The organism is Paenibacillus ferrarius (assembly GCF_002027705.1).
Lineage (GTDB): Bacteria > Bacillota > Bacilli > Paenibacillales > NBRC-103111 > Paenibacillus_E > Paenibacillus_E ferrarius.
Genome location: NZ_MBTG01000001.1, coordinates 1 through 57671 on the forward strand (window position 1 = coordinate 1; position 57671 = coordinate 57671).

At 41.2% G+C, this 57671-nt stretch carries 64 protein-coding genes and 1 riboswitch (1 of these 65 running past the window's edge); of the genes, 37 read left to right on the forward strand and 27 right to left on the reverse strand.

All coding sequences use genetic code 11. The features are described 5' to 3' along the window. The coding region (locus tag BC351_RS00005; protein ID WP_341865965.1) for an HTH domain-containing protein at positions 1 to 506 on the reverse strand (506 nt) is incomplete at its 3' end. Between the two features lie 354 nt (positions 507 to 860). Between BC351_RS00005 and BC351_RS00010 the strand changes: the two genes are divergently transcribed. Together BC351_RS00010 and BC351_RS00015 are read left to right on the forward strand one after the other, a co-directional pair. Next, positions 861 to 1289, forward strand: coding sequence for a hypothetical protein (locus BC351_RS00010; RefSeq protein WP_079408660.1), 429 nt, complete (start codon positions 861 to 863; stop codon positions 1287 to 1289). 258 nt (positions 1290 to 1547) lie between these two features. Beyond that, on the forward strand, positions 1548 to 2372 hold the full coding sequence (locus BC351_RS00015; protein WP_079408661.1) for a discoidin domain-containing protein: 825 nt from the start codon (positions 1548 to 1550) through the stop codon (positions 2370 to 2372). A 382-nt stretch (positions 2373 to 2754) separates the two neighbouring features. Here the strand turns inward: BC351_RS00015 and BC351_RS43780 are convergent, their stop codons facing one another. Next, entirely contained in the window at positions 2755 to 2862 is a 108-nt protein-coding gene (locus tag BC351_RS43780) for a helix-turn-helix domain-containing protein (protein ID WP_079409178.1), read from the reverse strand. A 489-nt stretch (positions 2863 to 3351) separates the two neighbouring features. Here BC351_RS43780 and BC351_RS00025 point away from each other — a divergent pair, with 489 nt between their 5' ends. The 3 genes from BC351_RS00025 to coaD all read left to right on the forward strand — a co-directional run bounded on the left by BC351_RS00025 (position 3352) and on the right by coaD (position 5487). Beyond that, positions 3352 to 3849: a hypothetical protein gene (locus tag BC351_RS00025; RefSeq protein WP_079408662.1), complete on the forward strand. Its 498-nt coding sequence runs from the start codon at positions 3352 to 3354 to the stop codon at positions 3847 to 3849. A 549-nt stretch (positions 3850 to 4398) separates the two neighbouring features. Further along, positions 4399 to 4959, forward strand: a complete 561-nt coding sequence (gene rsmD / locus BC351_RS00035) for a 16S rRNA (guanine(966)-N(2))-methyltransferase RsmD (protein ID WP_079408663.1) — start codon at positions 4399 to 4401, stop codon at positions 4957 to 4959. 24 nt (positions 4960 to 4983) lie between these two features. Continuing rightward, on the forward strand, positions 4984 to 5487 hold the full coding sequence (coaD, locus tag BC351_RS00040; protein ID WP_079409179.1) for a pantetheine-phosphate adenylyltransferase: 504 nt from the start codon (positions 4984 to 4986) through the stop codon (positions 5485 to 5487). Between the two features lie 16 nt (positions 5488 to 5503). On the opposite strand, the gene BC351_RS00045 is transcribed toward coaD, so the two are convergent. Further along, on the reverse strand, positions 5504 to 6796 hold the full coding sequence (locus tag BC351_RS00045; protein ID WP_079408664.1) for a nucleoside recognition domain-containing protein: 1293 nt from the start codon (positions 6794 to 6796) through the stop codon (positions 5504 to 5506). 147 nt (positions 6797 to 6943) lie between these two features. Between BC351_RS00045 and BC351_RS00050 the strand changes: the two genes are divergently transcribed. The 31 genes from BC351_RS00050 to BC351_RS00200 all read left to right on the forward strand — a co-directional run bounded on the left by BC351_RS00050 (position 6944) and on the right by BC351_RS00200 (position 32124). Continuing rightward, the gene (locus BC351_RS00050) at positions 6944 to 8083 is read left to right on the forward strand and encodes a SepM family pheromone-processing serine protease (RefSeq protein WP_079408665.1); all 1140 of its coding nucleotides are present in this window, start codon (positions 6944 to 6946) and stop codon (positions 8081 to 8083) included. Positions 8084 to 8152: 69 nt separating this feature from the next. Beyond that, entirely contained in the window at positions 8153 to 8662 is a 510-nt protein-coding gene (locus BC351_RS00055; protein ID WP_079408666.1) for a YceD family protein, read from the forward strand. A 38-nt stretch (positions 8663 to 8700) separates the two neighbouring features. After that, positions 8701 to 8874 carry a 50S ribosomal protein L32 gene (gene rpmF, locus BC351_RS00060; protein ID WP_029195321.1) on the forward strand — a complete coding sequence of 58 codons (174 nt, stop codon included), beginning with the start codon at positions 8701 to 8703 and terminating at the stop codon, positions 8872 to 8874. 120 nt (positions 8875 to 8994) lie between these two features. Then, positions 8995 to 9606 carry a transcription factor FapR gene (fapR, locus tag BC351_RS00065; protein WP_167387999.1) on the forward strand — a complete coding sequence of 204 codons (612 nt, stop codon included), beginning with the start codon at positions 8995 to 8997 and terminating at the stop codon, positions 9604 to 9606. Next, entirely contained in the window at positions 9590 to 10594 is a 1005-nt protein-coding gene (gene plsX / locus BC351_RS00070) for a phosphate acyltransferase PlsX (protein WP_079408668.1), read from the forward strand. Before fapR ends, plsX begins: the two co-directional genes overlap by 17 nt. Continuing rightward, entirely contained in the window at positions 10591 to 11577 is a 987-nt protein-coding gene (locus BC351_RS00075; protein WP_079408669.1) for a beta-ketoacyl-ACP synthase III, read from the forward strand. Before plsX ends, BC351_RS00075 begins: the two co-directional genes overlap by 4 nt. Before the next feature lie 66 nt (positions 11578 to 11643). Beyond that, a complete protein-coding gene (gene fabD / locus BC351_RS00080) occupies positions 11644 to 12594 on the forward strand; it encodes an ACP S-malonyltransferase (protein WP_079408670.1) in 951 nt (316 codons plus the stop codon). Further along, entirely contained in the window at positions 12581 to 13321 is a 741-nt protein-coding gene (fabG, locus tag BC351_RS00085; RefSeq protein ID WP_079408671.1) for a 3-oxoacyl-[acyl-carrier-protein] reductase, read from the forward strand. The genes fabD and fabG overlap by 14 nt, the downstream gene beginning before the upstream one ends. Before the next feature lie 84 nt (positions 13322 to 13405). Next, positions 13406 to 13639 (forward strand): acyl carrier protein, encoded by a 234-nt coding sequence (gene acpP, locus BC351_RS00090; protein WP_028558238.1) that lies wholly within the window; start codon positions 13406 to 13408, stop codon positions 13637 to 13639. A 95-nt stretch (positions 13640 to 13734) separates the two neighbouring features. After that, a complete protein-coding gene (gene fabF, locus BC351_RS00095; protein ID WP_079408672.1) occupies positions 13735 to 14970 on the forward strand; it encodes a beta-ketoacyl-ACP synthase II in 1236 nt (411 codons plus the stop codon). Between the two features lie 61 nt (positions 14971 to 15031). Then, entirely contained in the window at positions 15032 to 15733 is a 702-nt protein-coding gene (gene rnc, locus BC351_RS00100) for a ribonuclease III (RefSeq protein ID WP_079408673.1), read from the forward strand. A 96-nt stretch (positions 15734 to 15829) separates the two neighbouring features. Further along, positions 15830 to 19405, forward strand: a complete 3576-nt coding sequence (gene smc / locus BC351_RS00105; protein ID WP_079408674.1) for a chromosome segregation protein SMC — start codon at positions 15830 to 15832, stop codon at positions 19403 to 19405. Between the two features lie 35 nt (positions 19406 to 19440). Beyond that, positions 19441 to 20430, forward strand: coding sequence for a signal recognition particle-docking protein FtsY (gene ftsY, locus BC351_RS00110; protein ID WP_079408675.1), 990 nt, complete (start codon positions 19441 to 19443; stop codon positions 20428 to 20430). Positions 20431 to 20502: 72 nt separating this feature from the next. Further along, complete coding sequence (locus tag BC351_RS00115) at positions 20503 to 20685, forward strand: hypothetical protein (RefSeq protein WP_079408676.1); 183 nt, start codon at positions 20503 to 20505, stop codon at positions 20683 to 20685. Positions 20686 to 20851: 166 nt separating this feature from the next. Beyond that, on the forward strand, positions 20852 to 21262 hold the full coding sequence (locus BC351_RS00120) for an ATPase (protein WP_079408677.1): 411 nt from the start codon (positions 20852 to 20854) through the stop codon (positions 21260 to 21262). A 151-nt stretch (positions 21263 to 21413) separates the two neighbouring features. Further along, entirely contained in the window at positions 21414 to 21773 is a 360-nt protein-coding gene (locus BC351_RS00125) for a putative DNA-binding protein (protein ID WP_079408678.1), read from the forward strand. 30 nt (positions 21774 to 21803) lie between these two features. Then, positions 21804 to 23162: a signal recognition particle protein gene (gene ffh, locus BC351_RS00130; protein WP_079408679.1), complete on the forward strand. Its 1359-nt coding sequence runs from the start codon at positions 21804 to 21806 to the stop codon at positions 23160 to 23162. Positions 23163 to 23197: 35 nt separating this feature from the next. Then, on the forward strand, positions 23198 to 23470 hold the full coding sequence (gene rpsP / locus BC351_RS00135; protein ID WP_029195333.1) for a 30S ribosomal protein S16: 273 nt from the start codon (positions 23198 to 23200) through the stop codon (positions 23468 to 23470). 26 nt (positions 23471 to 23496) lie between these two features. Further along, positions 23497 to 23727 carry a KH domain-containing protein gene (locus BC351_RS00140; protein ID WP_079408680.1) on the forward strand — a complete coding sequence of 77 codons (231 nt, stop codon included), beginning with the start codon at positions 23497 to 23499 and terminating at the stop codon, positions 23725 to 23727. Between the two features lie 82 nt (positions 23728 to 23809). After that, positions 23810 to 24325 (forward strand): ribosome maturation factor RimM, encoded by a 516-nt coding sequence (gene rimM, locus BC351_RS00145; RefSeq protein ID WP_079408681.1) that lies wholly within the window; start codon positions 23810 to 23812, stop codon positions 24323 to 24325. Next, complete coding sequence (trmD, locus tag BC351_RS00150) at positions 24322 to 25080, forward strand: tRNA (guanosine(37)-N1)-methyltransferase TrmD (RefSeq protein WP_079408682.1); 759 nt, start codon at positions 24322 to 24324, stop codon at positions 25078 to 25080. Before rimM ends, trmD begins: the two co-directional genes overlap by 4 nt. Positions 25081 to 25243: 163 nt before the next feature. Beyond that, complete coding sequence (rplS, locus tag BC351_RS00155; RefSeq protein WP_079408683.1) at positions 25244 to 25585, forward strand: 50S ribosomal protein L19; 342 nt, start codon at positions 25244 to 25246, stop codon at positions 25583 to 25585. 107 nt (positions 25586 to 25692) lie between these two features. Next, positions 25693 to 26304, forward strand: a complete 612-nt coding sequence (gene lepB / locus BC351_RS00160) for a signal peptidase I (RefSeq protein ID WP_079408684.1) — start codon at positions 25693 to 25695, stop codon at positions 26302 to 26304. An 11-nt stretch (positions 26305 to 26315) separates the two neighbouring features. Continuing rightward, the gene (gene ylqF / locus BC351_RS00165) at positions 26316 to 27176 is read left to right on the forward strand and encodes a ribosome biogenesis GTPase YlqF (protein ID WP_079408685.1); all 861 of its coding nucleotides are present in this window, start codon (positions 26316 to 26318) and stop codon (positions 27174 to 27176) included. A 162-nt stretch (positions 27177 to 27338) separates the two neighbouring features. Further along, a complete protein-coding gene (locus BC351_RS00170) occupies positions 27339 to 27986 on the forward strand; it encodes a ribonuclease HII (RefSeq protein ID WP_079408686.1) in 648 nt (215 codons plus the stop codon). Between the two features lie 66 nt (positions 27987 to 28052). Further along, positions 28053 to 29915 carry a hypothetical protein gene (locus BC351_RS00175; RefSeq protein WP_144028208.1) on the forward strand — a complete coding sequence of 621 codons (1863 nt, stop codon included), beginning with the start codon at positions 28053 to 28055 and terminating at the stop codon, positions 29913 to 29915. Beyond that, positions 29912 to 30229: an EscU/YscU/HrcU family type III secretion system export apparatus switch protein gene (locus BC351_RS00180; protein WP_079408688.1), complete on the forward strand. Its 318-nt coding sequence runs from the start codon at positions 29912 to 29914 to the stop codon at positions 30227 to 30229. The genes BC351_RS00175 and BC351_RS00180 overlap by 4 nt, the downstream gene beginning before the upstream one ends. Continuing rightward, positions 30226 to 30603, forward strand: a complete 378-nt coding sequence (locus BC351_RS00185) for a YraN family protein (protein WP_079408689.1) — start codon at positions 30226 to 30228, stop codon at positions 30601 to 30603. The genes BC351_RS00180 and BC351_RS00185 overlap by 4 nt, the downstream gene beginning before the upstream one ends. 168 nt (positions 30604 to 30771) lie before the next feature. Continuing rightward, the gene (locus BC351_RS00190) at positions 30772 to 31137 is read left to right on the forward strand and encodes a GIY-YIG nuclease family protein (RefSeq protein WP_079408690.1); all 366 of its coding nucleotides are present in this window, start codon (positions 30772 to 30774) and stop codon (positions 31135 to 31137) included. Continuing rightward, positions 31138 to 31596 (forward strand): hypothetical protein, encoded by a 459-nt coding sequence (locus tag BC351_RS00195; protein ID WP_079408691.1) that lies wholly within the window; start codon positions 31138 to 31140, stop codon positions 31594 to 31596. 148 nt (positions 31597 to 31744) lie between these two features. Continuing rightward, positions 31745 to 31829, forward strand: a riboswitch (cyclic di-GMP riboswitch). Positions 31830 to 31845: 16 nt separating this feature from the next. After that, on the forward strand, positions 31846 to 32124 hold the full coding sequence (locus BC351_RS00200; RefSeq protein ID WP_079408692.1) for a hypothetical protein: 279 nt from the start codon (positions 31846 to 31848) through the stop codon (positions 32122 to 32124). A 95-nt stretch (positions 32125 to 32219) separates the two neighbouring features. On the opposite strand, the gene BC351_RS00205 is transcribed toward BC351_RS00200, so the two are convergent. The 3 genes from BC351_RS00205 to BC351_RS00210 all read right to left on the reverse strand — a co-directional run bounded on the left by BC351_RS00205 (position 32220) and on the right by BC351_RS00210 (position 34147). Next, a complete protein-coding gene (locus tag BC351_RS00205) occupies positions 32220 to 32927 on the reverse strand; it encodes a zinc ribbon domain-containing protein (RefSeq protein ID WP_079408693.1) in 708 nt (235 codons plus the stop codon). A gap of 242 nt (positions 32928 to 33169) precedes the next feature. Next, positions 33170 to 33256 carry a putative holin-like toxin gene (locus BC351_RS43145; RefSeq protein ID WP_275942532.1) on the reverse strand — a complete coding sequence of 29 codons (87 nt, stop codon included), beginning with the start codon at positions 33254 to 33256 and terminating at the stop codon, positions 33170 to 33172. A 162-nt stretch (positions 33257 to 33418) separates the two neighbouring features. Next, entirely contained in the window at positions 33419 to 34147 is a 729-nt protein-coding gene (locus BC351_RS00210; RefSeq protein ID WP_079408694.1) for an ATP-binding protein, read from the reverse strand. Between the two features lie 97 nt (positions 34148 to 34244). On the opposite strand from BC351_RS00210, the gene BC351_RS00215 reads away from it, so the two are divergent. Further along, positions 34245 to 34580 carry a recombinase zinc beta ribbon domain-containing protein gene (locus BC351_RS00215; RefSeq protein WP_079408695.1) on the forward strand — a complete coding sequence of 112 codons (336 nt, stop codon included), beginning with the start codon at positions 34245 to 34247 and terminating at the stop codon, positions 34578 to 34580. Between the two features lie 291 nt (positions 34581 to 34871). On the opposite strand, the gene BC351_RS00220 is transcribed toward BC351_RS00215, so the two are convergent. From BC351_RS00220 to BC351_RS00315, 21 genes are all read right to left on the reverse strand, one after another. Next, positions 34872 to 35771 carry a GIY-YIG nuclease family protein gene (locus BC351_RS00220; protein ID WP_158081935.1) on the reverse strand — a complete coding sequence of 300 codons (900 nt, stop codon included), beginning with the start codon at positions 35769 to 35771 and terminating at the stop codon, positions 34872 to 34874. 189 nt (positions 35772 to 35960) lie between these two features. Continuing rightward, a complete protein-coding gene (locus BC351_RS00225) occupies positions 35961 to 36611 on the reverse strand; it encodes a GntR family transcriptional regulator (RefSeq protein WP_079408697.1) in 651 nt (216 codons plus the stop codon). Positions 36612 to 36652: 41 nt separating this feature from the next. Continuing rightward, complete coding sequence (locus BC351_RS00230) at positions 36653 to 36874, reverse strand: DUF5659 domain-containing protein (protein WP_079408698.1); 222 nt, start codon at positions 36872 to 36874, stop codon at positions 36653 to 36655. Between the two features lie 200 nt (positions 36875 to 37074). Continuing rightward, entirely contained in the window at positions 37075 to 37827 is a 753-nt protein-coding gene (locus BC351_RS00235; RefSeq protein WP_079408699.1) for a C1 family peptidase, read from the reverse strand. 64 nt (positions 37828 to 37891) lie between these two features. Further along, on the reverse strand, positions 37892 to 38566 hold the full coding sequence (locus BC351_RS00240; protein ID WP_079408700.1) for a M15 family metallopeptidase: 675 nt from the start codon (positions 38564 to 38566) through the stop codon (positions 37892 to 37894). 6 nt (positions 38567 to 38572) lie between these two features. Beyond that, positions 38573 to 38785 carry a hypothetical protein gene (locus BC351_RS00245; protein ID WP_079408701.1) on the reverse strand — a complete coding sequence of 71 codons (213 nt, stop codon included), beginning with the start codon at positions 38783 to 38785 and terminating at the stop codon, positions 38573 to 38575. A gap of 14 nt (positions 38786 to 38799) precedes the next feature. After that, positions 38800 to 39120 (reverse strand): hypothetical protein, encoded by a 321-nt coding sequence (locus BC351_RS00250; RefSeq protein WP_079408702.1) that lies wholly within the window; start codon positions 39118 to 39120, stop codon positions 38800 to 38802. A 50-nt stretch (positions 39121 to 39170) separates the two neighbouring features. Continuing rightward, positions 39171 to 39683 (reverse strand): C40 family peptidase, encoded by a 513-nt coding sequence (locus BC351_RS00255; RefSeq protein WP_079408703.1) that lies wholly within the window; start codon positions 39681 to 39683, stop codon positions 39171 to 39173. Then, the gene (locus BC351_RS00260) at positions 39655 to 40182 is read right to left on the reverse strand and encodes a DUF4376 domain-containing protein (RefSeq protein ID WP_079408704.1); all 528 of its coding nucleotides are present in this window, start codon (positions 40180 to 40182) and stop codon (positions 39655 to 39657) included. Before BC351_RS00260 ends, BC351_RS00255 begins: the two co-directional genes overlap by 29 nt. Before the next feature lie 265 nt (positions 40183 to 40447). After that, entirely contained in the window at positions 40448 to 44749 is a 4302-nt protein-coding gene (locus tag BC351_RS00265) for a hypothetical protein (protein WP_079408705.1), read from the reverse strand. A gap of 79 nt (positions 44750 to 44828) precedes the next feature. After that, positions 44829 to 45329, reverse strand: a complete 501-nt coding sequence (locus tag BC351_RS00270) for a stalk domain-containing protein (protein WP_079408706.1) — start codon at positions 45327 to 45329, stop codon at positions 44829 to 44831. 67 nt (positions 45330 to 45396) lie between these two features. Next, positions 45397 to 47868, reverse strand: coding sequence for a phage tail spike protein (locus BC351_RS00275; RefSeq protein ID WP_079408707.1), 2472 nt, complete (start codon positions 47866 to 47868; stop codon positions 45397 to 45399). Positions 47869 to 47878: 10 nt separating this feature from the next. Then, positions 47879 to 48670, reverse strand: coding sequence for a phage tail domain-containing protein (locus BC351_RS00280; RefSeq protein WP_079408708.1), 792 nt, complete (start codon positions 48668 to 48670; stop codon positions 47879 to 47881). Positions 48671 to 48740: 70 nt separating this feature from the next. Further along, positions 48741 to 53801, reverse strand: coding sequence for a phage tail tape measure protein (locus BC351_RS00285; protein WP_079408709.1), 5061 nt, complete (start codon positions 53799 to 53801; stop codon positions 48741 to 48743). Between the two features lie 55 nt (positions 53802 to 53856). Further along, positions 53857 to 54348: a hypothetical protein gene (locus tag BC351_RS00290; RefSeq protein ID WP_079408710.1), complete on the reverse strand. Its 492-nt coding sequence runs from the start codon at positions 54346 to 54348 to the stop codon at positions 53857 to 53859. 107 nt (positions 54349 to 54455) lie between these two features. Then, positions 54456 to 54608 carry a hypothetical protein gene (locus BC351_RS41965; protein ID WP_158081936.1) on the reverse strand — a complete coding sequence of 51 codons (153 nt, stop codon included), beginning with the start codon at positions 54606 to 54608 and terminating at the stop codon, positions 54456 to 54458. A 45-nt stretch (positions 54609 to 54653) separates the two neighbouring features. After that, a complete protein-coding gene (locus tag BC351_RS00295; RefSeq protein ID WP_079408711.1) occupies positions 54654 to 54845 on the reverse strand; it encodes a hypothetical protein in 192 nt (63 codons plus the stop codon). A gap of 18 nt (positions 54846 to 54863) precedes the next feature. Further along, positions 54864 to 55862, reverse strand: coding sequence for a tyrosine-type recombinase/integrase (locus BC351_RS00300; RefSeq protein WP_079408712.1), 999 nt, complete (start codon positions 55860 to 55862; stop codon positions 54864 to 54866). Between the two features lie 12 nt (positions 55863 to 55874). After that, a complete protein-coding gene (locus BC351_RS00305; protein WP_079408713.1) occupies positions 55875 to 56306 on the reverse strand; it encodes a hypothetical protein in 432 nt (143 codons plus the stop codon). Between the two features lie 87 nt (positions 56307 to 56393). Beyond that, the gene (locus BC351_RS00310) at positions 56394 to 57374 is read right to left on the reverse strand and encodes a hypothetical protein (protein WP_079408714.1); all 981 of its coding nucleotides are present in this window, start codon (positions 57372 to 57374) and stop codon (positions 56394 to 56396) included. 33 nt (positions 57375 to 57407) lie between these two features. Beyond that, positions 57408 to 57671 carry the final stretch of a hypothetical protein gene (locus tag BC351_RS00315; protein WP_079408715.1) on the reverse strand. The gene runs 456 nt beyond the window's last position, so 264 of the gene's 720 nt are visible here — the last part of the coding sequence; its start codon lies beyond the right edge, outside the window; the stop codon is at positions 57408 to 57410.

Sequence of the window (57671 nt, forward strand, 5' to 3'; positions counted from 1 at the left end):
AAGTCGCAAAGGTAGCTAGTTGTGCGTCCTAAACCCTGCCCTACAGTCTCTTTAATTAGCTCAAATAAATTACTCTTACTTAGGTTCTTTCCCTTTGGTACCAGCAACCTTTCTTTCGTGTCTAGCTTTTTTAACAATTCCACCTGAGACTCAAGAAGTCTAATTCTTGCTTCCTGTCTTGCAATAACTTCATCCTGCGTTAGTTCTCGCTTGAGGGGACGTCCAGATGATCCCTTACGGGAGTCTGCTAGTCCAATGACTCCATCCTCAGCGTATGCTTTCTTCCAACGCTTAACGCATGCTTTTAAACGCTCTACGCCAATTATGTTTACATCAAACCCGTTTGCTTCAAAGATTTCTCTGGGTGTTTTACCTGCCATGTATTGATCGATGAACAACTGCTTAAATTCATCAGCATAGGTTATTGCTTTATCGCTTATATGGATGACGTATTTATTCGTTGATAAATTCTTTTGTTCTTTCTCACTAAACATTTTCTTAGACATATTGTAATCCCCTCCGGTGCTTACTCTAGTATACAAAAAAAGATACCCACAGTCTGAACACTTTTTCAAAGTGTCCAGACTATGGGTACCAGTGTAGAATAAGTGGTGTCTTTTATTTCTTTTTATTCAGACCCTTTCGATAAGCCTCAACAGCAGACTGTGCCGCAGGTAATCTCCAGTTCATCTTCAGTATTGATCGGCGCCGCCGAAAAACGCAGTTATACCATCGATTTTTTTCATTAAGTTTTGATAAAATTGAAAGAAACACATTACTATTACCGAAGATGTAAGCAGTGAGGTAACTTATGTATTGCGGCTTTAGACATGAAAGAGATAAAGGGGTTGTCTTTGGATATGATGAAGATGAGACTAGGGCATTATCTATTAACAACATTAATAACATTACTTGTGTGTCCAACGATTCTTCAATTAATTATAATTATTTTTATTGCAAATGAGAGAATTGCTTTTGAAAGTTTTTTAGGTACTATTGTATTTGCAATCTTTACGATTCCAACATTAGTTGTAATTGGAATTCCAAGTTCAATATTAATAAACAAGATCGTAAAGCGTATAAATAGGTTAAAGTTATTGTTCGAAACAATATTTTACATTGTATTTGCTGTTCTTGGTGTTGTTATAACAATACTAGCCTTAAACGAAAATAAGGACCATAGTAATATTTTTGACAAAGATAACCTGTTGATTTACTCTTACGGGATTCTTTGCGCATTGACGTTCCAAACTTCCTTAAGATTAACAAGACGTTGGTTAAAATTTTAACAACCACAACGCATGGAAGATTAGAGTGAAAATAAGAAGAAATAACGACACCTTAATGGTGTCGTTATTTCTTCTTATTCAAACCCTTCCTATATGCCTCTACAGCAGCCTGTGCCGCGGCAAATGGAAAACGTGATTACGGTGTTGACCTAAATACTATAGTATAATGTGGAAATTTATAAAAAAACAGTCTGTTAAATACTGAAATTTCCAAGTATAGTTGAATTGTAAAATTAATACTACTAGGAGATGGTTTGTATGAAGAGGTATTTTATTTTGATATTATTAAGTTTGAGCTTATCTATGGGACTAATTATAGCTCCAGATAAAAGCGAGGCTGCTAGTCAATACTCAGATAATTTAATTCCAATAATGACATCAAACACAAGTCCATCTGGAGTTGCGAGTGCTAGTAGTGCTTGTGTGTGTGGTTACTCAGCTGCATATACGGCTTTTGACGGAACCTATGCTAGTACTCAGTCTTACGCATGGACAACAACTGACAATAATGCTGCTTGGTTAAAGTATGAATTTTCTAATCCACTGGCGATAGCTCAATATGTAATATATCCACAATATACTGCAAGTTCACGTGCACCTAAAAACTGGACTTTCGAAGGCTCGAATGATGGAACTAACTGGACTGTATTAGATACTCAGTCAAATGTTACTGGTTGGGCAAATAGCACCCCAAAAAACTTTGTTTTCTCAAATACTAACAAATTTAAGTCTTATCGAATTAATATAACTGCCAATAGTGGTGATGCTAGTTTTTTATCAATTGGTGAGTTGCAAATGATGTCGAAAATACTAACTCCAGATCCATCTCCGGATCCGAGTGGAAAACGTGCTATTTTAACTATTACTATGACGAATGGGCTAGAAAAGGAATACGATCTTTCTATGGCAGAAGTAAATGCTTTCATCGTTTGGTATGATGGCAAGGATGTAGGGACAGGCCCTGCCAAATATAAATTCGACAAGACATGGAACAAAGGTCCGTTCAAAGCACGTACAGAGTATGTAATCTTCGATAAGATACTAACGTTCTCCGTTGATGAATATGATGTGGTGACTCCTTAATAAAAACGAATCGCCGCTCGGCTGATTTGGCTAGGCGGGGTGTTTTCCTTTGGTTAGCTCACATCTAATGAACAGTATGTAAAAGCACCTGAAAAGAAGTACTGGACGCATTGAGAGAAAATTGGATGAAACAGATTCGTTCTAGCAAGAATGCGTACGGACTTCGTGTATACTTATGAACAGGAACTATCTAATTGAGGTTTTACAAAAAGAAATAAACGACACCAATCCGGTGTCGTTTATTTCTTCTTAATTCAAACTCTTCCTCAGAATAATGATCAGCTTCTCCGAAGAAAGCTCGTCCAATGTTATTGTCATTTTCATTTGGTTCAACCTGATCATTTGTTACACCTAATAAAAAAACAGATGAAACATAAAAAAATCAGCTATTTTTAATTGTATCTTGATCAGGTTTTCTATCACCTGTTTCGTATCCAGATGCTTGTATATTAGTTATTCCAAAAGCGCCTGCTAAACGCTTTTGAGAGATATCTAATTTTCACTTAGATACTTTATTCTTGAGCCTATATGCACTCATGTTATTTACCTCAATTCATTTGAACTAAGTATATCTTACTACGTAAAGCAGCCACTAAGCGCAGCAAGGGTTATTGCTTAAGATGCAAGAAATTAACGGATTCGATAAAGATATCAATGAGTTGGTAGAAGAAGCAAAAACTAATAGAGGGGGGAGGGACGAAAGCGGTGAGAGGTGTTGAGCCAGATCCAACCGCCTTCCTCCTGTAGTATGCTGCTCTTTTCAAGCTTCGGAAGCTACCACATGAAATCATAGGGCTTCCAATAAGTGAAAGGGCTTTTATATTTGCTTCCATCCAGTTATATTTGAAAAAAGAATCCGATACAGCGAAGACGAATCGTAAATAGGTTGATCTACTTCGAAATAAATGGTGAATAGGCCCAATGTTTGGTAATATAGGGCTATTGAAGTCTCATTTTGAAGGGAGAAAATGATTTAAAGATGAAAAAAGTTCTGATAATGATGTTTTCTTTATGCTTACTGATGACAGGGTGTGCCCAAGACTCTAATTCTGATCAAGTTGGGGGAATTTCCCCAAATGACACTATTTTCGATGTAAAGAAATTTAGCCAGATTTCTCCTGATGAGTTAGTTCAGATCATGGGAGATCCAGAATCAAAGGAAAATTGGAATTTTAAAGGATCAAAAAATCAGTTTCCTGTGCTTACATACGCTTATAAAGGCGGAGAAATTGAATTTCAATTTGTTAAAAATAAATTGAAAAGAATAAATTATCATTTACCAGAAGATGCAAGCAACATAGGCAAGCTAGTTGAGCGGTTTGGTTTATCAGAAAATCAACTAAAAAAATACAAAGATACAAATACGGTTGTTAGATATTACACAACGATAGAAACGATTTACGAGGTTTATATAATGGTTGAAGATAAAAAAACATCGCTTTTCCGTGTTGATTACGATAAAGGTGTTTTTGAATAATCAAGAGTTGCTCTTAAATAGGGCGACTTTTTTATTTCCTTTTTTGAAAGGAGTTTGGATAATTGGCTACCGTTGGCCATAGTCTTAAGTTATTTGATCAGTTTTCTATACGATTAATCATGCAGAGCAAGCGATGAATTCAACTTTGATTGTGGCTGATCGACTTAAGCAGAATACAAATTCAATTGCCTGCTTCACTGACTGTGATGTTGACGAACATTCAGAAACTTGTCTTGAAGCTTTTAGTGGCCGTGAAGCTGTTATACTTAAATAAACCCTTATACAATAAGGGTTTTAGGTATCAGTACCATTAAATTATTACGACGGCCCTTTTACAGGCCGTCTCATGGGAGAGGAGAAACCGGACGAAGAGCTTATGGGGAAACGTAAGCCTTCTCCGCGGTTGTCTACGACATTCTCTGATGTCGATAGTTCAAGGATGACCGTTTTACAGGAAATTTATACATGGAGCGTATAATTTTTTTGTGTCCGAATAGAGCTTGTGGTACGATAGCAAAAGAATAGCCAGCTAGAAGGGAAATACGCAAGATGAGAGTGATTTCAGGCACTGCGAAAGGCCGGTCGTTAAAAGCTGTACCAGGTACCAGCACACGACCAACAACGGATAAAGTGAAAGAAGCGATTTTCAGTATGATAGGTCCTTATTTTGAAGGGGGACAAGTGCTCGACCTGTTTGCCGGAACCGGCGGACTTGGGATTGAGGCGCTTAGCCGCGGGATGGATAAGGCTGTGTTCATTGATATTGAGAAGAAAAGCATCGACACCATCCAGCATAATTTACAGACAGCCGGTCTGAAGGATCAGGCTGAGATTTATCGAACAGATGCCACTCGGGCACTGAAAGCGTTAGCCAAGCGGGAGCAGCAATTTGAGCTGGTTTTCTTGGATCCTCCGTATAAAATGAAGCTGATCGCGGAGCTGATAAGCGCCATGGAAGAGCAGGCGATTGTTGTGCCGAATGCTACCATAGTGGTTGAACACGATGCGAAGGATATTTTGCCTGAAGTGATCGGCAATTTCAACCAACAGCGAAGAGCGGATTACGGCGATACGGCTGTAACGATTTATTTGCGATCCGTAGAAGGATAAGTTCTGAGAGGAGATGACAGCATGATGAAGCAAGAACACGGAAGAACGGTTGCCGTTTATCCAGGGAGTTTCGATCCGGTTACACATGGCCATCTTGATATTATACATAGAGCGGCAAAGGTGTTTGATAAGTTAATTGTAGCCGTACTTAATAATACGTCTAAAAACCCGCTGTTTACATTAGAAGAACGAATGGAGCTCATTCGCCAAGTAACGAAGGATCTACCGAATGTTGAGGTGGATGGGTTTCGGGATTTGATGGTGAATTACATGAAAGCTCGCAATGTTCGCTTGATTGTGCGCGGGCTTCGGGCTGTATCGGATTTTGAATATGAATTGCAGATGGCTTCGACCAATCATAAGCTTAATTCAGATGTTGAGACTTTTTTCATGACGTCCAAGCCGAGTTTCTCCTATTTAAGTTCTAGCATTGTGAAGGAAATAGCTAGGTTTCACGGCCCCGTGGAGGATTTGGTTCCTGTCGAGGTGGAGGAAGCGCTCAAACTTAAATTTCCAAGAGACAATTGAATGTAACAGCGTCAAACTAAAGAGCTTTCTTGCGGAAAGCTCTTATGAATGTCGAGGCCATCAGCATGATGAGCAGTACAAGTAGGAATTGGGTTAGCATAGGCCCCCATAAGCTCCATGCAGAATCGCCGTTTAGCGGGAATGACGCCGCCGGGGATTCGTTTGTTGTTTTATCCAGCCATAGAAAGCTAGGCTCTGTTTCGGCTAGAAGCAGCTGCAATGGTTTCCAAAGCAGGATGGTGAAGATGAAAGCAAGCACGGCGTGCAGGACTCGAGACCGGAAGAAGATACGATAGCGTGCTTCAGTTTGATGTTGAAAGCCGGCCACTTGCGCATGAGCAGACAAGCCTCCCCAGCCTAAGAACGCGCTAATAAGCGCCATTTGGCCAAGCAAAGAGAGTCCTTGGGCTTGACTCCAGGCATAAGCACCCAGATGAATCTCCAGCATACCTGTCACCCACTCAGCTGAAGTGTCGGTATGAATGTTCATGTATTGGAGCAAGGCATGAGTTGCGGGCTTCAGTATATCGGTGAGATGCGAAATGTGGACAACATTGATGAGGACAGAAAAGATCATCATATAGCCACCCACTAGCATTAAGGTTTGGACAGAAGAAGTTACCGCATCCCCGAGGAGCTTGCCGAAAGCGCGGCCATCATGCAAATAAGCTTGGCGCATCGTGATGAATGCTTGACGCCAGACAGAGGCGGAACGAGGCTCAGGGCTCAAAAGAGCGGGACTGTGTTCGGATGCAGGAGATGCAAGCTGCTGTGTTTTTCTGGAGAATTTCATCTGTAGAATGCCAGTTGCAATAGCTGAGATATAATGAACTACTGCAAGCACGACACCAAGCTTGGCACTATGCAGAAATCCGACACCCACAACGATAATAAGGAACAAAGGGCTGCATAAATGGGATAATGCGGTTAATTGCTCTGTTTCTGTTCGGGAGATGAGTTTTTTTTCCCGCAGGCTAGCAGTAATTTTGGCTCCGGTAGGAAATCCTACAATAAGTCCCGAAACTAAAGCCCATCCACTGACACCTGGAAGTCGGAAGATTCCCCTCATCAGGGGCTCAAGAAGAACACCGGCTCCTTGGATGACGCCGAATCCGATCAAGAGCTCGGTCATAATGAGAAAAGGCATCATCGCAGGAAATACAAGCTTCCACCAAACGGTAAGGCCTTCAAGTGAAGACTGAAAAGCTTTGTCCGGAAATAGAATGACAGACACAACGACAAGGGCTGCCAAAGCCCCTAGTATCAGCGTCGTTAATTTGGAGTTGGATTTTGCTTTTATAGGCTGCATGCCATTCACCTCATCCTTTAAACATGCTTCATTTGTACGCAAAAAAGTACGGGTTTAGACCAAGCATTGCTTGGACATGAAGGTAAGCCATGAAGGTGAGCGGACAAGTGGCAACCGTAGCCAGACACCAGGAGGAGGGGGACCTGCATGGAAAATGAAGAAGATAATGTTCGCACCTGGTCGAATGACTCCTACCGCTACCCGCGGAGATCAGCGACTAGAAGGTATCTAATATCGGCTGTTGTGGGTATTGTGATTGTATATTTATTGCTTTTTGTGAAGCTTCCATTTTTTATTTTTATGCCGGGAACTGCGGAAGAAATTAAACCCATGGTCACAATAGCGAAAGGTTCAGATATAGAAAAAGGGACTTTGATGCTGACTACGGTACGTGTTGCAGATGCAAATATGGTTAATTATTTAATTGGTCTCGTTCATCCTTACGAAGAGATACAACCTAAGACGAGTGTGTTGAAAAAAGGGGAGTCTGAGCAGGAGTATTCACAACGTCAAGAATATGTGATGTTGACTTCTCAAGCGAGTGCGATACAAGCCGCTTATACACACGCCAAAATTCCCTTTCACATCAGCCATGAAGGCGTAATGGTGCTCCAGACGCTGCCAGGCTTATCTGGGGAGAAGGTGCTCAAACCCGGAGATATCCTGTTGAAAGTCGGAGATAAAGAAGTGAAGGTCGCTCAAGATTTGCTGGATTCGTTGAAGGGGAAGAAGGCTGGAGAATCCATCCCTATCACGTTTATGCGGAATAAGGCCGAACAGCAAGCCACGCTAGCGTTGGGAGCACTGCCCCTTCAAGCAGGGGAAAAGGAAGCAAGGGCTGGTATTGGCGTAGTGCCGGCAGATATGCAGTCCGTCAAAGCGGATCAAGCCGATCAGCAGGTTACAATTAAAGCAGGCGAGATTGGCGGCCCGTCCGCAGGGTTAATGTTTTCTTTGGAAATTTATAATCAACTTGTACCCGAGGATATTACCAAAGGCTACAGAATCGCTGGAACAGGAACGATTGAAACGGATGGTACAGTAGGTCCAATTGGCGGTATTCAGCATAAAATCATCGCCGCGGATCGCGAGAAGGCGGAATATTTCTTCGCACCGAAGGATATGACGTACAAGGACGGCACGCAAATTTCGAACTATTCAGACGCGGTTCATAGAGCTGAGCAAATTAAGACGAAGATGAAAATTATTGAAATTGGATCCATGGACGATGCGCTCAAATTTCTAGCAGCTCTACCGCCAAAAGAAGTAGAGAAGAGTAAGAAATAATATAAATTAAATTGACAAAAGGCAAGTAAAGTGGATATAATAATCTTTGTTTGTTTGGGGTGAAAAAACATGCAAATTCGTTTTAGAGAGCTAGCTCTTAAAGGGCAGCCGGTTCATATGACAGAAGAACTGAATTTGACGGAACCTTTTGAAGGTCGTCAAGATATTCTTGGTCATGGTCCAGTACGTGTCGATCTTCATGCTGTGCATGAAGATGGAGTAGCCAAAGTTAACGGTACGTTAACGCTAGACTTGGAGTTAAGCTGTTCACGATGCTTATCGCACACGAATCAAACAATCGAGCTTCCTTTTGAGGAAGTCTTCATGCAGAAGCCTGAGGAAGAAGATCCGGATCTTGATGAGGACATTCATTTGGTCGTTGGAGATAAAGTCGATTTGGAGCCTTACGTTGTAGAGAATGTAGTGGTCGGTTTACCGTACATACCACTTTGTGACGAAGCGTGCAAAGGTCTCTGTCCTGTGTGCGGAGAGAATCGTAATCTACATGATTGCGGCTGTAAGCAGGAGAAGATTGATCCTAGACTTGCAGGTCTCGCGGACTATTTTAACAAAGAATAAGGCAACGCCGGAAATTCGTATAAGGAGGTGTTTTGAATATGGCAGTACCTCAAAGAAGAACGTCCAAAACTCGTCGCGACAAGCGCCGTACTCACTTTAAATTGGAAGTTCCAGGCATGGTGAAATGTGAACAATGTGGAGAACTGAAGCTGGCACACCGCGTGTGCAAGTCTTGCGGAACTTACAAAGGTAGAGAGATCGTAAAAGCATAAGAATGGACATAGTACTTCATCCTAAAAGTGAAGTGCTATTTTTTTTGCTTTCTTTTTGGTTGTAAATTTAATATACTACAGTTTAGTATCTGGTAATAAGATGAGATCTCACGAGATAAGGTGGTGCTCACCATCGAACGCCTTCCTAAACGACAAAGGCAGCAGCAATTGCTTCAAGCGATTGAAGTCAATCCTTTTATGACAGACGAAGAACTGATGCGTACGTTTGGCGTCAGTATCCAAACCGTCCGATTAGATCGATTGGAGTTAGGTATTCCTGAGCTGAGGGAACGAATGAAGCATATGGCGGTCAAGACACATGACCAAGTTCGATCATTATCCATTGATGAAGTTATTGGAGAAGTTATCGATATACAGCTGGATCAAAGCGGTATTTCGATTTTTGAAATTAAAGAAGATCATGTTTTCTCAAGAACCAAAATTGCAAGAGGACATCATATATTCTCACAAGCGAACTCTCTAGCGGTTGCTGTCATCGACGATCCGATAGCTCTGACGGCTTCCGCAGATATTCGTTTTATACGATCTGTGAAGCTCGGAGAGAAATGCATTGCTAAAGCTTATGTGCGCTCTGTATCCAAAGGGAAAGCAAGAGTTGAAGTGTCTTCTTATGTTGGGGATGAGGCTGTTTTTCGAGGCAATTTCGTGATCTTTCATTCGAAGAAAGAGCATCTAGATAGGGAGGACAAGCTGCATGCGGATCGCGATTGATGCAATGGGCGGCGATAATGCTCCTAAGATCGTAGTGGAAGGTGCACTCGCAGCGGCCAAGGAATGGAAGGACGTACATATCATCCTGGTCGGCAACAGCGCCGCGATTGAAGCTCATCTCACAGAGCGGCCGGCGAATCTAACGATCCGTCACACCGAAGAAGTCATTGAAGCGGAAGACGAGCCTGTGAAAGCTGTTCGCCGCAAAAAGGATTCTTCCATGGTTGTGGCCGGAAAGTTGGTTCGTGAGAAAGAAGCGGAGGCTATGATTTCCGCAGGTAATACAGGAGCATTGATGACGACGGGATTGCTTGTCGTTGGTCGGATTCCTGGGATTGAACGTCCGGCGTTAGCACCGATGATTCCTACCATGGACGGACATGGTGTGCTTGCCCTGGACTTGGGTGCAAATATGGATGCTACACCGGAGCAACTTGTACAATATGCCATTATGGGCAGTATTTATCGTTCCAAAGTGCATGGTGTTGCCAAGCCACGGGTAGGCCTGTTGAATGTAGGAACAGAAGCAGCCAAAGGGAATGAATTAACGAAAACAGCATATCCTTTAATGGAACAAGCACCTATTCATTTCGTGGGCAATGTGGAATCCTCTCAAGTGCTTCGTGCCAAATGCGATGTTATCGTATGTGACGGTTTTGCGGGGAATATCATGCTGAAAACCTTGGAAGGCGCGGCTTCCGCTATTTTCTCGGCACTCAAGCAGGAATTTACAAAAACTATATTTACAAAGCTGGCTGCGGCTGTCCTGAAACCGGGACTTACCCAATTCCGCAAAAAGTTAGACTACAATGAACATGGGGCAGCCCCTTTTCTGGGGATTGATGGCCTTGTTCTGAAAAGCCATGGCTCCTCAGATGCCAATGCCATTAAGAATGCCGTTCGCCAAGCAAGAATAGCCTTGCAAAATGATTTGGTTGGCACCATATCCGCCGAAATAAGCCATGGGAAGAGAGATATAACAACATGAATCTAATACCAGTTGGGGTCCTCGGAACGGGGAAATACGTACCAGAGCGTATATTAACGAATCAAGAACTTGAAACCATGGTCGAAACGAATGATGAATGGATCGTCACTCGAACAGGGATTCGCGAAAGAAGAATTGCTGCAGAAGGACAAGCTACCTCAGATCTATGCTATGAAGCTTCCCTCCTTGCGATGGCGAGTGCAGGCATTACCGCGGATCAACTTGATTTGATCATCGTCGCGACAATTACACCGGACATGTCTTTCCCGTCGACTGCTTGCGTACTGCAAGAGAAGCTCGGCGCTAAGAAAGCAGCTGCCTTTGATCTTTCTGCCGCTTGCTCCGGTTTCGTCTATGGCTTGGCTAATGCATCGAATTTCATCGCAACAGGAACTTATAAATATGCGCTCGTTATCGGCGCGGATTGTTTATCCCGCATTACAGATTACACAGATCGTAACACATGCATTCTTTTTGGCGACGGAGCCGGAGCGGTAGTGATTGGCGAAGTCCCTGAACATAGAGGTTTCAAATCATTTGAGCTGGGTGCTGACGGTACAGGAGGTCCTCTTCTGAAAATCGAAGGCGGCGGTTCGCGTAATCCGGCCTCGCAAAATTCGATCGACCAACGTTTGCATTACATTTACATGGCTGGGGCGGAAGTGTTCAAGTTCGCGGTGCGGATTATGGGGAATGCTGCGGATGAGGCTTTGCGCAAAGCAGGGTGGGAAAAAGCAGATATTGACCTGCTGGTTCCTCACCAAGCGAACATGAGAATTATTCAAGCCTCCTTGAATCGTTTAGAATTAACGGATGATAAATGTATGATCAACCTGGACAAATACGGCAACATGTCGGCGGCTTCAATTCCGGTCGCACTGGCAGAAGCTGCGGAGCAAGGCCGATTAAATGAAGGCGACCGCATTGTGTTGGTTGGCTTCGGCGGCGGCTTGACTTGGGGCGCGTCTGCTTTGGTTTGGTAATACATTTCTCATAAGTCATCATCCTTTCATCTTAAAATTTATCGCCAAAGGGGATTTTTTTCTCGTATGGGTAAAATAGCATTTGTCTTTCCAGGTCAAGGTTCGCAGTCCGTCGGGATGGGGCGTGATTTGTACACGAATCATCCTGGGGCTAAAGCCTATTTTGAGCGCGCGAATGAAGCGCTGGGCTTCTCTTTATCAGATTTGATCTTCGAAGGTCCGGAGGACCAACTGAAGATCACGTATCACACGCAGCCTGCGCTGCTGACAACAAGCATCGCTTGTCTGGAAGCGTTCAAGGCTGCGGGCATTGCACCGGACTATGTCGCTGGACATAGTCTGGGCGAATACAGCGCGCTCGTCGCAGCTGGCGTGCTTGGCTTCGAAGACGCGGTCCGCACCGTGCGGGCCCGCGGCGAGTTCATGGAGCAGGCCGTCCCAGGCGGCCTGGGTGCCATGGCAGCCATGCTGGGAGCCGAGCGCGCAGCGCTGGCGGAGCTATGCTCGGCTATTTCAAGCGGCGGCTCCGTCGTGGAGCTCGCCAATGTGAACTGCCCGGGACAGATCGTCGTCTCGGGCAGCCGCGAGGGCGTTGCAGCAGTTGTCGAACGCTGCAAAGAAGCTGGCGCGAAGCGTGCCATACCGCTCGAGGTGAGCGGGCCCTTCCACTCATCGCTCATGAAGCCGGCTTCGGAGCGCCTCGCTGAGGTGCTCGCGTCCGTCAAGATGAGTGAGGCAGCCGTGCCCGTTGTGGCCAACGTAACGGCTCTGCCTGTCTCGCAACCGAGTGACATTCGCGGGCTGCTTGTAGAGCAGGTGTATTCTCCCGTTCTATGGGAAGATACGATTGCGTACTTGATCGGCCAAGGCGTCGACACGTTCATTGAGCTTGGCTCAGGAACCGTTCTCGCCGGATTGATCAAGAAGGTCGACAAAACAGTGAAAACGGTGTCGATTGGCAGCCTAGAAGCTTTGGAGAAGTACACGCAGGAGGTGCACAATCATGCTAACGGGTAAAGTTGCACTCGTCACAGGCGCATCTAGAGGTATTGGCCGGGCGATTGCTCTGCATTTGGCTGAGCATGGCGCTGATGTTGTCGTGAACTATGCAGGAAGTGAAGCGGCAGCCGGCGAAGTAGTTGCAGCCATTGAAGCAATGGGACGCAAAGCTGTCAAATTGCGCGCAGATGTCAGCAGTTTTCAAGAAGCTGATGATTTAGTTAAGCAAACGTTAGAGATTTTTGGTAAAATTGATATTCTTGTGAATAATGCAGGCATAACAAGAGACAATTTAATCATGCGAATGAAGGAAGAAGAGTTCGATCAAGTCATCGCTACGAATCTGAAGGGCGTATTTAATTGCGTGAAAGCCGTTACTCGTCCTATGATGAAGCAGCGATTCGGTCGAATTATTAATATATCTTCTGTAGTTGGCGTGCTCGGTAACCCGGGTCAAGCCAACTATGTAGCAGCCAAAGCAGGCGTTATTGGTCTAACCAAAGCGACCGCTAGGGAACTTTCTTCTCGAGGCATTACCGTGAATGCGGTGGCTCCAGGTTTTATTGAAACCGATATGACCGACAAATTGTCGGCCGAGATGCGAGAACATATGTTGAAGCAGATTCCACTGGAACGTCTTGGCCAGCCTGAGGAAATTGCAAAGGTTGTACGCTTTTTGGCGTCCGACGATGCTTCCTACATGACAGGCCAAACACTTCATGTAGATGGCGGCATGTACATGTAAGATTTGCCAGAAAGAGAATCTAGAAATTGCCTACTGGCAATCTGTCAAAGATTCTCGTATAATACCAAAGAGGAGGTGAACCGGATGTCCGACGTATTGGATCGTGTTAAACGAATTGTAGTCGATCGTCTAGGGGTTGATGAAGCTGAAGTCACCCTCGAAGCATCTTTCAAAGAAGATCTTGGTGCTGATTCTCTCGATGTAGTTGAATTAGTAATGGAATTAGAAGATGAATTCGATTTAGAAATTTCAGATGAAGATGCTGAGAAGATTACGACTGTAGGAGAAGTTACGAATTACATAAAATCTCATACGTAATAGTCTACCGAGTCCCGTTTCTAATCAAGACGGGACTCTCTCTCCATTTTCAACCAACAACAAAATAAAGTCTTCCTACATAGAAGGTGGTACATATGAACAGAGTTGTAGTTACAGGTATGGGCGTAGTTACTGCCCTTGGTCAAGATTTGGAAACGTTCTGGGGGAATCTAACCTCCGGTAAATCCGGTGTCAGCTTAATTGAGAATTTCGATGTAAGCGAATACCCAACTCGCATTGCAGCTGAAGTGAAAGATTTCAACATTGAGAATTATGTGGATCGCAAAGAATCTCGCCGTATGGACCGTTTCGTTCAATTCGCAGTCGCAGGAGCAATTAATGCACTGAAGGACGCTAATTTGAATGTGAAAGAAGATACGGATCCTGAACGCGTAGGCGTATCTGTAGGTTCTGGTATTGGCGGTTTGAATACTTGGGAAGAACAACATAGAATTCTTTTGGAAAAAGGGCCGAAACGTGTTTCACCATTCTTCATTCCGATGATGATCGCGAATATGGCTTCAGGTCATATCTCGATGGTGACAGGAGCCAAAGGACCGAACTCCACAGCTGTAACAGCTTGTGCAACAGGGACGCACTCCATTGGAGATTCCTTCAAAATGATTCAACGTGGCGATGCTGACGTGATGATTTGCGGTGGAGCAGAGGCGACTATCACACCAATTGGTGTAGCTGGTTTCTGTGCGCTGCGGGCAATGTCTACTCGAAATGAAGAGCCGCATTTGGCAAGCCGTCCGTTCGACACGGATCGTGATGGATTTGTCATGGGAGAAGGCGCAGGCGTCATGATTCTGGAGTCTCTGGAACATGCGCAGCAGCGTGGAGCTCGCATTTATGCGGAAGTAATTGGTTACGGTATGAGCGGCGACGCTTATCACATGACAGATCCGGATCCGGACGGGGCGGCACGTTGTATGGTGAAAGCGATTAAGGATGCAGGAATTGCACCGGAGTCCATTTCTTACATCAATGCTCACGGAACTTCTACTCCTGTAGGAGATAAATCGGAGACAATTGCGATTAAGAAAGCTTTAGGCGAGCATGCCTACAAAGTAGCGGTAAGTTCTACGAAATCCATGACAGGCCATTTGCTTGGCGCTGCAGGCGGAGTGGAAGCTGTTATCTGTGGACTTACGATTTCGAACAGTTTGATTGCGCCGACGATTAATCTGGTGAACCAAGATCCGGAATGTGATCTGGATTATGTGCCTAACACGGCTCGTGAGGCTAAGGTGGATATTGCGATGTCCAATTCCTTCGGCTTTGGCGGACACAATGCAACAATTATCTTGAAAAGGTTTGAAGCATAATTTGCCTTCCTACGAAGAAAGATAACGGAATATCATTCTCTCTGGGTGGTGAGTTAAGCGGATGAACCGTGATATTAAAGAACTGCAGCGACAAATCGGTATTACGTTCCGTAAGACCGAGCTGCTGAAGCAAGCTTTTACCCATTCTTCCTATGTCAATGAACACCGCATTGCTGGACATAAAGATAACGAGCGGCTGGAATTTCTAGGCGATGCCGTCCTTGAGCTAACGGTTTCGGAATTTTTATATGACTCATATCCAGGGCGTTCGGAAGGCGAATTGACGAAGCTCAGAGCATCTATTGTGTGTGAGCCGTCATTAGTTACCTTTGCGGAAGATTTAGATTTCGGCGCTTTTGTTTTACTCGGCAAAGGGGAGGAATTGACGGGCGGGCGCTCCCGACCAGCACTCCTTGCAGACGTTTTTGAATCCTTCGTAGGCGCTCTATACCTCGATCAAGGGATTGATGTCGTCAAAGGTTTTCTCAAAAAGCACGTATTCACGAAAATTTCCAGCGAAGGCAAGCTGCTCGTTATTGATTACAAAACGCAATTGCAAGAGCATACTCAACATCACAATATGGGTTCTCTGGAATACCGGATTGTGAATGAACGTGGACCTGCGCATGAGCGTGAATTTGTTGCAGAGGTTTACATGGATGTTGAACTTTTGGGGACTGGCGCTGGACGTTCCAAAAAAGAAGCAGAACAGCAAGCAGCAGCTCAAGCTTTGTTGAAATTGAATGTAACTATTCAGCGATAACGAATATAGCTAAGGGAGGCAGCTGCGGCTGCCTTTTTTGGTTTTTATCTCTTATTTTCAGAAGGGATATGTTACAATAATTTTTGAGGTGAGACCATGTTTTTGAAACGGATTGAATTATCCGGGTTTAAGTCTTTCGCAGATCGGACGGAGCTGGAATTTGTGCGCGGTATCACCGCGGTTGTAGGTCCCAACGGAAGCGGAAAAAGCAATATTTCAGACGGTATCCGCTGGGTATTGGGCGAGCAAAGCGCAAAGTCTTTGCGCGGCGGTAAAATGGAGGATGTTATTTTTGCGGGCAGCGATTCACGCCGAGCTGTTAATTATGGGGAAGTTTCCCTGACACTCGACAATACATCGCAGTCATTGCCGCTTGACTTTAATGAAGTAACGGTAACTCGCAGAGTGCATCGGAGCGGGGAAAGCGAGTATTTAATTAACAAGCAGCCCTGCCGTCTGAAAGATATAACCGAATTGTTCATGGATACAGGGATTGGGAAAGAAGCGTATTCCATTATTGGACAAGGACGTATCGAAGAGATTTTGAGTACCAAATCGGAAGATCGCCGGGGCATCTTTGAGGAAGCTTCGGGGATTGTTAAATATAAATCGCGCAAGCGTGAAGCGGAAAAAAAGCTAAGTGATACCGAGCAAAATTTGCTGCGGATTCACGATTTGGTGTCTGAGCTCGAAGATCAAATTGAGCCTCTTCGCGAACAATCGGAGAAGGCTATTCGTTATAAGGAGCTTCGGGATACGCTCAAAAGCAGTGAAATTGCGATGTATGTGCATCAAATCGATCAAATTTATCTCGCTTGGAATGAAGCATCGCAGAAGCTGGAGAATCTTACGAAAGAGCAAACAGAGCTATCAACCGTCGTGAACCAGCACGATGCTCATCTGGAGAAGCATCGCTGGGAAACGCGCCGCTTGGAAGAGGAACTGGAGAAGCTGCAAGAAAACCTGCTTCAGCTCAGTGAAGATTTCGAGAAATGTGAGGGCCACGGCGAAGTTCTTAAGGAACGTAAGAAGAATTACATAGGAAATCAACAACAGCTCAGCAGCACGCTTGCCATGCAGGAGCAGCGCAAAATTGATAAAGAAACTGAACTTAGCGAACATCGGGAGAAAATTATCCAGATTGGTGCGCAGCTATTTGAGTTTCAAGCCAAGCTGACGGCTGAGGAGCAGCGACTGCAAGGCGTTAGTGGCGGCATCAGTTCTTCGCCTGAAGATCAATTAAAGGGCGAACTGTTGGAGACGCTGAACCGGATGGCGCAGGCGCGAAACGAAATTCGGTATGCCGAGCAGCAAACCGAGAGCATTGGCCGTCGTTTGGAAAGATTGGACGAGGAACGCCACAAGTGGGCGGAACAACGCGAGAAGATTACACAGCGCAAGCAAGAGTTGATGGCTAAGCTGGAAGAAACCGTGAATGAAATTGAAGAAGTCAGGCAGCAATATGTACAATTAACGCAAAGCTTGAAAAACAAGCAAGCCTTATTGGATGAAGCGCAAGGCATGGTTCGCAAATGGGAACAGAAGCTCGATGCGCTAACCTCTCGTCGTGATACGATGAAAGAGATGGCTAACGATTACGATGGGTTCATGCAAGGTGTTAAGGAAGTGCTCAAAGCGAAGAGCCGCAAGGATTTGCGTGGAATTCGCGGCGCCATTGCCGAGCTAGTGAAGGTTCCAGCTGATGTGGAGATAGCGATCGAGACGGCGCTGGGCGGCGCCTTGCAAAATATCGTGGTCGAAACGGAAGCGGATGGCCGTGAAGCTATTGCTTTCCTGAAACGCCGTCAAATGGGTAGGGCCACGTTCCTTCCAATGAATGTTATACGAGGGCGTTCCATTTCGGATAACGAACTCAGCTCATTGAAGGCTGCCAAAGGCTTTATTGGATTAGCTGTTGACCTTGTTTCTTTCGATGCTACTTATCATAATATTTTTTCGAGCTTGTTAGGCAATGTTGTTGTTGCGCAAAGCTTGGAAGATGCGAATCATATTGCGGCAAAAGCGCAGTATCGCTACCGGGTCGTGACGCTTGAGGGGGATGTTGTAAACCCTGGGGGTTCGATGACGGGCGGAAGCTTGCAGAAGAAATCGACGAACTTGTTGGGACGGCAGCGTCAGATTGAGGAATTGGATCAAGAGATCAAAAGCTCCGAGCAGCAGCTCAGCGGCTTGCGCAATCAATCCAGCGTCATGAAGCGCGAGATTACGGACGACATGATGACGATCGAGCAGCTTCGTCAGCTAGGAGAGCAAAAGCGTATCACCGAACAGCAAGTTCGCGCGGAATTGAATCCCTTGGAATCCGAGAGCCGCACGGTTGAAGAGCAGCTATCGCTGGATACGCAAGACAGAAGCCTACTTCAGCAGGAGAAAGCAGATTTCGGGCGCAAGAAAACAGAATCAGAAGCAAATCTGGCCGAGCTGCAGCAGGAAGAAGCTTCCCTTCAGCATGCCATTCGCGAGGCTGAAAGCTCACGCAAAGCGAATGAATCCGAGAAGGAAGAACTGCAAAGTCAATTGACTGATTTGAAGGTCAAGGTGGCATCTATTTCGCAAGAAAAGCAATCCCTCCAAGATCAACAGCGGAGGTTGCAGCAGGACCTTGGCGAAGCTGATCGAGAAATGGATACGAACCGTGGACTCCTTGCGCAGCTGGAACAGGATATGGCGCTGCTTGAGCAGGAAACCGTGCTGCAAATTGAGTTGTTGAACGACCTCAAGCTGAAAAAGCAGCAATGTACGGAAAGTATCGAATTTAAAAGAGCTGAGCGTACGGATTGGTTGTTTAAGCTTGAACAGGGAGAGAATGAAACTCGCGCCCAGCGGCAGCAGCTGAAACAGGTTGAAGAGAGCTTGCATCAAACGGAAGTTCGTGTGACCCGGTTGGATGTGGAACTCGAAAATCTGCTGAAAAAGCTGGCCGAAGAATATGAGCTTAGCTATGAGCTGGCCAAAGAACGATATCCCATTCCTGAGGATATTCAAGGTACGCAAACCAAGGTGCGCGAACTGAAACGCGAGATTGCTTCCCTCGGTGTTGTGAATCTTGGGGCGATTGAGGAATATGCGCGTATTTCGGAGCGCTTTGACTTCTTGAGCTCGCAGAAGGATGATCTGATCGAAGCCAAGACGACGTTGTATCAGGTTATTCGAGAAATGGACATAGAGATGTCCAAAAGGTTTAAAACGACCTTTGATGCGATTCGCTCGCATTTCGGTGTTGTATTCGCCAAACTGTTCGGCGGCGGGCGTGCCGATTTGATTTTATCTGAACCTGAGAATATGCTGGATACAGGAATTGAGATCGTTGCGCAGCCTCCTGGGAAAAAGCTGCAAAACCTTCAGCTTCTTTCTGGTGGTGAGCGTGCGCTAACCGCAATCGCCTTGTTATTCTCCATCATCTGTGTGAAACCAGTCCCATTCTGCGTACTGGACGAAGTAGAGGCTGCTTTGGATGAAGCGAACGTATCCCGTTTTGCAGAATACTTGCGTGAATTTTCCGAAATGACACAATTTATCGTCGTTACTCACCGCAAAGGGACGATGGAGGAAGCGGATGTGCTTTACGGCGTGACCATGCAAGAAGGCGGCGTTTCCAAGCTTGTTTCCGTTCGCTTGGAGGATGAGGAAGCCGTTGTCTCTGTATCATAATCATTTATTTACACGTTAATATCTTAGGAGGAACCATGAGCTTTTTCAAACGATTGAAAGATAGTATTTCCAGCAAGGCTGAAGCGGTAACGAATAAATTCAAAGAAGGATTAACCAAAACAAGAGATGCTTTCGTGGATCGCGTGGATGATTTGTTTAGCCGTCGCAAGAAAATTGATGAGGATTTCTACGAAGAGCTGGAAGAAATTCTGATTGGTGCCGATGTCGGCGTGAATACCGTCCTAAAGCTCATTGACGAGCTGCGTGCTGAAGTAAAGAAACGTAAGATTGAAAACCCTTCAGAGCTGCAACCCATTCTTTCCGAGAAGTTGATTGAACTCCTCAAGGGCGATGCGGATGCAGGCTTGAAGCTGAATCCTAATGGGTTGTCTGTCATTTTATTCGTAGGTGTCAATGGTGTAGGGAAAACGACAACGATTGGCAAAATGGCCCACATGTTCAAATCACAAGGCAAAAAAGTGCTGATGGCTGCAGGTGATACGTTCCGTGCCGGTGCTATTGAACAGCTGGAAACTTGGGGCGAGCGTGTAGGTGTTGATGTAATTAAACAACAATCCGGCGCCGATCCTGCCGCGGTGATGTTTGATGCGGTGCAGGCTGCCAAGACGCGCGGCGTAGATATTCTGCTATGCGATACAGCCGGACGCTTGCAAAACAAAGTGAATTTGATGGAAGAGCTGAACAAAATCTACCGCGTTATTCAACGCGAAGTGCCGGACGCTCCTCATGAAGTAATTCTCGTTCTGGATGCCACAACGGGCCAAAATGCACTGAGTCAAGCGAAGCTATTTGGCGATAAAACCGGCTTAACAGGGTTAGTTTTATCCAAGCTGGATGGCACGGCCAAAGGCGGTATTGTTGTAGCGATCCGTCAAGAGCTGGCACTACCCGTGAAGTTTGTTGGTTTAGGAGAGAAAATGGACGATCTTCAGCCATTTGATTCTGAGCAATTCGTTCATGCCTTGTTCGGAAAATGGATAGGCGAGCAAAAAGAAGAAGATTAGGCTGATTTTCCTGTCCATAAGGGATCAATTCTTTAAAGAGTATCGAATAAACTAGGGATAAGGAGGATGTACATGACTAAGTTAAACAAAATAGTTATTCCTTATTTTGATGGTACCAAAGCTGATTATAAGAAAACGCTTGAGCAATTGAATGCTCCTTTAAAGAAATCAAGAAAAACAATTATGGATATTTTGTTAGATAAAGAAAAGGAAAACAGCAGATCGGATTCTAATGGTGGAAAAGATGGCAACTAAGATTCTTTGTGCAATTGCAGGACCTAATGGTTCAGGTAAAACAACTGTAATAGATGAACTGGATAGTAAAGGATTATAAACAGAAGAGTTTATTACACCGGACGAGGTTGTTAGAGAACAAAAATATCTAGGCATAAAAGATGAGACAGAGAGGTATCTCTCAGCTATGAGAGATGCTGAATTAGTGAGGAACGTCCTTTTAGAGCGTGGCGTTTCATTCTCTTTTGAAACAGTATTTTCTCATCCGTCTAAAGTTGATTTTATTTTAAAAACTAAACAATTAGGATATTTTATAGATCTTATTTTTGTGGCAACCTTAGATCCTTCGATAAATATAGATCGTGTTGCTAGAAGGGTTTCTCAAGGAGGTCATGACGTTCCAGTAGACAAAATATTGTCTAGATGGGTCAAATCTTTTGAGAACGTTAAGTCAATTCTGAATATTGTAGATCAGTTTAGATTTATTGACAATTCCGGAGATTTTCCCGAAGTAGTTGCGATAATGACTAATGGCTCAGTAATGATAACTGAAAAGTTTATAGGCACTTGTTGGGACACCCTAATAGGCGATTTTTAGTTAATTAATTCTTCCCAGTTGCAACGCGGCTAGGGAAGAATTTTTTGTTTCCATACTGACAAGGTATTATGCTTGACATTCATCTCGGAATTCAGTATGATAGGTTCTGTTGTGCTGGTGTCAAGTGTGCAACCTTTACGGAGGTGGAGTTATGACGCTCGATCAGATCGATCAGATGCTGGAGAAAACGAATCGCATTAACTTGCTGTTTGATTTCTATGAAGCGCTGTTGACCGATAAACAGAGAACATTCCTCCAGTTGTATTTTCATGACGATTACTCGCTAGGAGAAATCGCTGAGAATTTCGAAATTAGCCGCCAAGCGGTTTACGAACATATTAAACGTGCAGAGCTGACTTTGCAGGATTATGAAGGCAAGCTGCAACTGGTACATAAGCATGAACAACGCATGAAGCTGCGCACAGAGCTGATTCAAGTGCTGGATCATTGCGATCCGGAGCTAAAGAGGAAAACGACGGAGCTTTTTGATACAATAGTAGGGATAGATTAAAGACAAGTCCAGAAGCAGGAGGTGAAGCGCATGGCATTTGAAGGATTGGCAAACCGATTGCAGAACGTTTTCGGCAAGCTGAGAAGCAAAGGTAAGCTGACGGAAGAAGATGTAGGCGAAGCGCTTCGCGAGGTTCGATTGGCTCTGCTCGAAGCGGACGTTAACTTTAAAGTGGTGAAAGACTTTATTGCCAAAGTGAAGGAGCAAGCGATTGGGCAAGAGGTGCTTAAGTCCTTTACGCCTGGCATGGTCGTTATCGATATCGTTAACAAAGAGCTGACCGCCCTGATGGGTGGGACCCAAAGCAAATTAGCTCGCTCGAATCGACCGCCAACCGTCATTATGATGGCAGGTTTGCAAGGGGCTGGTAAGACGACAACCTCTGGTAAATTGGCGAAGATGCTGCTCAAACAAAACCATAGACCGCTGCTTGTAGCGTGTGATATTTATCGCCCAGCTGCAATTAAGCAGCTCGAGGTTCTTGGCGAGCAATTGAAAGTACCGGTATTTGCACTTGGCGATCAAGTGAATCCGGTCGAAATTGCCAAAGCAGGGCTTAAACATGCCCAAGACAACGGTAATGATTATGTCATTATTGATACAGCAGGTCGATTGCACATCGATGAAAATCTAATGGACGAGCTGAAAAATGTTCGCACTGCTGTTGAACCTGATGAAATCTTGCTCGTCGTTGATGCAATGACAGGTCAAGATGCTGTCAATGTTGCCGAAAGCTTTCACAAACAGCTTGAGCTTACAGGTGTAGTATTAACGAAGCTTGATGGCGATACCCGCGGTGGCGCGGCGTTGTCTGTCAAAGCAGTTACAGGTTGTCCGATCAAATTCGTGGCCAGCGGCGAGAAAATGGACGCGTTAGAACCATTTTTCCCAGATCGCATGTCCTCAAGAATCCTAGGCATGGGCGATATGCTCACGTTGATTGAGAAGGCGCAAGCCGGTATCGACATGGACAAGGCGAAAGAGATGGAGCGCAAAATGCGCAACGCCGAATTCACCTTCGAGGATTTCTTGGATCAGATGGAGCAAGTTAAGAAGATGGGGCCATTGGATCAGATTCTTGATATGCTGCCTGGCGCCAACAAGATCAAAGGCATGAAGGATATGAAGGTTGATGATAAACAAATGGCTCGTGTTGAAGCTATTGTGAAATCAATGACCACGGAAGAGAAGCGCAAGCCGGAGCTTCTAAATGCAAATCGCCGTAAGCGGATTGCACTGGGCAGCGGGAATACCGTGCAGGAAGTCAATCGTTTCATTAAACAATTCGATGATATGCGCAAAATGATGAAGCAATTCTCCGGTATGATGGGCCCGAAAGGCGCCAAAGGCATGAAGAAGTTAGGCAAGGGATTTAAATTTCCCTTTTAAATAAGCTTTTTATTCTAAGTAGGAGGTGATTTTTCATGGCAGTACGTATTCGTCTTAAACGTGTAGGCGCTCATAAAGCTCCTTTTTACCGTGTGGTGGTTTCGGATTCCCGTTCCCCACGTGATGGTCGTTTTATCGAAGAAATCGGTACTTATAACCCAATTGCTGAACCAGCAGCTGTAACTCTTGATGAGGAGAAAGCGCTGAAATGGCTTCAAACTGGCGCTCAACCGTCCGATACAGTTCGCAGCCTGTTCTCAAAAGCAGGTTTGATGACTAAGTTTCACGAGCTGAAATTACAGAAGTAATCTGTTATCTTTCGGAGGGTGAGTTCATGAAGGATCTTATCACCGTAATTGCTAAGGCTCTTGTCGATCATCCGGAAGAAGTACGTGTTACTGTGGTGGAGAAAGATGACAAGATTGAGTTCAGGCTTTCTGTCCATCCCGACGATGTCGGTAAAGTGATTGGCAAGCAAGGCAAGATTGCGAAGTCGCTCCGCACAGTGGTCACGTCAGCAGCTGTGAAAGAAACGAAGCGGGTAGCCGTTGAAATCGTTTCATAAGAAACTAGGTTAGGATTTAGTTCCTAGCCTTTTTCTTATATGGTCTTGAAGGTAATTTAATGTGGAGGTTGGGCAAGCGAATATGAGCGAAAAATTGGTGACAATCGGTAAAGTAGTGAATAGCCACGGGATACGTGGAGAGTTGAAAATAGTTCCAGAAACTGATTTTCCTGAACGTTTTGATAAAGGCAATTCGCTGATTATTGTAGATTCTCAAAATAAGCAAACGCCGGTGACGGTACTATCGTCCCGCTTACATAAGAATGTATTTATTGTGCAATTTGCAGGATTCACAGATATCAACGAAGTGGAGAAGTTCAAGGGCTCGCTTCTCAAAATCGAAAGCACGCAGCAGCAGCCTCTTGAAGAGGGAGAGTACTACTACCACGAAATCATTGGTTGTAAGGTGGTTACAGAAGAAGGCCAAGAACTTGGGCTGGTTTCTGAAGTGCTAACCCCGGGTGCGAATGATGTATGGGTCGTTGCATTGCCGAAAGGGAAACAATTGCTGCTTCCTGTTATTGATGATGTGATTCTTGATGTGAATGTGGCAAGCAAAACGATTCAAATCCACCTCATGGAAGGATTACTGGAATGAGAATCGATGTCTTGACGCTGTTTCCTGAGATGTTTGATGGCGTATTTTCGTCCAGCATTTTGGGGAAAGCCCGTGACAAGGGAATCGTTGCTTTGAACACGGTGAATTTTCGGGATTATGCGAACAATAAACATAATACCGTAGATGATTACCCTTATGGGGGCGGCGGCGGCATGGTCTTGAAGCCAGAGCCGATCTTCGCTGCTGTGGAGGACTTGTCTGTCCATCAAGAAGAAGGACAGGAGCCGGTGAAGCCGCGTGTGATTCTGATGTGTCCCCAAGGTACGCCTTTCACGCAGAAGAAAGCCGAAGAATTGTCAAATGAACAGCATTTGGTGTTTATTTGTGGTCACTATGAAGGTTATGATGAGCGAATTAGGCAGTATTTGGTGACGGACGAGCTCTCTATCGGGGATTATGTCCTAACGGGCGGAGAACTGCCTGCAATGGTCGTTATAGACAGCGTAGTGAGGCTTCTGCCAGGTGTGTTGGGCAATGAAATGTCAGCTGTCACCGATTCTTTCTCAACAGGCTTATTAGAATATCCTCACTATACAAGGCCCGCTAAGTTCCGCGATTGGGAAGTTCCTGACATGCTGTTGTCCGGACACCACGAAAATGTGAGAAAGTGGCGTCGTAAGGAATCTTTATTCCGGACATTGGAGCGAAGGCCTGATCTGCTTGAGGGTAGAGATCTATCCAAAGAAGAAAAGACATGGGTTGCTGAATGGCATGACCGGAAGCAAAAGGAATAGCGGCCATAAATTTATCTATTGAATTTCTTCTTTGTCTATGATATTATATATTCTGTTGTGATTTTTTCAACAGTTCGAGTCTGGTGGTCCTCTACGCATAACAACTACGATCTACTTTGCGAATGAGCGGAATGAACACCTGTGTGGAAGGAGGGAGTCAACTATGAATCTTATTCAAGAGATTACGAAAGAGCAACTCCGTACGGATATTCCTAATTTCCGTCCAGGAGACACACTTAAAGTACACGTAAAAGTTATCGAGGGTACACGTGAGCGTATTCAGCTGTTCGAAGGTGTTGTTATTAAACGCCACGGCGGTGGAATCAGCGAAACGTTTACAGTTCGTAAAATTTCTTACGGTGTGGGTGTGGAAAGAACTTTCCCATTCCATTCTCCGAAGATTGACCGGATTGAAGTGGCTCGCCGCGGTAAAGTTCGTCGTGCGAAACTTTATTACCTGCGTGGTCTTCGTGGTAAAGCTGCAAGAATTAAAGAAATTCGATAAGAAAACGGGGGGCTTGTTCAGGCAAGTCTCCTTTTCGTTTTTATGGTGCATACTAGACTTAACCCTATATAGGACATAAACCAAAACTGGAAAAGAGGCAATCAGTGATGGAACAAAAAGATCAGCCTTACATAGAGCCGGCAACGCCGGTGGAGACAGCTCCTGTCAAACCTGCCAAGAATGAAACATGGGAATGGATTAAAGCTTTGGTCATTGCGGGTGTACTCGTTATTGTCATCCGTTGGTTTCTGTTCTCACCGTTCATTGTTGATGGAGATTCCATGCGTCCCAATTTTCAAACAGGCGAGCGGCTGATTGTGAACAAAATTGTCTATGACATTCGCTCACCGAAACGTGGAGAAGTCATTGTTTTCCACGCACCAGAAGGCAAGGATTACATCAAGCGTGTCATTGGTCTTCCTGGTGAGACTGTGAAAGTGACGGGTGACAAGGTATTCATTAATGGTCAAGAGATTGATCAGCCTTTCATTCAAGCAGCGATTGAACAAGCCAACAAAGAGGGTCACCCGTATAATACGTTATCGGATTTCCCGGAAACAAAAGTGCCGGATGGTGAAATTTTTGCCATGGGAGATAATCGGCCTAACTCCAAAGACAGTCGTACGAAAAGTGTAGGTTTTGTGCCCTACAACAAAATTGTCGGCCGCGCCGAGGTTATTTTTTGGCCGGTAAGCAAAATTAGTTTTATACATTTTTGAGGTGAAATAGAATGACCATTCAATGGTTTCCCGGTCACATGACCAAGGCTCGAAGACAGATCGAAGAAAAGCTTAAGCTAATTGATGTCGTCATTGAGCTCTTGGATGCCCGCATACCGCTTTCAAGCCGGAATCCCATGGTAGATGAAATTTTGAAAGGCAAGCCACGTTTGGTGCTGCTGAATAAGAACGATTTGGCAGATCCGCAAGTGACGGCGGAGTGGGTGAAGTATTTTGCTGATCAAGGTCTTCCTGCTTTGCCAATTGATGCAGCTAACGGAACGCATGTCAAAGAAATTTTACCGCGTGTCAAGCAGCTTTGGGCTCACAAAATTGAGAGTCAGCTGCGCAAAGGAATTAACCCTCGCGCAGTAAGAGCGCTCATTGTTGGAATACCGAATGTTGGGAAATCTACATTGATTAATCAATTAGCAGGCAAGAAGATTGCAGCGACCGGAGACAAGCCTGGTGTTACGAAGGGACAGCAATGGATTAAAGTTGGAACTGAGATGGACTTGTTGGATACACCTGGTATTCTGTGGCCGAAGTTTGAAGACCAGATGGTGGGTATGCGATTAGCCGCTACCGGTGCGATCAAAGAAGAGCTGCTGCATTTAGATGAAATCGCGCTTTTCGTTGTGAAATATATGGTTCAGCATTATGGAGCCGGTATTCAAGAGCGTTTTGCGATTCAGGAACTCCCGGAAGATATGGAGAACATTCATGAAGTGATTAAGGTTATGGAAGCTATCGGCCGTAAACGCGGAGCCATTGTAAGCGGCGGCAAGGTAGATTTGGATAAAGCATCCTTGATCATTATTCGTGAGCTTAGGGCAGGCAAGATGGGGCGAATTTCTTTGGAAAAGCCTTAATGTCCAGCGGATATATGGCAAAAGAAAAGTCATTTTTGGACTTCGCTGTGAAGCGAGTTCGAAAATGACTTTTTTGTATGAGACAAAGGGATGAAAAAAATGGGTATGGCTTGACGAAGTGCCAATCCTATATAATGAGGAGATGGAAAGGGGCGAAAGCCATTGCTAGCGTATGAAAAACAGATGTGGGAGCAGGGGTTTAGCTTTGTAGCCGGCATCGATGAGGTAGGTAGAGGTTGTTTGTTCGGAGATGTTGTTGCAGCAGCCGTTGTTCTCCCAAAGGGGTATGTGCTGGAAGGGGTTAATGATTCCAAAAAGCTTTCTGAAAAAAAGCGAGACTATTTGTATGAGCAAATTCAGCTGGAAGCTCTGGCCGTTGGTGTCGGGATCGTCGATGTTGCCCAAATCGAAGCGATCAATATCAAGCAGGCGGCCAGATTAGCCATGAAGCAAGCCGTTGACCAGCTGAAGATCACGCCTGATTATTTATTGGTGGATGCTGAGACGGTAGATGTTGATCTCGAGCAAACGGCTATCATCCATGGCGATGCGTTGAGTCAATCCATTGCAGCTGCCTCCATTATCGCTAAAGTTACACGAGATCGTATGTGTGTGGAGTGGGATGATCAATATCCCGAATATGGTCTTGCTATACATAAAGGATATGCGACGAAGCACCATAGAGACATGCTTCTGAGATATGGTCCAACCCCGCTTCACAGGAAATTATTTATTCGCAAAGTGATGGCACAGTTGGAAATCAAGGAAGCGGAGCAACAGAATGAGCAGTTGGAACTGGACCTCATATAACTAGTTCTTGTAAAGAAATGAAGATAAGGCGCCGATAATAGATACATAAGTGTAGGAAGACATGAGGTGAACCGGATGAATATTAGCGGTCTTATTCGTAACTTGGTCGGGGAATTAACCGCATCAGATAGCAAGGTGCTTGAATTAAAGGTAGGAGAAATCGTAAAAGGTGTCGTGCTTCAGCTGCTTGGCGATCAAGAAGCATTGTTGAACATTGGCGGTGTGCAAGTTCGTGCTAAACTGGAAACTCCTCTTAAGCAAGGGGATGTTACGATGCTGCAGGTACAGCCGGAATCTTCAAAGGGCGGCCAAATTCTATTGAAGCCTTTAACTACTTCCGATGTGCTCATTACTGAAGATTCTATTAGTGAGCTGCTGAAGGCATTCACAGTGAAGGATACGGCTGGCAATCGTTCGATGGTGCAGCAGATGCAGCAAGAAGGTATTCCGGTTACTAAGGAAAATGTCAAGGCATTTGATGCCTTGATGCGCAGCCTGCCGGAAGGGGCGAATAAGGAAGACTGGATGCAAGCAGCAGTCCTTGCCTATAAAAAAGGATTGCCGCTTACTACGGAGACGGTAGGGGCCTTGAAACAGGTGACAACAGGACCCCCTGTAGGACAAGTGCTGGAACAGCTTGAACAGCAAGCTGCGGCACTTATTGAGCAGGACCCGGCACATCCTGCTGCTGATACGGCTAAGCAGGTTGTGGCGCTGCTCAAGGAGCTGCGGGCTTCCGCAGCAGCAACATGGCCTGCGCGGCCGCCGGAGGCGCCGGCCGAGACCGTAGAACCAGCTGCTTCGCAGGCTGGCTCTTCCGGGAAAGCGGCGGCTCCCGCAGTGCCGCCGCCTGTGAGCGGCAGCGTGCCTGCGCCTGCTGCCGTCGTAACGGCTCCGCCCGCTGCTGCGCAAGCGGCGGGCGCTAGTGTCTCCGCGGCTGCGCCAAGCGCGGAGAGTGCTGCCGGGGCGCAGCCGGCAGCGGACAAGCCGGCCGCCCGCCCTGCGGGAGCGGCCGAGCCGCCGCAGGCTCAGGTGCGCAGCGCTGAGCCTGCACGAGAAAGCGAACCGTCGCCGAAGGCGGGTTCGCCAGCACTCGAGCAGCCGCCTGCGAAGCAGAAGGCGGCTGGCGAAGCCGAGGCGCAGGCGCGCAGCGCAGCGCCTCCCCGGCATGCGGCTGATCCGGAGACTAACTGGATCAGCCGCATGCTCAAAGCCGTTGGCGTGGAACACGAGGCTCATCTAGCCGCGAAGCTGGATGAGCGGGCAGATCCACTTATGCGAGTGCGCACGGACACGAGCGAGCAGCTCGCTAATCTGATCGCCACAAGCTCCCAGCAAGATGACGCTGTCAAGCCTGCCGCTGATACCCTGAAGAGTCTGCTGCTGCAGCTGACAGCTTCGGACGACACGCCAGCGCCGCTCAAAGAAGCGGCGCAGCAAGCCATAGGCCAGGTGACAGGGCAGCAGCTCATGTTGACTGGTGACAAAAATGCCATGTTTGCCCATATGACCTTATTTGTCCCCTTTATGGACGGTACAGGGCAGCAATCAGCCGCCATACACATTCAATCCCGTAAGGGCAAACGCGGAGAAGTAGATGCAAGCAATTGCCGTTTGCTTTTTGATTTGCAAATGAAAATCATGGGCAATACACTGCTGGATGTACAAGTTGTGAATAAAATCGTTTCACTGAATATTCATAATGATCATCCAGCCTTAGCTCCATTAATGGAGGAATCCAAAGAAGAAATAACGGCGGCAATGAACAAAGCAGGATATCAATTTATTTCGCTGAAATGTTCACCATACCCACAACCGCTTGCACAGAAAGAAAATGAAGCAGCCAAACAAGGGGTGTCCGACGGCAGAGTAGATCTTCGAGATCTCTATCAGCCGAAGACCTACAAAGGAGTGGATTTCCGAGCATGACGAAACCAAGGAATCCATCCGCGAAGCCTGAAGCAACACCGATTAAAAAAGCAGTAGCCCTCCGCTATTCACCAGAAATGCAAAAAGCCCCTACGCTAATTGCCAAAGGCAAGGGACATATGGCGGAAGCAATTTTACAAAAAGCCAAAGAGAACGGGATACCGATACAAGAGGATTCTTCCTTGGTAGAAGTGTTGTCTAAGCTTGATTTGGATCAAGAAATTCCGCCGGAATTGTATCAGTTGGTTGCTGAGGTGCTTAGCTTCATCTATCGTTCCGATAATCGAATGAGACCGAAGAGGAGTGACGGATGACGGAATTCCCTAAAGATACTAGGAAACAATTAGGGAAATTTGGCGAGGATGCGGCTGAAGCCTTTTTGATTCAACAGAATTACCGTATACTGGCTCGGAATTGGCGCTGTCGTACGGGAGAGCTTGATCTTATAGCAGAAAAAGACGATGTCTTAATTTTTGTAGAGGTCAGAACAAGAAGGAAATCGAACCATTTCGGCACAGCCAAAGAGTCGGTTGATTATCGGAAGCAGCGAAAGGTGAGGGAAACGGCTCAATTCTATTTGCATCGCTTTCAGCAGCATGAGAGGTCAGTACGTTTTGATGTTATAACGATAGAAATGAGTGCGGATGCTGAAGCGCCTCGCGTTGAACACATAGAAGGAGCCTTTTGAGTGCATGGTCAATCAGACAAGCATCAAAAGGTTTTTTTCATAAGCTCACGCAGCACTGCATAACAAAGTAGTTGTGTCAGGAAATTTTTGTATTGCCTTCCATCGTTCGACACATGTAAAATATTCTCTAGTTGTATCATCCTAATACAGAAAGAAGCTAACTTTTCTATGCTGCATAATGAAAAAGTCATGAGGTTTATCTATGTTTTAAAACTAGATGATGGTCATTATTATATTGGGCAGACAGATAATCTTGAGAGACGTATTGCTAATCATGGAACGAGCATAGGTGCAGCTTGGACCAAAATATACAAACCAATTGCTTTGATAGAAACATTATCTGTTGGTGTTTGTAATTATTTTGAAGCCAAGAATATGGAAAATGACATTACTTTAGATTACATGCGGAAGTTTGGCTGGCAGCGAGTAAGAGGTGGAGATTTTTCTAGCTCTGATGAAAGGGCTGTCTATGATAAATTATTAAAATTGAAGAAAAAAAATGTAATACGTTTTGAAATTGAGGAACCCATCTAAATGAGGAAAATGATCTACACATTATTCATTCTACTCATAGCTGCATTTATAGTAATAACTTTTTGGTCAAAAAACATGGATAGCAAATTCATCGCTCCAGCTCTAAACCATTTCTATACAGATTTTATTCAAAAAAACTATTCAAATATGTATAAATACACTGATTTTAGTTCACATACGAAAGACCTTAATTTAACGAATGAAGGAAAAGCAAGTTTGGCAGAAGGATTATTAAATAACGACAGGCATTGGTATGGCCATATACAAAGGTATTCAATAGATAAAATCAGTTGGCGAGGGATAAGCAAAAGAAGTGCAACAGTTGCTGTAACGACTTTGGATGTAAATGGAGATGAACAAACTTTCTATGATGAAGTTATCATCAAAAGGATAGGATCAAATTGGTTTATTACAGCGTATAATTCAGGATCTCCTTGGCGAACTATGAAGATGCCTTAATTTCGATAAAAAAGTTCCCATTACTTTAGGCCGCATGGCAGGGGGGATTTTAGCATTTTCCGATAGAATTGTAATCATAACTACTACTTTAGAACTAGACATAATTAACTAACTATTGTAAAGTAATAATGAATGTTAAGCAGATAGTGCTCGACAATGGCAAACCTATCTAAAGATAGGGACGCAAAACTAAAGGGGCTTAGTGTAAAACACTGTGCCAGCCAGTTATCGAAAGCGGAGGCGACAATTTTGGGAACTAAGATCAAATATATTGCTGTGGTAGAGTACAATGATCGCTTGACGAAAACATTTAAAGAGATACCATTTTTTTGTGAGGAAGATAGAAATCCAAGTATCGGTGATTTTGTTGAACTATTTCAGGATCAGGGACTTGAGATGGAAATTGTAGATTTTGCTAATATGATTTTTCAGCCCATTGATAAATCTTCAACTGAAATTGTATCTGCCAAAATTAATAGAGCTTTTAGAGACTATACGCACAATGATATAAAACGGATTAGAAATTAAAAATGATTCAATAAGCCAAAAGAAGCAGCTTTCCAGCCTTTGTAGGGGGAGCTGCTTCTTTTATTTACGTTATCGCTTTAAGTCTGTCGATTTTTTTAGTTTGTATCATAATCGTGAATTTCAAATTTATCAGTGTCTACTTCATCAACTGTAAATTTAGCTTTTCTATATGACAATTGCCCAAGTTGATTTGTTACTTGCACATCATACATTAATTGAAATGAAAGAACTTTTTTGGTGACATCAATCTTTAATGATTCAGAAGTATCTGATATCGTTTTTGATTTGAATGTAGAATTATTAAAAGCCGAGCTTGCAAAGAACTCTCTTTGGTGTTTAATAAAATCTTGGAAATTGCTATAACGTTGTTTTTCGAATTGGTCGTACCATTTTTTATCAAAATTATAATGCGTGATTCTTTCAACATAATCTTCATCGGTTTTACTCAGATATTTATAATCAATAACATTGATGAAATCATCGACGTCTATTGATCTATATGAATAAGTACTTTGGCCATTCTTAATTGCAGATAGGTATCGATTGACTGTTAGTTTTGCTTTTGCTTCTTTAGTGAAATAGTTGAAATATGCCAATGTTGATACCGCGACTACAATAATTATTATTGAAACTGTAAGTAATCTTGAAACTGTTGGAGAGAGTTTTCTAATAGGTTGACCTTCAGGAGCATTTTGTGAAGTTGCTGCGATTAGTTCGCCATTTTCTGAACTTATTTGAGCTCCACAGTTGCTGCAAAACGAACTATCTTCTTGCAAAACAGCATTGCATTTCTTACACGTCATAGTAATACTCCTTAGAATGAATAATGATTTTTCACTCTAAGATACCATAAATACCCAGATTAGGTCTATAGTCTTAGTTCGTAAAGATAATATCAGGCAATAGACTATTTCACTATTCAATTTTGGCTGAGTCAGTCAAAAGAAAAAGTCAGATCAACTGAAATGATCCGACCTGTATGGCGACTTGTCATTGGCGGTTTATTTTAGTATGGTTTCAAACCAAAACTAATGCCAACTTAGATTTATTTCCTCTTGTCAATGTAGGTTAACAATGTGAGTATAAACAACCCAAATGCAAACATGATTGTCAGAGCTTGAAATATATCCATGTTCACAGCCTCCACCTTTCCAGTAAGGTGTCCGCCTTTATACAAGTCGTCTTACTGTAAAGTTTAAAGTTAAATGGATAATTATGTTAGTGCCAATGGAACTATACGTGCATTTTTATCTTTCTACATAATTCGATCAAAACGGATATTTGGTTTATTTCTTTACATCTCAATCTCTTCTATACGTTGTTTTTTATCCAAATTCCTATACTGAATAGCCTCTGCCAGATGTTGCGGCAGGATTTGATCAGAGGCTTCGAGATCCGCGATGGTTAAGGCCAACCGCAGGATACGGTCATGCGCCCTTGCGCTCAAACCCAAGGCCTCAAAAGAGGCGTGAAGCAGTTGATCGCCCTCTGGGGTTAAACGACAGATGTGCCTCATGGATTTGCCGCTTAATTCGTTGTTATGCTGAATGCCGGAACCTGCATAGCGCAGCTGTTGTCGATGATGGGCGAGCATAACCTGAGCTAACATATTTTGTGAGGATAAATGGTTCGTTTGCTCTTTTAATTGGAGATAGCTTGGTTTGGGCACTTCGACATGGAGATCGATGCGATCAAGCAAAGGGCCCGATATTTTAGACCGATAGTGCACAATTTTAGCAGGGCTGCATAAGCAGGCGTTTGTTTCTGTTTCAGCTCCGTAAAATCCGCAAGGACAAGGATTCATGGCAGCAGCTAAAATAAACCGAGAAGGAAACGTATAAACAGCCCTCGCTCTGGCTATGGTCACATAGCGATCTTCCAGAGGCTGCCGAAGCACCTCTAGCGCATTTCGAGTAAATTCAGGCAGTTCATCAAGGAACAGGATACCTCTGTGCGATAAACTAACCTCTCCTGGTTTAGGGATTGTACCGCCACCGACAAGCCCGGCAGGCGAAATCGTTATTAAAGGGGAGTTGGTTTAATGATATTGTTAAACAGGTGGACAAATCATTATAATATAAAAGAATGAATGCTCTATTTTCAATTGGGATGTGAATTATATGTTGGAATTAAACAAAGGAACAGTCAAATGTTTATCATGCGGTAAGAACTACCGCTCCAAAATGGAAAGAAAGAAACAGGTATTTGTGTGTGGTGGTTTCGCTAATTATGGCAAGGATTTCTGTACCTACAATCCTCTTCAAGCAGATGAGTTGATACTTACCATCTCTAAGCATTTCGCGGTCTTAGGGAGGCGTATAGAAGGCGAGATAAAGGATTTGGTGGATAGGATAGAGGTAACCCCTGAGAAGGGATATACGATTTATTATAAAGATGGGTCATCGCCATCTGTAATCGACGAGAGTAATGACTATGGAATTAAGGTTAAGTATTAGGAGAAGAAATAACCCACCTCTAGAAAATCTAGAAAGTGGGTTATTCAAATACATGTCAGAAGGAGAGGTCAATCATGAGATGCTTCAGTTCGTCTAATTGTCTATTTTGTCCAGATATCGAAATTGTAAACATCCCTCAACTAAAATATGTTAAATAATGTTAAAATTCTAATTTTAGGACGACATCGAATTTTACGAGGGAGGCTGAGTCTTTGCTTTTCGCTATTTTAGGACGACAAAATTATACGTTTTTATTATTGTTTTGATCTCTTAATTTCATTTTTTAATGAACTACAATATACTAGAACTTCCATTCGTATAATATTTTTTTACTGTCTTAGATTCAACATCAATAGAAGAAACTAAATTTAAATTAATTACATTGGTCTTAAAGTGAATTTGAATAGCTTTTAAAATATCTTTTTCATGAATTGTGAATCGCTCACAATTTGTTTTTCTTCTGTGGTATCCCAAGCAAATATATACCGCTTTTTTACGATGCATTTTTCCTCTAAAGTTATTTGAACAATCTAAGCATTTGATAAAGGCGCTGAATATATATTTCGATGCTCTTTTTTTCTTTATTTTTATGGTTTTCACTTCTATGATTTTTTCTTTTTTTACTTTACTGGGTAGTTTTATTTTTTCAGGAAATCTATCTATGTAATCTTTGGATATATGTCTCCATGTTTTACCATAGTTTATTCTTGTAACAACGCCCTCTGGGTAATCTCTTGAAATTGATTTGACGGGTTCTCCAGAAACAATTCTTTCACATATGGTGATAGCTTCCTTATCAGTTATTGTAGCGTGTGGAGACTTTTCTCCAGATTTAATTTTACTCAACCACTGTTTCTCTTCTTCAGTGCGCTTTACACCTAGACAACGGCCTGCTGTAGGACTGATATTATATCCATAATTACGATTATAGCATTTTGTTAAATAAAAATAATATTGCTCTCTATCAATTAGATTGTTCACATCTTCAATAATTTCAATTATTGCAAATTCAAAATTTTCTTCTCTATACTTCAACCAAGCATGCTGTAAATGAGAGGAATGATGTTCTTTTTTATTTAGTTCTCTTATATGAGATTTCCATCTGACATGTATATCTTTACTACTTCCAATATAGACTTTTCCGTTTTGTTTGTTCTCTATCTTATAAATTCCAGATATTATCTTGCTCATATTCATCCTCCAAGTAATAAAAAAACCTTCAGACAGTGTTCATCCGAAGGTTTTTAAGTCAAATTAATATCAAGTAATAGTCGTTCAAACGACACCCCTGCTAACGCCAAAACGATACCCCTAGAAATACGGATAAACCCTTATACAACAAGGATCGAAGGAACTTTTGTGGTTTTGCGTGTTCTTACCTTATTTACCATCCACATTACGCTTAGTTATGTGAAATTTATTATTTGAGTTATATATGGAGCTCTCGAACAATCTATATGTATCAACATCAATTATCCCACCAGAAGAAATTAAAAAAGGATTGAAATATACAATTCTTCTATTGGCGATTTGTTGTGTTTTGATGATTCCTTGCTTTTCCAATTCATTCAATGTCTTTCTTGTAACATTCTCTTTAACACCCATCATTTCTCCGAGCTTTTCAACTGTTGGATGCTCACTATTTACTACTATTGAGTTTGATGGAAAGTGTAAATAGTGCTGGAACCTAAACAAGAATATCTGTGCTCTGTCTGATAAAGCAACGTTTTCAAGTAGCCATCTCATATCAACTCTAAACACCTTATTAAAAGTATAGTTTTCTTTTATTTTTATACAGAAATATTTTGCACCATTTCTTGCTCTAATCAATCTTAAGTTTGAGTTAATTCCTAAGCTGTTCATAGTAGATATTGCTTCATAGAAATCGTCTAACTTTTGTTTTTCAATTGATTTTTTTAAGATTTCTTTTTGTATTATTTCGCCATCTGTATTGACAAACTGACCATCGATTAAGTGATATTCAGCATCTATTATAAACTCATCATTTTGTTCAATTATCTCTAAATCCAAGTAATATCAAGCCCTTCTACAAGTCATATGTATTTTTATCTTTAAGCGTTAACTGCCATATCTTTAATGTCACGAAATGCAGATATGAAACGCTTTAAAGTTGAGTCGTTCAAATACATATCTACAAGAGTTTTAACTTGATCATTTTTTTCAAAATAAAAAGTTGCTTTACCATTTTCTTTTTCGACTTTTAATATTTTCACGCCATTCGACTTCAAAAAGGCAGCAATGTTAAGGCTGAAAGTAGTATAATATTTATCCATGTAATATCACTCCAATAAATTATTTGTGTTCGAAGAAAATCAATTATCGAATTCACGCCAATCTCTGATTGGTGGGAATGACAAGGAACGGGCTCATCGTTCCGCGTCAGGCACTTGACCTATAAAAACAAAAAGAAAAGGGACTCCTATAACTCAGGAATCCCCAATTAATAAAACCACGATTTTATTATCGATTTAATTTATTTAGCTACCCACATGTCAGTCACATAACGCCCTATAAAATCCATTGGAATGTAAAGATAGCCGTTGTCTCCAAAGTTTTGTCCATAACTATTACGAACAATCATGTATTCTTTGTCGTATATTTTCTTCCATCCCATTATTAGCATAGCATGGTAGCCAATGATACTTTCCTTAGTCTTATCAGGTAGTGGAACAAACCCAGTATTCTTTACTTCGTCATACTCAAAACTATTCCAAACTTCAATACCAAGTACTACAGGACAACCCTCTGATAGGGCAGATTTCAACTGTGTAACGGTCATGATTCTATGATAGTCATTTATTTTGTAATCCGCGGCGTCCTTCTCTGCTTCTCGTGAAGGAAGTACCTTATACTTTGATATATCATAAGGAAAAAACGATTCTCTGCATACTCCGATTTGTTGGGCTATTCTCAATCCGTTACGAATTGAGATTCCAGAATCCCAATCAATTGTTCCTTCGGTCTCACGTGTTTTATAGTAAAGGAAAAGTTGAGACAAGTAAAAATAGTAATGAGAAGGAGTGTTTTGTTTCATCCAATACATCATAAGTTCAGTAATTGAAAATATGGCACATGCGCCTAAGTTGAGTTGATCAAAAATCTCAGGAATGTCCTTGGAACGTAAATCAATTTCTTTAAACTCGCTGTTCGATCCACTTGCCATATAAATGTAATCACGCGAATCAACTTGATCTGGTTTAAGTAAATACTGTCTTTCAGAATTCATATTAATTTTACAGTCCTCTCATAATAAAAAAAGAGCCACAGAATTTATCTGTGACTCCATATTTTTAAGCATTTTTCCGTCTGCGCTCATCAATTAGCACTTTAAGTAAAATCAAATCCTTATATGTCAACGTTTTATCTCTCACTGCTTGAACCCATTTCCACTTATCAATGATCTTGTCATTATAGGCATCACCCAAATATGCATCTAACTCATCCCATGCCCATTGATCATATTCCAGTACTTTATTCATATCATCTTCATCCTTTACAGTTTCAACTAATTCAGGTAGTTTTGCACCATTCCTCAAGTCATTAATACTCAAACCAAAACTCATCTCAAAATGTGGATAATCTACAATTCCTTCTCTTTCATAAGTCCAATCTCCACCCCAGACAAATCCAAGGCCTTTACCAATTGCTCCGACTCTAAGCCACTTGTCATTAACAGTCCACACTACATTAATACCATCATCAGCTAAAAGGCAGAAATCCAGAGCTACCCCATAGTTGTGCATCGAATATCCAGCCCTAGCATTCGTCACAATTGCACCTGCTGTTGTTCTACCTTGAGCATATAAGGCTGCTTGTTCTTCAAATGTGCGTAATCCTTGAACTATAACAATGTTGATACCTTCATTAAACGCCGCGGTAATGAGTTGACGAGTCTTAGTTGCTACAATAGAATGAAGTTTAACAACTCTTGCTTCACTCTTAGCTAAAAGCTGTGATAGTTGCATAACTAATCACACCTTACCCTTGAATAAAGAAACGATTAACTTACTATCCAAAGTAATACCAAACACAAGGGTCGCTACAGCGCTCACTACATCTGCCCAAAATTCCAATTCAGCTTCAGGTAACTCATACCCAAAATGTCCAGAAATTTTATTGGAAATGCCTAAAATAATAAATAGAAGTGAAACGTAACGTAGCACTTTAACTTTATCTATATTCATTTTTCATTCTCCTTTTATTTATAAATAGCAATGATGGCTACAACAACAGCAGCTAGTGATGGCAGTATACTTAGCCAAACAGGAAGGTTATTTTTATTTGATTGTTTCTCTGATCTGATATCGACGATGGCTTTTTGTAATCCGTCAATTTTATCATCACGCAACCTGAACTTTTCATCCAATAATACTGTTGTTACAAAATTTTCTTCACGACGATCTAATTTCTCCTCAAGACGAGTAAATGATTTTGTGAGTGAAGCCATTCCATCCAATACATTTTTTAATTGTGTCTCAACGATTGCTAAACGTTCACTCTCAGTTAATTCATTTCCCATTGATTTCACACCTTCCAAATACTCGTATATCCTTCAATTTACTCTATATTTCAAGCTTGTTTTTCCAATGAAATTCTACTTTTATTGGCTTTATCTAATCCTTCGATGATATCTTCTGGTGTAATTGAGTCATTCAAAAAACTCATCTCGGGTAATTCGAGTAAGCCACGTAAGACCAGTTCACTACATATATCTTTGTTGTAGTTATTCCATAGATGCCTATTCTTACTAAAGCCTAGAATGTATAACAAAATCCCAAGTATTCTTCCATAATCGTAATCTCGATTAGTTTGATCCAACAAAAAAGAAATTAGATTCAATCTCTCTTTGTCAGTAATATTTAGTTGGATAATTCTAAAATCCTTATAACGATTTTTTCTAACCTTGACTGGTCTAAAGAAATTGGATTCGATTAGATAGTGTTCGCTAACGATTACACCCACATGACTCCAATTGCTTTTTGTTAGTTTTCTAATTATCCAAGACAGAGGACTTTTTGAGCGTACAAAAATGATGTCTCCAATCATTTTAGAATTACCACTGAATAGCATTAACGTCTTCATTTGTTTCCGCTACTGTGACTTGTTCTTTAAGTGTCCAATACTTTGCAATATTATTATTTTTATGAGTAAGTCCATCACCAAACACCTGCTTGAACTGATTAAAAGTATGAGGGTGAGGTGATCCAGATGCTTTCCAAATGATTGGTTCAGTTACTAATCCTGCTGTGATTGCGTTTAACATGCCACCGAGGTTTATCTGATCGTCAGTGCCGAATTCATATGAATTAGAAGAACCTAGAGCATCTGACCTAAATCCAGCAAGAATAGCTGCATTACATGCTGAATTAAGCTCATTAATTTTACGTTGTTTTAGATCTGCAGGTTCTGGAGTTTGCGCAGGAGTCCAAATGCCATCATCGTAGATGTCTCTAGGGTTTACGTTTTGATCTTCAGTTAGGGGGATCATGTGATCAGCAATGACCTCTCCCAACAAGTAAGATACACCCACGCAAACGCCTGTCGCCAAGTCTATTTGTGCATATTTATAATAACCATCCATGTTGTATGCTCCTTTCTATTTAGTAGAACTCAACTACTTGCCAAGCAGGGTTGGCATTACCTGTACTTCCACCTGCGGGAGAGAATTGTAGCGTTGTTTCGCTAGTTAGTGATACCCTGTATGGGGCTGCGCTTTCGCTGTTCATCGATCCAAAGTTATTTGCAATCATAAATGATTTTGTGAGATTTACGGATGTTATTGTCACTGTGGAGTTAGCATATGACGCTACGCCCCTTTGTACGTTTATCATACTTTATGCCCCTTTCTAGTAGAACTCTACTACTTCCCAAGCGAGGTTGCCGCTCCCTATATTTCCTGCCGCATTTCCGATTGCCAGTGTTGTCGGGCTAGTTAATACAGCCCTGTACGGGGCGTAAGTGTCAGACCTCATGCTACCGAAGTTATTGAAAGTAACGAACGACTTTGACATATTAACCGCTGAGATAGTCACCGTGGTATCTGCTGCTCCTGTGATTCCCCTTTGAACACCCTTAATGCCGCCTGCACCCTGCCATGTTGACCCGTTGTAAAATTCAACATAACCGTTTGTTGTACGCATTCTGCCATCATCCCATAGCCTATTACCCGCATATTCTAAGATGCCTGTATCCAACAAACGCAAGGTTTTTCCCGATACCTGATTGTGAATCCACAACCCATTTACAGCGCCCGATGATCCAATAGAATCGACGAACCCTTTGCGTGTTGTTCCTGCCGCGTTCCAAAATTCAACTCCGATATCCAAGGGAGCATCTGCTCTAAATTTTATACTCCCTGTCATGTCCCCACCAGTTATAGGTAAAGCCGCGTCAGCCGTCGCTTTTGCGGCATCAACCATTTGCTTAGTAGCAGCACCAAGAGCGGTCGTTGGATTCGCGGAAAGAATAACATCTCCTGTAAACTTTGGATTGTTGATGGGGGCTTTTAAAGCATCAGAAGTCATTACGTCATATATCTTTCTAGCAACGATCTCATTGGCGCTAATCCTTGCATCTGCGTCAGCTTGATTTATTGCTAATTGGTCGACAACGGTTTTTAAGTTGCTTGCCACCTCACCGTTTACCACTTGTACTGGAGCAGATAATAGATACTGGTCAAGGGCTGTGTATGAGACTTCATAGGTTGCAGTGGGGTCAAAATTTGGAGTAGGAATACGCATTGTGTACTTGCCGTTTGAATAGGCGTCAGAAAATATAATCCACTGATCATCCCGTTTACCATTTTTGTATATAGAAAGTACTTTATCAACCCTATTTTTAAGCTTTGAACTACCAATATCGCCAGCATTTATATAGGAATTACCGTTTACATGTACATAAGGATTAGCCTTCTCGCGAACAACACCCCCTTGCCCTACTTCTATCTGATTCAATCCCTCATGCAGACTCATTCCTGCATCTACTTGGATTTCTTCAAATGTTGGTGTAGCTAGTTGATATGATAGTTTGTAAGGTTTCCAAGTAGTAAAACTAGAAGCGTAAGTAATAGGGAGTGTTGCTACTGCATTTGTCGATCCTGAAATAGCAAGCCAAACCCTACCACCAACACCGTCATATTTTGCACCCCAATCAGTGTCCTTCGCCATTCTCCAACCATAGAAATACGCTTGTATCTCTGCTGTTGATGGTGTATATGTCTCACCCCAACCGCTGTCTGTGTCGGCAATAGATATGAGAATCTTACCAGTAGCTGCATGACCATTGTCGTATAAAACCGCGTAATCGGAAGTAGTCGCTGCCCCGTTATCGGATTTAAGAATCTTTCCATCGTATTTAACAACATTATAAATATCATTAGTGTATCCATTGGGTTTATTTACAGAGCCAATTGTTATATTTATTCCCTTGTATCCTGTGAAATCAGCGCCAAAAGCCGCCGCCAAACTACCATCAAGCACCGTGTCCTTGAAACGCTTCTCAACAAAGTATTTCCCATCACGCTTGAACAACGTGTCATATACTGTACCATCCACGGATGACGCCAGTTGTACGTTAGGGAATGCAAGCATATCGTCGTTACGTGGTTTGAATGACTTGGCTGTTGAACCAAGGTTAAGCATCGGGTTAGAGAACGTGTACGTGCCTATTGTCGCTGTATTTTGTAGCACGACACGTATACTCTTTGTTCCGATGGGTGTTGTAAAATTAAGTGCATAACTTACGCTAATAACACTATTATTTACGTCCAGAAAATCAAATTGCGCATATGTGTTTGTTGGGAGAGTTCCTGAATACGTATAAGTTGTATTTTCTAAACTCGGTATTATGACTGTCGATGATTGATTACCAGCCGTTCCGTTTAGCGTTAACTTGTAAGGTTCGATAGCCACCGCATTAGCATGTAATGCCCACTCATTAAACGGTGGTATCAAGTTTTCACCATATTTAATTACATAAGGTGCATTAACATGTTTTACATCATCTACGTATGGATATTTAGCGGCTATGTATGCCTGAGCCGCTACTACAGTCATGGCGTCGATAGCTATTTTCTCAGCTGCTGTGATTTCGTATAACCTAACGCCGTCCATAGCAGCTTTTTTCCCTGTCGTTCCTGCGATATTAAGGAAAGCATAAACAGATGTTTCAGAACCCAAGTCAGCAGGGGCTAAAGTAGTGTAGCACAATGAAAAACTTACCGTAGGGACACCGTTGGCTGTTTTAATTGTTGTGTTATTACTGCCTTTTGTTACAAGTAGTGATACATTAGTAGCATCAATATTTCTAATATCAGCCGCCATTAAATAGTACTTAGTGTTGTTTACCGCTTTGGGCTGTGAAATGTAAATGGCACCTGTAGCACTTGTTAATGTTGCCACAATGCTATTTGCTCCTACGGTTTTATTTATGGAATCAAAAGCGAGTGTTACTGTAGCAGTTGTCCATTTACTTAAATCCTCACAATTACCATCACGCCCTAGTAAGTTAACGAGTGTATTTCCCACGATATTCAGAACATTATATGGACTTGTCTTTGAGGCTGAAACGACTTGTTGCCCATTAACCAGATTCATAGATGTAGCAGTAGGATTAGCAAACACTTGATCATAATAATTTTCAAATTCAACAATCCATTTTGACCCATCTGAAACCAAAGTTATATCTGCGTACTGATTTGCTAAGGTTTTTGAGGATATCCCATCAATTGTCTGTGAAGATGTTGTAACAATGTTTACTACTCCTAGACCACTATCTGCTTTTTTAATTGTGAAAAGAATTTGAGAAGTCACAGCCGATGGTAAAGTAATTGTTTTATTAGTTGCACCTGTTGTTACATTTACGATTCCACTTTGAGCATATGTTAGTGCTGTATCAGCAGAAATATTAATGGATTGATTTCCAATATTGGTTAAGTTTCCGTTTGCATCACGTTTAGCAATTTTATTAGAACCATTACCTGTATTAATTGATAAATCAGGCGTTTGTGCTGTTCCACCAACAACCACATCATTATTCGTTGAAACAATTGTGGCAACCGTACCTGCACCATTAGCTCCTGCTGCAGCAATCATTAGCCAATAGGTAGTATTAGTTGGCACATTTCCTGTCGTAGCTACAATACATTGATAAGTGCTACCGTTATAAGTAACTTTATTTAAGGGAACATACGATTTAGTATTGTTATAAGCTTCAATAGCAATGTAAGCAGCAAAACCGCTTTGCCTTGTTGTCTCATTTGTCTGTCGCGTAGTTTCTTGAGTTTGTCTTGTTGACTCAGACGATACTCGAGTACTCTCAGCACTGGCACGAGCACCCTCAGCGGTTACCCTTCCAGTTTCAGCAGTCACTCTAGATGATTCTGCTGTTACACGACCACTTTCTGCATTGACTACATTGGTGTTAGTTGTATTAACTGTAGTAACTGCACTTTGTACACTTACAAGAAGTTGCCATTTAGTAGTATCAGTTAGTGGGTTATTGAGATTGGATTCAATTAATGATTGATAAACATTTTGATTAATTGAATCAACTACAACATCATTTATAGAGTAAGATGTAGATGTAGAATATGTACCCCTGTTACTGCTACCTGCAATTTTTGTCCAATATGTAGTGTTTGTTGGTACGTTGCCAGATGATGACGTTTTTGCTGTATACATATAAGTTGAGCCATTGTATGAAACAATGTTAAAGGTTGAATAAACAGTTGAAGGATTGTAAACTCCTTTAGAGACAAAATTTGATGCTGACTGAATAATTTCGTTCAAAGTCTGTGTGACCGAACCGTTGTTTAAAGAAGAGCTAATATAGATACGTGAATCAGGAATAAGGACTACTCCTGCTCCGTAATAATTTACAACAAGCGTCTTTCCTTCTTCTGTGGAGCTAAAAGATATAATACCTGTTGGGTAATCAACAAGGAATTGATTCGATTCCAAAGTATGGGATGTTTTGTTGATAACTTCAAAATAACTTGCAATCTGAACTCGATTAAGCTGAACAGGAATCTCATCTAACAAAATGTTACCGTTAATGATTTTATGACTTTCTGATTTTACTATAAAGGGATCATCACTTTTCCCACTTCTTCGCTCGTAAATCAGCGGATTATCATATTTCAATGACATTTATTCATGCCTCCCTTTTTCTTGTAAAACTAAAAAAGCCACTCAAAGTTGAGTGACCTTAGACAAATAATTTTAACTACTACTTCTTTTCCAATTCAGCTTTCTTTGCCTCAAACTTAGTAAGTTCAGCGTTAAGTCGTTCTAGTTCTGCTTTGGCTGCTGTTACTTCAGAATCTGATTTAAAACTTCTTGGATCAACAATAGCTTCCTGAAATGCAATCGATCCTTTTAAAAATGAAATTTGACTATTTGTATACTCTAAACCGTTTTGATAATCAATAACTGCTTGCTCTTCTTTAGTTATTGGAGTCTTCACAACTGCTTCTTTATCTAACATAATTTTTCTCTCATTTCCGTTAAATGTTACTTTGTAACCAGTTGAGTCAGCATAATTTCGTACAGGTAAATAGCTGACATCATTTACAATGATAGCTGAATTTTCTAAAGGTTTTTTATCAACATATACTTGCATTTCACCTTTGACTTCTAAGCCGATGAGACTCTTGAACTCATCAGCAAATGCAGACGCAGATAGAGTTAACGCTATTCCGAAAAACGCACCAATTATATATTTTCTCATTTGAAACGCTCCTTTTATAAGACTTTATGCTTCAAATTATAGCATCATTTTCCATAAAAGGCACATATTAAATTGGCGGTCTTGCTTCTAATGCTGCAAGTCGCGAGTTAATTATTCCTAATTCAGTAGCTAGTGTCCTACCTCCACCTGATGAACCAGAAGAGGCAAACAGATTAGACCAGCTTGGGAAATTTGTTATTGATGAAATATCTATCCCAGAACTAGCTTGTAAAGTCATCTTTCCAAAGGAAGCCAGCATCAGACCAAAGCTTGATACATACTTTATAGATGCCATTACACTTCCACTATCTAAAAAGTTAATTGCAGGTGCACCTGAAGCATAAGGATCAAAACTTAAATAATTGCTTGCATCTCTCATAACATTAATTAGATTTCCGCTAGACTTTAACTCAACTCTTGGAAATGAAAAATTAGATGTCCTAATGTCTGATCCAACGATCTGACTACCAAAAATGCTTCCACCTGACAAAGTACCAGTGACAGTCAAATTCCCCAATGTACCGCCTGTTGCGTTTATAGTTCCTGTTATGTTAGCTGAGTTTGAAAATAAATTCCCCTGCATGTCAACACGAAAAGGGGCGCTGGAGAATGTAGAATTACCAAGTGAAATACCACTCTGATTCATCTTGAATACATTGTTACCAGTTCCAATCGTAGCATTGATTCCAAATAATTCTCCAACACGAATTGAAGTTGCATTGATTCCATTTGGAGTGATACTGTTTTGCCAATTAAGTCCGCTATCATTTGAGATCGCAAGTGTAGCATGATTCAAAATTAGCATATTATTACTGTCTGTTGGAGATGTCATAATAATTCCTCGATGACTTATCTCTATTGTTTCATCATAACCACCCTTAACTGGAACTGTGCTGGAATCCCACGGATTGCTGAGTTTAATATTAACAGCATCTACATTCACTCGGGCATCACGCCACCCGTACTTTTCTGTCGTTAAAGTGTTAGCAGCAGAAATACTACCATACAACTTCTTAAGAAGCTGGGTGTCTTCATCCTTAAACTCCTGAACATTAGAAATCGTCACTTTAATAGTATCCGATTCATAATTCTGTTCCAATTGAATAATCGTTGCCTTAATATTGATATCTAACTTTTCAACGTATACTTTAATCTGTGCTCCAAGTCGAACTTTTGGCCACATCTTCTGTTCAGTTATTACGCTGAATAAGTCTACAATATCAATCTCGAGTAATATTTTGGGCTCACGAATCTTATCAAATTCAGCTGTTGCTAACTTCAATAGTTCAGTCTCATTGTCTACTAGATCATTTGTGTATGTACGCTCATTAATGTACCCGCCTCGTTGCCATTCATTTACTTGTGCTTGAGTAAAATTGTTTGCAATTGATAATGAATTTTTCAACGTAAGAATATTGGAATCTACAGCATTAATACTTGACTTTGTAGTTGCAATTAGACTATTTTGAGCAGCAATTTGAGCTTCTTTAGCTGCCTTATTAGCGATAATAGTTGAGTTATTTTGGCTATTAGCATTTGCGACAACCAATTGATCGTTGATGATGGCTAATTCATTCTTATATCCATATAGGACATTTTCTTGTGATGTTTTAGTTGCTTGTAATGCTACTTTCTGAGCCAAGTATCCTTGCAAAGTTCCAGAAGCAGCAACACTTTTCTTTTGATAAGCAACTAGTGCTGAAGCTAATGAATCACTCATGTAATAGCTTGACTTCGTTACATTGCCATTGACATCCTGAGTGAACGGGAATAAGTAAAAACTATAATTCTCCAAATAGTTTGATCCTGCTGCTGTTATTCCACTTAAAGTTAATCCGTCTTTCCCAAATACCTTAAGTCGTGTGCAGAACTCGGACATATCCTCAGTCTTATTTGCGTTCTTCAGCAATCTACCAAAACTCACATTTAATCCTTCATACGGTGCAACAACATCAATTTTTGTGAAGGATATTGTCTGATTTATGCTATTGAATACAACGAGTGCATTAAATGTTTCAGCAACCTTAAACACTGTACCTAAGACCGTATCATCATCAACTGTTGGAGACCTCCGCATCTGATTAAACGAAGAATCTACAGAGCCAACTGACCATCCAGTTCCAACAAGTATGTCTGTTAATATCTCTGTGGCTGTTTTTGATATTTCACTGTAGCCGCGGATATTACGCCATGACAATTGCATTGCTAATGATTCACAAGTGACTTCCTTGTAGTCTTCATTATCCGTCATGATATCTGAGATTTGAGTGATTACATAATACTCGAATTCAGTCTTCTTTTGAATCTTAATTAGTAAACGTTCTTTAATTAAATCAGCGTTCTTATTCCTAACTAGCTTATGTTGAATCTCCAAGTTGTAAGGAATACGGAAACTGAGATTATTGATATTCCCTAATTTGGTTACTTGATTGATCTCATATGCCTCTTTGAGAATTGAAAGAGTTTTCTTTAAAGGATCACAAAGGGATATTCGCGGCCTATATTCATTGACTCTTGTATAGTCTATTTCTTGTAACATTTTAAGACTCCTAACCTACATTAAATTTATGCTCATAATTCCAACAGACCTGTACATTCCCAGTAATATTGAGATAGTTTGCGCCTGTAGGAAATGTGAAGAAAACGCTGTTAGTCGTCATATTGTCGTATCTTAAACTTTCAGTTGAGCTTTCAATGACTTCATTCTCACAATTAATTTTTAATATTTCTCCTACAGATAATCCTGTAAATGAAAGTACTTTACTAGTCCCGTTACTATAGTTTGTAATTGCAAATGAGCTGCCACTGACAATTTGTACTTCAATGATAGGAGAACAAGACACATCACCTAAGTTTTGAAATGTATACTTTGTTCCTTCAGGAATGTTTGTCGAGCAATCAACAATATCAGAGTAAATACTTGAATATGCGTATGCATCATTACAATGAGCTTTTAATGTTACATATCCATGATTAGCTGCATTTGTAACCAATTCAGGTGTATCAACAAACATCACATAATATATTTGTTTCAAATCTTCTCCCGTACCATCATAAAATTGAAGAGGTGCGTAGAAGTCCGTTGTTAGCCATCTTGAAACTGATCGTAATTCGTCAGATGTGAACGCATTGGAGAATGCAAAAGTTACTGTGAACTCTAATGGTGATCTCTGCACCCCTTGAAAATATCGTTTACTATTTCCTCGTATTTCAACTTCCTTGATGGTTGTACTTGCTCCAAATGGCTCAGATTGCATACCAGTGGACAGATTGACACTAATAATTCCATACGCGTCATTCGATTCACCATTAAAAGTAAAGTTTTTAGATTGCCTAATCATTATTTGTTCCCACCACCTAACATAAAAAAAGAGCCAGACACTTAAGTACCTGACCCGTTGATAGTTCTGCTTATTGCAAGCCTAGCTGTTTCATTCCTTTAGATAAACGATTTAATGCATAATCCACTTCTTGTTTATTGCCATTCAGCGAAGCGATGTTTAGAGATAAGTTATAAGTAGGACTAGAGTTTCCAGATGCATCTTTACCACCAAGCATATTAGCGATATTGCTCAACGCATTCTGTCCTAACTGAGTGATAAACTTGATAGGATCATTCAATACAACTTCAGACTTTTTCAAGATAGATGGCATCTCATCACTATTTAAAAATTTGCTCATCCAACTTTCTTGACTTGTGCCTTGAACTCCAACTTCTCCACCACCATGATACAAAGGGAGACCATTTTTATACCAAGTACCGTTACTGTAGGTAGCTCCAATTGATGATCCCCACCCTTGATTAGATTGGTGCAGTTGTTTCTTTGTAGCCTCATCAGCAGAATCATATAATGAACTATTCTTTTTCATCATATCTCTGGCATTCTTTTCACTTTCTGAAGTAGGAGTGTAATATCCACTTGTTGGTTGATTACCTGAATTTCCGCTAGATCCAGAATTAGGAGTTTTCGCAAAATTATTTGAACTATCTCCACTTGGATTTCCACTATAAGCTTTCACCAAATTTATAGCATTTTGCAATTTATCTGTGATTCCACTTGTTAAAGCATCGCCTATCAAAGCGGAGATACCAGCGATATTATTTTTGAAACCTTCCATTTTTCCTGTAATCTCATCGAAATGACCGCCAATGATATCACTTTGGAGCTTGCTAAATTTTGAAGTATCACTAATGATATTTTGCCAATATAATTCAGCTGCTTTTTTCTGTGCGTCTAAGGAGTCTTTTGCAACCTTATATCTATCATCTTCAGCTTTCTTAGCAGCATCAACTTTTTTCTTTTCAGTCTCTAAAGCATCATCTAGACTATCTGTCCGTAATTTCTTAGTTCGGTCACTTTGCAGCTTTTGAATCTCATCTTGCTTATCAGCATATTGTTTCTCTAGTTCAGTAAGTTTTGACTTTCCCTCTAGAGAATCATCTAACTCATATTTGTTCTTTTTGGTTAAAAGGTCTTGAGCTTCTTTTTGAGCTTTAGCTAAAGAGGCATTAAAAGTATCAGTGTCATCGTCACGATTCATCGCCTTTTTAATATTGCTAATACTCTCTTCAAACTTCGTCAGTTCGTCATCAAGGTTCTTTTTAACCAATTCATGCCGCTTATCTTCAGCTTCTTTAAGCCCTTCATAATAATCATTTGAAGCGTCTTTTATCTTATTGATAACATCTTTAAGGTTGTCGGCAAGTTTTTTGGAATTCGATTGCTGAAGGTCATCCAACTTTTTACGAGCATCAAAGACTTCCTTATCTGCTTTAAGTTGCTCGGATGTTGTTAGAGCAGTAATACCTCGTTCTTGTGTCCATCGTTCATCTGCCATACGTTTACGAGCATCCAATACCATCTGAGCAATCTCTATTTCAGATTTCCCTGCCATAGTCATACGGTCAGTTTCATCTTGAATCCACTTGTCTGAATGGGTCATTTGAGTCTTCTTTAAAGCGCTGTCAGCTTGAATGAGATTCTTATTTATCTCTTCTTGTTGTTCAGATGTATACTCGCTTCGTTTATCACTTACACGTTTCCAAGCTTCATAGACCATTTGAGCAACTTCAACTTCTGATTTACCCATGAGTTCCATTGTAGATTTCTCATTTGAAATCCAATCCTTAGAAAAGTTGAATAGAGACTCTTTAAGTTTTTTCTGAGACTGTTCAATATTAATTTCATAGTCCCACCAAGCGCTTGATAAACTTGCAAGATTAGTTTTAGCTTGATCAAGTTGTTGAAGCAATGCGTTTTGTTGCTTTTGGTCACTCGTTTTTGCAATTTGAGATTCAAGACTGGTGATATCAGCACGTAGACGAACACCTTCATTTTTCGTCGCTTCCTGTTTTTTTTGAGTGATACCAATTTGTTTAGTCAGTTCATCACGATAGTCTTTAGATGTTTCATTGTAACGAGTCATGACTGATTCAGATTCTTTAAGTTGAGTATCTAAATCGCGTAACGAATTTTTATAGATATCAATTTTATATTTCTGTGAGTCATCAAAAGGTGAAGGAGTTTCACTACCTGAGCCAATTCCTTTAGCTTTATTAACAATTCCCTGTTGAGCCCTGTAAATATTCTCATCAATACCATACAAATCTTCAGCATTGAGATCTTCAAACTGTCCTCTGATTTCTTGTAGCTTTGTAAGTTGTCCTTTTGCATCTTTATAGCCATCAGATTCCATATTCACAAGATGCTGAAAGTCTTTCATTTTCTCATCAAACGAGTCTTTACGATCTTTATATTCTTTTGTGTCTCTTTTTGTTTTTCCCGATGCACCAGCAAGAGGATCGCTTTTAGGATCTAAAATAATTTGGGTTGATTGTGCTGACAATTCGTCTAATCTTGTTTGGCTATCCTCTAACTTTTTTTGTAAGTCGTTAGATTCTTTTTGCATTGCCTGAAGTTTGTCGTTTTCTTTATAAGGGCTATTTGAAGCTTTTTCGAATGGATTCAGAGGTGTGATATTCTTGTGATACCATTTTTCAAAAGCACCTAACCCTCCAAATTGTATTGATTCTACTTTTTTTGCAGCTTTATAGGTTGGCGACTCTGCTTCTTGATCAGCTTTGGCTTTTTGAACTTTAATTTCTTCTTGGAGTGCCGCTATCCTTGTTTTAGCCTGAGTAATTTTTGATTGAGTCTCATCTTTGTCAATTTGAATGACCTTTAAAGTACTAGTCATTGCTTCTTGTCTCTTGTCTGAGATAGCTTGAATTTCGATATCGACTGATTCTTTTGTTATACCCGCTGTTTTTATCCGTTGTTTGCCACTATCGTCTACAGTCTCATTTAATGCTTGTTCAACTTTCTTAAGTTGCCCAGATATAGTTGCTTTTTGTTCTTCAGTTAAATTTTGATTTTTTAGTGCTTCTGTGAGTTTTTCATGAGCGCTTCTTAATGTCTCAAGAAATTCCATCTGTCTTTGATATTGATTAATTTTTTGCTCTTCTTTGGCTATTGCTCTCTCTTTTTCTTCTCTGAGAGTTCTTTCAGCTATCTCAGCATCTCCCAAATTCGACACATACACAGCAAGTAAGCCAACTAGAAGTGCTATTCCCGCTGTTGCAACAGTCATCACTGCAGCTTGAGTGGACATAGCTACAGTAGCAGTTCTTGTAGCTACGGTTAATGCTCCTTGTGCAACAACCCCTGCCTCAGTCGCAACAGTTCTTCGAACAGTAGAAAGTGTCGCTCCATTAGACGAGATAATATTTACGTTATTGGCTGTTGTATTAGCTGCAATAGCTGTTGTTTCAAGAGTCTTAGCTCCTGTCAAAACGCCAATTGCTGTAATGAGACTCGTTATGGGCGTCTTTAACGCAACGTATGCAAGTAAAAGACCACCAATAGCTGCGGTTCCCTCATAGACTCCTTTTGGAACATTGGTTAAACCTATCAAGAGTCGATCAATAACATCAAGAACATCTTTAATAGAGGATCTAAGTCCATCATCTCCTGCTTTAGTGAAAACATCCAGCAAGCTTGCCTTAACTTGTTTTGATTTTCTTTCAATGGTATCCATTTGGATTTTAAGATAATCCATTGTTGCACCAGTTGAATTTATAGATGCTGATACGCCTAGCAAGATGTCGCCTGCGTTTAATGAGGCTGCTAATTTTGCAAATTGATATACACCACGAGAAATATCTTGATATGACTTTGTTAAGTCATAGTTTTTATCAGTAACAGCAATTGACAAATCAAGGAGTATGTCTTCTGCTTTTCTCCATTGCTCCGACCCGTTTACTAATTCTTTTGTTACTACTCCAAGTCTTTCCAATTCATTGACTGCTTTATCGGTTCGAATTGTACCTAAAACTGTCTTCCACATATTCCCTAGGTTTGCTCCACCGAGAGCAGTATTACGTACACCAGCAGAAATTAAACCATTCATGAAATCAAACGAGACACCTGTTTCATAAGCGATCTTACCTGTACGTTCGAAAGCATCACCTATATCTTTTGCTGGAGCCATTGTATTATGCGCAACAGATGACCAAGAATCTAAAATCCTTGTCCCCTGAACTTGTGCGTCATTTACATTGCGAATTTGGACTCCATATTGAGCGATTGTTGCTTCCATCATTTTAGTTGAATCATTTAGACTTACTAAGTCAACGGTAGACAATTGAGTTGACTGTCTTACCATTTCCTGAACAACTAAATTATCTTTATAAAGCCTTCCCCACAAACGAGCAGATTCCAACACATTATCAATTTCAGCACCCAGAGCATGAGTTGTCTGAATAAACTTCTCAGACTCTTCATTAGCTTTCTGAGTATTCAATTTCATTTCATGTGTACCTTCAGAGAATGAAACAAAATACTTTTCATTTGTTTGAATGTACCCAGCCATTTTTGCTTCAATATCAATCATTCCTCTAAATCCTTCAGAGAAAGTGTTGATTATCGCTGAGAAAGCCGCGTGACCTGCAAAGTAAAGTGGTAATGCTATAGCCATTCCTTTTATTTTCTCAGAAATAGCATTTGATTTACTGCTTAAAGTGTCGAGATCTCCAAGGCTTTTTTTACGAGCTTGCTCATCGAATTTAGCATTATCTTGAAGAGCGCGACCATGAATTAAATCCATCTCACGTTGTTTTTTAGAAGTTTGTTCAGCATCTCTTCTTGCGTTCTCTTCAATCTGTCTTCTGATTCTTTGTTCTTGTTGGAGGGATTGCTCACGCTCTTTTAAGCTTTTATCATCAAGTGCTTTACGCATCTTTTGTTCAGATTGCAAGACTTGCTCTCTTAGCTTTTCTTCCTTAGATAAAGCAGTTGCCCACCATTGTTCATAATCCGTGATTGATTTCTTGAGTTGATCTACATTTACATTGACTTTGAGATTAGAAATTTTTGAAGATAATTGCCTTAGTTGTTCATTAACAGTAACTGAGGATTTCTGAACATCTAAGGCTGCTTGAATGATAATTCTTAAATTATTGTCTCCTGCCATAATTCGCTTCGCTCCTTTTTAAAATAAAAAAGAAGCGAATAGTTTCGCTTCTAGGTTAAACTTGTATATTATCGTTCTTAGTATTGCTTTCAATTGTTTGTAGAATCGTATCCATTTCAATCAATTTTGTCCGTAGAGATTGAGCTCCCAATTCTAACTTCTCTCTAACCCAATTCATGTTTTCTTCACTGATATTGTTGATAATCATCTCGAATAAACCAATATTAACGATTTTTGAGAACGCATTTAGCAACTCTTCGAGTGTTAGTTTTTCAGGTAAAGGTAAGTCCGTAAAGTGCTTAATAACAAGCATAAACATTAAGCTGGAACTCTTCGCATTATCCATTTCTTGAGGGCTATCTGTTGAGGAATGAATTGTTCTATAATGTTCGCCATATTCCTGAAGCAATTTATCCATCTTCGATGTTTGAAATTTATCATCAATTTTTATTGCATATTCTCCAAATTGATATTCCGTTTGTTTCTCATATTCTTTATGCAAGTTATTAATTGCTGCAAGATTTAATTGCTTTACTTTTTTTGTCATAATGACACTCCCCTTGGATAATAGATTAATTTTTTAAGCCTGAAAGAATACTAATTGATACACCAAACTTCCTTACCATTTTTAGATAAGGAAGGTTCATATATAAATTATTTTTGATCTAAAGCTTCTTCAATAACAGGACTATTAAGAATCTGAATAATTTTCATAAACTCGTTTACTTCAGCACCTTTTAGATCGACCCTTGAAAGGAAAACGGATAAATTTTTCAATGTATTATCGTCAAATTCAAACTTTGGCAACTTAATCACTCTCCCAATGAAATGTGAATTTTATTTAAGTATTTATTACTTATAATCTGTATTACATGTAATTTGAGTCCAGTTCAATGGCGTTCCAATATATACAGGAGGGTAAAATGAATACTCGTATGTTTTAGGCTTGGTTAACTTCGCTTGTTGTTCGTCAAGAGTTTGTTTAAATATTGCAATTTCATCTGGTGTACCTTCGACTTCATGTCCATAAATTTTAGCTTTCATGTTGAATGTCTCCTTTACTTAAAAAATTCCACCCATATCCTCTTGATCTTCACGTAAATCATAAAATTTCTCAGTTGTTGATGAGTCTTTGTGGCCAAGTAGTTTCTGAGCCATCTTAATATTTAAACCTGAATTTAAAATGTCAGTTGAGCGACTTGCTCTTGTAATGTGAGGATTTACTCGTCTACCGACAATATCAGAAATGATATTTGCAAACCAATCATTAACAGTAGATATTTTAATTTGATTTACCGATTTGTTATATTTAGTTACAAAAAGATAGGGATTATCGTCTTCTCCGCGCGCTTCCATCCATTTGTTAACATACTCTCTTGCTTTGTCATCAAACATGATAGGTCTGCTCTCACCTTCAAGCCCTTTTCCCTTACATCTGATTTTATGTGTCCAATAATAGTTTTTACCTTCTACTGGAGCATAATCAAGAATCTCTCTGCGAACTTGAACGATTTCACCACGTCTGCAACCCGATATATACATAAAATAATATAATGCAAGTAACTGCCAATTCTCATCTTCTGTCAATTGCTTGATAATTAATTGCGACTCTTCTTCGGAGACGGGTACTTTTTCATAAACTTTATTAAGTGTTGGATTAGGAACACCGTCCACAAAGTTTCTAAAAGTAAGGTAATCTTCTTCCTCTTCGTAAAAATTGATTATGTATTTACAAAAAGAAGAGATACAGCTCCTTTTAAGTTTTACTCCACCTGAAGACAATCCTCTGCGAATTAGACTATTTTGAAAACGGAGGTAGTCCTTCTTCTTGATTTGGTGAATTTGCTTATTCTCTCCAAATGTTTCGTGAATCCACACTAGGAATATTTTAATGGCAGATTTATATTGCGATATTGAGTTTGGTGATAAGTGAGTCGACTCGTTTAACCACTCCTCTGCTAATCTGCGGTTTTCCTTATTAACTTGTTTGTATTGCTCATCTGTAATGGAAATACTTTTCGGTGCTCTATCGCGAATCATATTTTTCTTGATGGTAGACATTAAATCACCTTCCTATCTTTGCACATTAAGTCCTTGTCTTTGTAAGCCCTTGAAAAGAGCATAAATGTGTTCATGTGTATTTCTTAGTTCTTCTACTGTATCTTCATAAAAGTTTCTTTCAAATGGTTGCATTAGATAAATCCTTGATTGGCTCCAAGTATAACCTATCCCTGTAGCAATAATTCTAGCTACATCAACTCCTTCATCATGTCTCGTGTTAGTGATTTCAATTGTATTTGCATCAATAAGTTTTACCTTCATATTTTTAGTGTCAGACAGTTCATGAGTTCGAACGTATTCTGAAGGGGTATACTCTTTATATGTCACATTTTCAATTGTATCGTGCATCGTATTTTTAACTACAGTACCCACTTCGTTTTTTAATGTATTATTCACCATCTTGTTTATTTGAGACTCTAATTGACTCCAATTTGATACATCCAATTAAATCCACCTTTCTCTCAATAAAATCCATGTGATAATACAGAAGACAATAATCTTGCCCTCTGTTTAAAACATGGATTTAATACATTAAGCGCTCGTAACAACAACAGTGTCTGTAATTCCAGACGATGTATGTGTAACTGTAATCGTTGAGCTACCAGCCGCTACCCGTGTAATTAGTCCTGTAGAAGCTCCAACCGTACATGTTGCAGGTGTTGAACTTACATATGTGCAACCACTTGTTACAACTGTATTTGCATAAATACCGCCACGGATACCGTATACTGTGATTTGAGAAGTAGGGGAAGCAGCAGATAAAGAAACCGCGGCAGGTGTAGCAGCGATAGCTTGATAACTAACTGCGGTATTGCCAACAGGTTTAATCATAACTGTCGCATAATTACCATTTGTATCTACTAAAGCAGAACCTTCTAGTTTGCTTGTACTGACTGAGGCTGCGGCAAGCGAGAGGTCAAATGACCCTGAAATTTTAAATTGCGGAATTTTAATTTGTAATTCTGCAACCTGACCTTTACCCTCAAAAATCTTAGCGATTAGAGTGACTTCATATGCGTTAGGGTATTTGTCTGCATCGATACTGATGTAGTCAACGGAAGTTGATGTTTGATAAGAAACATATACAGTTGAATTTGCTCCACCAGCAAGCGTAAAATTCTTACCTGTAGGAGTAACTGTCAAGATACTTCCATCTGACTTTTGAACATAAACAGAGCCTACAGGGGTTGAAGCTACAGCACCAGAACCACCAACTAATGTAACAAGCTCATCTGTTACAAAGTAATCTTTAAGTCCGTTCAAGATTCCGACACCATTGTTTAGAGCGATATACCCGACTTCAAAATTGGCAGCTTCTACTGAAACATCGATTTTTTTGTCATGTGAGTATGTAAAGGCGAGTCCATTTCCAAACCCACCTCGAACCTCTTGGTTTGTGACTGCTTGTTTGAAAGCAGTATTAATAAGCGTCTTACCTTTTGCCACAATTGTGTCATTACTAGGATCTCTCATAATAACGTCTGCAACTGATACTAAAAATCTATCTGCCAAATTAATTCCTCCTAATGAATATGTATTATTTATCTATGCTTTTCCAAATGCTTCATCAGCTGTTAGTTTGTTAAACTCAGCTTCTGACATAATGACATCTGCATATTTATCTCTGTCTTCAACATGACTAAGCCAATGCTGTATATCTTTTGATGCTCCATTCTCTGCCATGAGAGCAGAATACACATCAAAGTTTTTAATTATCGCAAAGCGTTCAAGTGCCTTATTGAATTGAAAGATGGTATACTTTTTTATCTCCTGAAATGAGCTACCAGATAAACAATGTAAAGCAACGAC

Excerpts from the sequence above, each read along its gene's own strand:
- BC351_RS00010 (WP_079408660.1), top strand. The coding sequence starts at position 861 with ATGATGAAGATGAGACTAGGGCATTATCTATTAACAACATTAATAACA.
- BC351_RS00015 (WP_079408661.1), top strand. The coding sequence starts at position 1,548 with ATGAAGAGGTATTTTATTTTGATATTATTAAGTTTGAGCTTATCTATG.
- BC351_RS00025 (WP_079408662.1), top strand. The coding sequence starts at position 3,352 with ATGAAAAAAGTTCTGATAATGATGTTTTCTTTATGCTTACTGATGACA.
- rsmD (WP_079408663.1), top strand. The coding sequence starts at position 4,399 with ATGAGAGTGATTTCAGGCACTGCGAAAGGCCGGTCGTTAAAAGCTGTA.
- coaD (WP_079409179.1), top strand. The coding sequence starts at position 4,984 with ATGAAGCAAGAACACGGAAGAACGGTTGCCGTTTATCCAGGGAGTTTC.
- BC351_RS00045 (WP_079408664.1), bottom strand. The coding sequence starts at position 6,796 with ATGCAGCCTATAAAAGCAAAATCCAACTCCAAATTAACGACGCTGATA.
- BC351_RS00050 (WP_079408665.1), top strand. The coding sequence starts at position 6,944 with ATGGAAAATGAAGAAGATAATGTTCGCACCTGGTCGAATGACTCCTAC.
- BC351_RS00055 (WP_079408666.1), top strand. The coding sequence starts at position 8,153 with ATGCAAATTCGTTTTAGAGAGCTAGCTCTTAAAGGGCAGCCGGTTCAT.
- rpmF (WP_029195321.1), top strand. The coding sequence starts at position 8,701 with ATGGCAGTACCTCAAAGAAGAACGTCCAAAACTCGTCGCGACAAGCGC.
- plsX (WP_079408668.1), top strand. The coding sequence starts at position 9,590 with ATGCGGATCGCGATTGATGCAATGGGCGGCGATAATGCTCCTAAGATC.
- BC351_RS00075 (WP_079408669.1), top strand. The coding sequence starts at position 10,591 with ATGAATCTAATACCAGTTGGGGTCCTCGGAACGGGGAAATACGTACCA.
- fabD (WP_079408670.1), top strand. The coding sequence starts at position 11,644 with ATGGGTAAAATAGCATTTGTCTTTCCAGGTCAAGGTTCGCAGTCCGTC.
- fabG (WP_079408671.1), top strand. The coding sequence starts at position 12,581 with ATGCTAACGGGTAAAGTTGCACTCGTCACAGGCGCATCTAGAGGTATT.
- acpP (WP_028558238.1), top strand. The coding sequence starts at position 13,406 with ATGTCCGACGTATTGGATCGTGTTAAACGAATTGTAGTCGATCGTCTA.
- fabF (WP_079408672.1), top strand. The coding sequence starts at position 13,735 with ATGAACAGAGTTGTAGTTACAGGTATGGGCGTAGTTACTGCCCTTGGT.
- rnc (WP_079408673.1), top strand. The coding sequence starts at position 15,032 with ATGAACCGTGATATTAAAGAACTGCAGCGACAAATCGGTATTACGTTC.
- smc (WP_079408674.1), top strand. The coding sequence starts at position 15,830 with ATGTTTTTGAAACGGATTGAATTATCCGGGTTTAAGTCTTTCGCAGAT.
- ftsY (WP_079408675.1), top strand. The coding sequence starts at position 19,441 with ATGAGCTTTTTCAAACGATTGAAAGATAGTATTTCCAGCAAGGCTGAA.
- BC351_RS00115 (WP_079408676.1), top strand. The coding sequence starts at position 20,503 with ATGACTAAGTTAAACAAAATAGTTATTCCTTATTTTGATGGTACCAAA.
- BC351_RS00120 (WP_079408677.1), top strand. The coding sequence starts at position 20,852 with ATGAGAGATGCTGAATTAGTGAGGAACGTCCTTTTAGAGCGTGGCGTT.
- BC351_RS00125 (WP_079408678.1), top strand. The coding sequence starts at position 21,414 with ATGACGCTCGATCAGATCGATCAGATGCTGGAGAAAACGAATCGCATT.
- ffh (WP_079408679.1), top strand. The coding sequence starts at position 21,804 with ATGGCATTTGAAGGATTGGCAAACCGATTGCAGAACGTTTTCGGCAAG.
- rpsP (WP_029195333.1), top strand. The coding sequence starts at position 23,198 with ATGGCAGTACGTATTCGTCTTAAACGTGTAGGCGCTCATAAAGCTCCT.
- BC351_RS00140 (WP_079408680.1), top strand. The coding sequence starts at position 23,497 with ATGAAGGATCTTATCACCGTAATTGCTAAGGCTCTTGTCGATCATCCG.
- rimM (WP_079408681.1), top strand. The coding sequence starts at position 23,810 with ATGAGCGAAAAATTGGTGACAATCGGTAAAGTAGTGAATAGCCACGGG.
- trmD (WP_079408682.1), top strand. The coding sequence starts at position 24,322 with ATGAGAATCGATGTCTTGACGCTGTTTCCTGAGATGTTTGATGGCGTA.
- rplS (WP_079408683.1), top strand. The coding sequence starts at position 25,244 with ATGAATCTTATTCAAGAGATTACGAAAGAGCAACTCCGTACGGATATT.
- lepB (WP_079408684.1), top strand. The coding sequence starts at position 25,693 with ATGGAACAAAAAGATCAGCCTTACATAGAGCCGGCAACGCCGGTGGAG.
- ylqF (WP_079408685.1), top strand. The coding sequence starts at position 26,316 with ATGACCATTCAATGGTTTCCCGGTCACATGACCAAGGCTCGAAGACAG.
- BC351_RS00180 (WP_079408688.1), top strand. The coding sequence starts at position 29,912 with ATGACGAAACCAAGGAATCCATCCGCGAAGCCTGAAGCAACACCGATT.
- BC351_RS00185 (WP_079408689.1), top strand. The coding sequence starts at position 30,226 with ATGACGGAATTCCCTAAAGATACTAGGAAACAATTAGGGAAATTTGGC.
- BC351_RS00190 (WP_079408690.1), top strand. The coding sequence starts at position 30,772 with ATGCTGCATAATGAAAAAGTCATGAGGTTTATCTATGTTTTAAAACTA.
- BC351_RS00195 (WP_079408691.1), top strand. The coding sequence starts at position 31,138 with ATGAGGAAAATGATCTACACATTATTCATTCTACTCATAGCTGCATTT.
- BC351_RS00205 (WP_079408693.1), bottom strand. The coding sequence starts at position 32,927 with ATGACGTGTAAGAAATGCAATGCTGTTTTGCAAGAAGATAGTTCGTTT.
- BC351_RS43145 (WP_275942532.1), bottom strand. The coding sequence starts at position 33,256 with ATGGATATATTTCAAGCTCTGACAATCATGTTTGCATTTGGGTTGTTT.
- BC351_RS00215 (WP_079408695.1), top strand. The coding sequence starts at position 34,245 with ATGTTGGAATTAAACAAAGGAACAGTCAAATGTTTATCATGCGGTAAG.
- BC351_RS00220 (WP_158081935.1), bottom strand. The coding sequence starts at position 35,771 with ATGAGCAAGATAATATCTGGAATTTATAAGATAGAGAACAAACAAAAC.
- BC351_RS00230 (WP_079408698.1), bottom strand. The coding sequence starts at position 36,874 with ATGGATAAATATTATACTACTTTCAGCCTTAACATTGCTGCCTTTTTG.
- BC351_RS00235 (WP_079408699.1), bottom strand. The coding sequence starts at position 37,827 with ATGAATTCTGAAAGACAGTATTTACTTAAACCAGATCAAGTTGATTCG.
- BC351_RS00240 (WP_079408700.1), bottom strand. The coding sequence starts at position 38,566 with ATGCAACTATCACAGCTTTTAGCTAAGAGTGAAGCAAGAGTTGTTAAA.
- BC351_RS00245 (WP_079408701.1), bottom strand. The coding sequence starts at position 38,785 with ATGAATATAGATAAAGTTAAAGTGCTACGTTACGTTTCACTTCTATTT.
- BC351_RS00250 (WP_079408702.1), bottom strand. The coding sequence starts at position 39,120 with ATGGGAAATGAATTAACTGAGAGTGAACGTTTAGCAATCGTTGAGACA.
- BC351_RS00255 (WP_079408703.1), bottom strand. The coding sequence starts at position 39,683 with ATGAAGACGTTAATGCTATTCAGTGGTAATTCTAAAATGATTGGAGAC.
- BC351_RS00260 (WP_079408704.1), bottom strand. The coding sequence starts at position 40,182 with ATGGATGGTTATTATAAATATGCACAAATAGACTTGGCGACAGGCGTT.
- BC351_RS00265 (WP_079408705.1), bottom strand. The coding sequence starts at position 44,749 with ATGTCATTGAAATATGATAATCCGCTGATTTACGAGCGAAGAAGTGGG.
- BC351_RS00270 (WP_079408706.1), bottom strand. The coding sequence starts at position 45,329 with ATGAGAAAATATATAATTGGTGCGTTTTTCGGAATAGCGTTAACTCTA.
- BC351_RS00275 (WP_079408707.1), bottom strand. The coding sequence starts at position 47,868 with ATGTTACAAGAAATAGACTATACAAGAGTCAATGAATATAGGCCGCGA.
- BC351_RS00280 (WP_079408708.1), bottom strand. The coding sequence starts at position 48,670 with ATGATTAGGCAATCTAAAAACTTTACTTTTAATGGTGAATCGAATGAC.
- BC351_RS00285 (WP_079408709.1), bottom strand. The coding sequence starts at position 53,801 with ATGGCAGGAGACAATAATTTAAGAATTATCATTCAAGCAGCCTTAGAT.
- BC351_RS00290 (WP_079408710.1), bottom strand. The coding sequence starts at position 54,348 with ATGACAAAAAAAGTAAAGCAATTAAATCTTGCAGCAATTAATAACTTG.
- BC351_RS00295 (WP_079408711.1), bottom strand. The coding sequence starts at position 54,845 with ATGAAAGCTAAAATTTATGGACATGAAGTCGAAGGTACACCAGATGAA.
- BC351_RS00300 (WP_079408712.1), bottom strand. The coding sequence starts at position 55,862 with ATGTCTACCATCAAGAAAAATATGATTCGCGATAGAGCACCGAAAAGT.